We start from the raw sequence: 57,155 nt of genomic DNA, 5'->3' as shown, positions 1-57,155 counted from the left end.
GTACGCGAAGAGCCGCTCCATGCTGCCCACGAGGCTCCGGTGCACCATCACCGGTCGACGCCGCGCCCCGGACGCGTCGGTGTACGACAGGTCGAACCGCTCCGGCTTGTCGAAGTCGAGCTGGACGGTGGAGAGGGTGAACTCGCGGCCGGCGGCGTCCACCACCTGGATGTCGATCTTCGGGCCGTAGAAGGCGGCCTCCCCCGGGGCCTCGGTGAACTCCACCCCGTCGAGCGCGGCGCGGAGCAGCTCCTCCGCCCGCGCCCACTGGGCGTCGTCCCCGACGTACTTCTCCCCGGGCCCGCGCAGCGACAGCCGGAACCCCGCCGGCCGTACGCCGAGCGCCGCGTGCGCCTCGCGGATCAGCCGGAGGATCTCGACGACCTCCTCGCCCACCTGTTCCAGGGCACAGAAGTTGTGCGCGTCGTTGAGCGAGATGGCCCGCACCCGGGACAGCCCGCCGAGCACTCCCGAGCGCTCGGCGCGGTACATGCCGCCCAGCTCGGCGATCCGCAGCGGCAGCTCCCGGTAGGAGCGGCCCCGGGCCCGGAACACCAGGGCGTGGTGCGGGCAGAGCGCCGGGCGCAGCACGAATTCGTCGTCGGCGCCGAGCGCCATCGGCGGGAACATGTCCTCGGCGAAGTAGCCGAGGTGGCCGGAGAGCTCGAAGAGTTCCCGTTTGCCCAGCGGCGGGGTGAGCACGTGCCGGTAGCCGGCCCGGCGTTCCAGCTCGCGGACGTACTCCTCGACGGCGTGCCGGGCGGCGGCGCCGGCCGGCAGCCAGAGCGGCAGCCCGGCGCCGGCCAGGGGGTCGGAAGCGAACAGCTCCAGCTCCCGGCCGAGCCTGCGGTGGTCGATCATGTCGCGCTCCTTGATCGGGTACGACCCGGAGGCGACCCGGTCACCGGACGCCACGAGGCCCCGGGGCGGATCGCCCCGGGGCCTCGTCGACGGTCAGGTCAGTACGGCGCGCCGGGGTCTCCCGGCGTCGTGGTGGATACCGCACTGCGCATGGGGCGACGGTACGTCCCCGGTCGCGGGGACCGCAGCCGGTTTTTCCGGGCGATCGGGCACCCGGACGGCGGGGGCGGGAGCACGGGTCGGCACGCCGCGCGGCACGGGGGCGGGCCGCCGGCACGGGACCTGCCGGCGGCCCGCGGCGGCCGCACCGTCAGGAACGGGGGACCCGACGGTCGTGGGGCCGCGCGCCGACAACGGTACGCCGGGCCGTCCCGATCCGCCGACCCTCGACGCTGCGCCGACGCGTCACCTGCGGCGGTGTCCGCTCGTTGTGTCCGGTGGCCCTGTCGTGTCGGTGGTCACCACGCGGCAGGGCCCTGCCCCGTGACGCCGGCCGACCCGTCAGGCTCGGTACCCGCAATCGGCCCCGTCCGGCGAGGTGGCAGTCGTGCCCGAACTACTCACTGAGGTCGCATCGCCGGCCTGGGCGTACCTCGCACTGCTCGCGCTGCTGGTCGCGGACGCCTTCGTCCCCGTGATCCCGACCCAGGTCGTGATGATCACCGGGGGCGCCCTGACCGTGTACGGCGGGCTGAACCTGCCGGTGACCATCGCCGTCGGCGCGCTCGGCGTCTTCGTCGGGGACCTGGCCTGCTACCTGCTCGGGCGGGGCGCGCCGGACCGCCGGGCGCCGCGCGACGCCCACCGGGGCCGGGCCCGGCGCGTCGCCAGCCGGGTCACCCAGGGGCTGCGCCGGCCCGGGCCGCTCGTGATCCTGCTCTGCCGCTTCGTGCCGGGCGGCCGGATGGCGGCCTGCTTCTCGGCCGGCCGCAGCCGGTACCCGTACCGGCTGTTCCTGCTCTACGAGGGCCTGGCGGCGCTGGGCTGGGCCACGTACGGCGGGCTGGTCGGGCACCTCGGCGGGACGGCGCTCACCGAGTCCGCGTGGCGGCTGGCGCTGATCGCGGGGGTCGCCGCTGCCGGCTTCGCGGCGGCGGGCTGGGCCATGACCGCCGTCGGGGCCCGGCGGGCGGCCGAGTCGGTCGCGGTGCCGATCGTCGTCCCGGCGCGGCGGGACGCGCCCGGGGCGGAGTGACCGGCCGCGCCGGCGCCGCCTAGGGGTGGTCCCGGGGACCGATCTCGGTGGGCGGCCCGGATCCGCCTGGGGTTCCTGCCGGGACAGGCTGGGCCATGCGCGGAACCCGGAACAGTGGACTGCTGGCGCTCGGCGGGATCGCCCTGGCGACGCTGCTCGCCGTGGTCGGCCACGTCGAGGTGAACGAGAACCTGGACCCGTGGACGCTGACCGTCAGCGACTACGCCGTCTCCGACCGGGGCGGCGTCATCGACGTCGCCATGCTGGTGCTCGCGGCGGCCACCGCCGTGCTCCTGCCCGCCCTGTGGCGCGTCCACCGGCCGCCCGCCACCGGACCGGGACGGGCTGCCGAGGCGTTCCTGGCCGCCTGGATCGGCGGGCTGCTGCTGGCCGCGGTGGTGCCGACGAACGAGCCCGGCCTGCCCATGGACACCGCCGCCTACGTCCACCGGTACGCCTCGGTGGTCGCCTTCCTGGCGCTGCCGGTCGCCGGCTGGCTGCTCGCCCGACGCCTGCCGGAGGCCGCCGGCCGCCGGGTACGCGCTCTCGCCACGGCCAGCGTGGTCCTGGCGGCGGCGATGGTCTGGTCGGCCTACCCCGGCGACCGGCTGCTGCTCGGCCTGGTCGAGCGCCTGCTGATCCTCACCGAGGTCGCCGTGCTCGTCGTCGTCGCGGTCACCCTGCTCCGGCGGGTCACTCCAGCTCGTGCAGCATGAGCTGGCGGGCGGCCTCGGTGATGGAGCCGGAGAGGCTCGGGTAGATCGTGATCGTCTGGGCCAGCTCGTTGACCGTGAGGTTGTTCTCCACCGCCATGGTGATCGGCAGGATCAGCTCGCTCGCCTTCGGCGCCACCACCACGCCGCCGATCACCTGCCCGCTGGCCGGGCGGCAGAAGAGCTTGACGAAGCCGTCGGCGAGGTCGTCCATCTTGGCGCGGGCGTTGCCGTCCAGCGGCAGCATGACCTGCCGGGCTGGCACCTTGCCGGCGTCGACCTCGTCCTGCGAGACGCCCACGGTGGCCAGCTCCGGGTCGGTGAACACGTTCGCCGCGACGGTACGCAGCCGCAGCGGCCGGACCGCCTCGCCGAGCGCGTGCCACATCGCGATCCGGCCCTGCATGGCGGCCACGCTGGCCAGCGGCAGCACCCCGGTGCAGTCGCCGGCCGCGTAGATGCCGGGCACGTTGGTCCGGGAGACCCGGTCGACGGTGACGTAGCCGCCCCGGGCCAGCGCGACGCCGTACTCGGCCAGGCCCAGGTCGGCGGTGTTGGGGATGGAGCCGACCGCGATCAGCGCGTGCGAGCCGGCCACCCTGCGGCCGTCGGAGAGCTCGACCTCCACCCCGTCGGCGGTACGCCGGACCGCGTCCGCCCGGGAGTTGTTCAGGATGCTCATGCCCCGGTTGCGGAAGACCCGCTCGATGGCCATGGCCGCGTCGGCGTCCTCGTGCGGCATCACCCGGTCGCGGCTGGAGACCAGGGTCACCTGCACGCCCATCGCCAGGTAGGCGCTGGCGAACTCCGCACCGGTGACGCCGGAGCCGACCACGATCAGGTGCTCGGGCAGCTCCGGCAGGTCGTACACCTGGCGCCAGGTCAGGATGCGCTCGCCGTCCGGGACGGCGGTGGGCAGCTGGCGCGGGGTGGCGCCGGTGGCGACCAGCACGGTCGACGCGGCGATGGACTGCTCCCCGCCGCCGTCGGTCGGGGTGACGAGCACCCGGTGGGTGTGGCCGAGGGTGTCCTCGCCGAGCCGGGCGGTGCCCGACACGAAGGTCACCCCGGCCTTGACCAGCTTGGCGTGGATGTCGGCGGACTGGGCGAGCGCGAGGCGCTTGACCCGCTCGTGCACCGTGCGGGCGTCGACCGTGACCGCCTCCAGCCCGTCGGAGTGCACCCCGAACTCCTCGGTGTCCCGGTAGCCGGTCACCACCTCGGAGCTGGCGATGAAGGTCTTCGACGGTACGCAGTCGGACAGCACGCAGGCCCCGCCGGCGCCCTCGGCCTCCACGACGGTGACATCAGCGTCCAGCTGCGCGGCGACCAGGGCCGCCTCGTAGCCGGCCGGTCCACCGCCGATGATCACGATCCGGCTCACAGGGCCATCCTTTCGTTCGCGGCTGCGGGGCTCCGCTCCGCTGCACCTCTCGCGCTCACCGTGCCCGCCCCCGACCAATGCTCACAGTGACTTTCTTCTCCCGAACGCGTCCGACACGCTCCGTCGTATTCTCCCCCACCCCGCGGGCGGGCTATCGTCATCGCCGTGCGTCATCACGCCGCCTACGGCTCTAACCTCGACCCCGCCCGCATGCGTGCCTACTGTCCGCATTCGCCGATGGTGGGCACCGGCTGGCTGGAAGGCTGGCGGCTCACCTTCGCGGGCGAGAACGTGATCGGCTGGGAGGGTGCGGTCAGCACGGTCGTCGAGTCCCCCGGCGACCGGGTCTTCGTGGCGATCTACGACATCCACCCCTACGACGCCGCCCAGCTCGACGAGCTCGAGGGGGTGACCGCCGGCACGTACCGCAAGCTGCACGTGCGCGTCTCGACCCTCGACGGCGACGTGACCGCGTGGATCTACGTCTTCGACGGGTACGAGGGCGGGCTGCCCACGGCGTGGTACCTCTCGGAGATCGCGAACGCCGCCGAGAAGGCGGGCGCACCGGACGACTACGTCACCGAGCTGCGGTCCCGCCCCACCGGCACCGCGTCGGCCTAGCCCGTACCGTCGGCCCAGCGCGTATCCCACGGCCCCAGTCTGCTCCGGCACCGGGCGGGGCCCCCATCCGGCCCCGCCCGGCGTCGTCAATCACACATCGGCGGCCGGCACGACCCGCTCGTACATGTCGGCCCAGCGCCCCTCGCGCAGCCCCACCGACCGGTAGAGCGAGAGCGGGGCGGTGGGGTTGGCCAGGTCGACCCCGAGGCCGACGGACTCCCGGCCCTTCTCCACGTACCGGGCGAACGCGTGGCTCAGCAGCGCCGCGCCCACCCCCCGGCGCCGGTGGCCGGGCAGCACGGCGAGGCCCTTGACCCACCCCTCGTTCCGGTCGAGCGCCTGGTTGGACGAGCGGAGCACGCCCGCCGGCCGGCCGTCCACCTCGGCGACGAACCACTCGTCCCAGGCCGGGTCGGCCTCGAACCGGGCCCGCCACCGGTCGTAGGGCAGCGGCTCGTAGTCGGGGGTGTCGCGGAAGGCGGTGTCGTAGATCCGGTGGAAGTCGCGCAGCTCCGACTCGTCGCCCGGACGCACCGGCCGGACCGTCACCCCCGGCGGCGGTGGCGGGGGCTGGCCGGGCAGTCCGGCCAGCGACCGGCGCATGAGCTGGTACCGCTTGACGACCTTGAACCCCGCGTCGGTCAACTCGGCAGCCCACCGGCGCTCGGGCGGGCACGCGGGGCAGCGCACGGTCAGGGCCGGCAGGCCGCGCTCGGCGGCCCGCTCGGCCACCCGGTCCAGCTGCCGGGCCAGCAGCGGCCCCAGCAGCTCGACGCCCCGGTCCGGGTCGACGAACACGTCGACGAACTCCCGCCCCGTCCCGGTCTCGTTCTGCAGGATCGCCCAGGCCACCAGCACGCCGTCCGGATCGGTCACCACCCAGGAGTCCCGCTGCGGGTCGACGTTCGGCGCGGTCAGCGCGTCGCGCACGTCGTCGGCGGCGAAGTCGGGGTAGCCGATGGCGAAGGTGTCGGCGGCGTGCACCACCGTCAGGATCGCCGGTACGTCGTCCAGGGTGGGGCGGCGGGCGTGCCAGCCGGCGGGAAGAGTCACGGAGGCGATCCTGACAGGCGGGCCGGCGGGCCGCCGCCGATTTTCCGGCCGCCCCGGCGGCCGGGTCCCGGGCGCGGCGGCTCAGCCCGGGTCGGTCAGGTGGGTCCGGGTCGCGGTGAGCAGCTCCACCAGCTCGGCGCCGTCGGCCGCGCCGAGCGCCGCGAACGCCGGCGAGGCCAGCCGGTCGGTCACCGCCTCGGCCCAGAGCCGCCGCCGGACCAGCGGCCCGACCGGCGGGTACGGCGGCGGCCAGCCGCAGGCGACCGCGCCCGCCTCCCCCTCCGGCCCGGCGAGCACGGCCTCCAGCGGGGTCATCCCGCTGGCCCGGACCGCGATCAGGTGGGCCCCGGCGAAGTACTCCCGGAGCAGGCGCAGGCCGACGGCCGCCCGGGCACCGGCCGTCCGGACCGGCACCGGCATGGCGCGCCAGGCGGCGAAGAGCGGCATGCCGCTGGCGTCCGCGGCGTCGACCGCGCGGCTGAGCAGGGCGGCGAGCCGGCTCACCCCGGCGAGGGCGTCGAGCCGCTCCTCGCCCCACCGGCAGCACTCGACCAGGGTGGCGGCGGCCACCTCGACCGGCGGGACGACCCGGCGGGCCGCGTCCCAGCCGTCGGCGACCGCTTCGGGGGCCAGGAAGCCGAGGGCGGCGGCGACCGTCTCGGCGCGGACGTCCCCGAGGGCACCGGCCCGCCCGGTGACGTAGAACGCCCAGCCGGAGATGCCGAGCAGCCGCGCCCGACGCAGGGTGGTCGGGCAGCGGGTGAAGACGTCGCCGAGTTCCAGCACGACGGGCTTGCTGGCCGCGGCGACCTGTTCCGGCGTCATCCGCGCACTCCCCGTCCGTCCACAGGGGTCAGTCTGCCGCGCCGTCGTCCGACTCGGCATCCCCCTCTTCGGCGTCGAGGGCCTCCACCGCCGCCTCGACCTCGCCGGCGCGGCGGCGCGCGGCCGTCACCACCCGTTCCGCCCCGCGCCGCGCCAGCCTCGCCCGGCTCAGGTCCTGCTCGGCGACGGCCCGGCGCCGCTCCAGCTCGGCCAGTTCCGCCTCGATCGCGTCCAGGGCGCCGGCGCCGTCGCGCTCGGCCGCCGTCGCGCCGGCCAGCTCCGCCTCGGCGCGTTCCTGGTCGGTACGCGCCCTGGCCAGCTCCTTCTCCAGCGCCCGCCGTCGGCGCGCCCGCTCCGCCCGGGCGGCCCGTTCCGCCTGCTCGGCGCGGAGCGCGGCCCGGTCGGCGCCGCCCCGCTGCTTCCCGGTCGGCTCGGGCGGGGGCGCCGGTTCCGGCTCCTCCCCACCGGTCACCAGCCGCAGCTGGGGGCGGGGCACCTCGCCGAAGCCGGCGTAGGTGGCGGCCCGCAGCAGCCGACCGGAGCGGACCTGTTCGGCGACGTCGGTGTCGGCGAGCGCGGCGTTGAGGGTGGCCTCCACCTCGGCCAGCGGCAGCTTCCCGGCCGACGGGGCCCCCTCGGCCCCGGCCGCCAGCTTGCGCACCTCGGCGACGAGCGCGCCGACCACCGCCCGCCGCTGGGTGGAGAGTTCCCGCAGCCGGGGCCCGCGCAGCTCGCGTTGGGCGGTGCGCAGCGCCTCGGCGAGCTGGGCCAGGTCGGCGACCAGCTCGGGGCGGCGGATGGCGAGCAGGTTGACCAGCCAGGCGGCCACGGTGGGCCGGCGCAGTCGGGCGATCTCCCGGGCGGCCTTCGGATCGCCGGCGCGGCGGGCCTCGGCGACGGCCTCGTCGCGGATCGCGACGAACCGGTCCGGCGGGGTCGTGTAGAGCCGGTGCACCAGCTCTCGGGGCGGGCCGGGCATCGCCGTCAGGCGTCGACCCGGGTGCCCGGCTCGAGCCGGCGGTAATCCACGTCGGACAGCCGGGCGAAGTTGCCGTTGAGCACGTTGAGCCCGTTGTCGTTGAGCAGCCCGTCGTGCAGCGCGTACGCCCGGCGCGGGGCGACGGCCCGGAGGAAGTCCAGCGACTCGGAGAACTTCGTCCACGGGGCGTGGATCGGCAGGAAGAGCGTGTCGACCTGCGCGTCCTCGGGGACGACGAGGCTGTCCCCGGGGTGGTAGACGACATCGTTCAGCAGGTACGCCAGGTTGTCGATCACCGGGATGTCGGGATGGATCACGGCGTGCCGGCCGCCGTGGGCGCGTACCGGCACGCCGGCGGCCGCGAACGACTGTCCGGGTCGGACCGCGTCGAGCGCCTCGGCGGCGTCGCCCAGGGTGCCGGCCAGCGACGCCGGGCCGTGGATGACGAACCGGCGCCGGTCGAGCTGCCGGGTGACCGCCTCGACGTCGAGGTGGTCGGGATGCTCGTGGGTGATCAGCACCGCGTCGACCCCGTCGAGCGCAGCCGCCTCGCTGAACACGCCCGGGTCGATGACCAGCACTCCCCCGTCGTGCTCCACCCGCAGGCAGGAGTGGGCGTACTTGGTGAGCTGCATCGTGACTCCAAGATTATCGAATCGTGATGTCCTCAGCGCAGTCTGCCGGAACCGACGTGGTGGCGCGTCACGTCTGAGGTATCGCCCCGCACGGGGGCGAGGACGATGGAGGCGGGATGGACGGACGGGAACGGCGACGTCGGGGCGTACGACTGACGGCCGCCGCGCTGGTGGCGCTGCTCGCGCTGGCGGGCTGCGGCAGCGACGCGGGCGACAACGCCGACAGCGCGCCGGCGGCGGCCCCGGCGAATCGGGACCGGGCCGGCGGCGCGGCGGACCAGGCGGGCGGCGCGGCCGAGAAGGGCGGCGACTCGGCCGCGAAGGGCGGCGGCAAGGCCGAGCAGGGCAGCGGCGCCGGCGCACCGGACCTGCGGGTCGACCAGCGCTCCATCATCTACACCGGCACGATGCGCGTGCAGGTGGACGATGTGGACGCGGCGGCGCGGAGTGCGATCGCCGCCGTCACGGCGGCCGGCGGTTTCGTCGGCGGTGACCAGCGGCGCAGCGCCGACGCGGACGCGCGGGCCGAGCTGGAGCTGCGGGTGCCGGCGGCGAAGTTCCACGGCATCGTCGACGAGCTGGCGAAGCTGGGCCGGCAGCAGCGGCGGGAGATCCGCACGGAGGACGTCACCGAGCAGATGGTCGACCTGGACGCGCGGATCACCACCCAGCGCGCCCGGGTGGAGAGCGCCCGCCGGCTGCTGGCCCGGGCCACCTCGATCAGCGACCTCGTGTCGCTGGAGAACGAGCTGTCCCGCCGGGAGGCCGACCTCGCCTCGCTGGAGGCGAAGAAGGAGCGGCTGGCGGACCTGACCAGCCTGTCGACGATCACCGTGTCGCTGGTCGGCCCGGACGCGAGCACCGCCGACGAGGAGACCGAGGTCGGCTTCCTGGTGGGGCTTGAGGGCGGCTGGAAGGTCTTCCTGACCTCCATGACCATCCTGTTGACGGTGCTGGGTGCGGTGCTGCCGTGGCTGCTGGCGATCGGCGTACCGCTGACGGTGCTGCTGGTGGTGCTGCGCCGGCGGCGGCGCACGGCCCCGCGGCCGATGACGCCGGCCGGACCGGCCGCGCCGCTGCCGCCTACCGCGCCGCCGTCAGTGCCCGCAGCGCGGTCTGGACCATGAGTCGTACGCCGACCGGGATGGCCCGTTCGTCCACGTCGAACGAGGCCCGGTGCAGGTCCACGTTCGGGCCGGAGCGGCCGACGCCCAGCCGGGCGAGCGCGCCGGGGACGTACTCCAGGTACCAGGAGAAGTCCTCGCCGCCCATGCTCTGCGGGGTCTCGGCGACGCCCTCCGGCCCGAGCGCGGCGACGGTGGCGGCGGTCAGGACCTGGATGGCCCGGGAGTCGTTGCACACCGGCGGGCGGCCCCGCAGGTATTCCAGGTCGACCGTGGCACCGGTCGGGGCGACGACGTCGCGCACCACCTGACCCACGATCTTGGGGGCCAGCTCCCAGGTGTCGCGGTCCATCACCCGCAGGGTGCCGGAGGCGCACGCCTCGGAGGGGATGACGTTGTAACGGGTGCCGGCCGAGGCGTGGCCGAAGACCAGCAGCAGCCCGCTGTTGGCCGGCACCCGGCGGCTGACCAGGGCCGGCACCTCGGTGATCAGGCGGCCCAGCGCGTCGACCAGGTCGACGGTCAGGTGCGGGCGGGCGGTGTGCCCGCCCGGGCCGGTGAGCCGGACGGTGACGTTGTCGGCGGCGGCGGTGATCGGGCCGACCCGCAGGCCGATCTGCCCGACCGGCAGGTTCGGGTCGCAGTGCAGCGCGAAGATCTGCACCACGTCGTCCAGGCCGCCGGCCTCGATGACCTCCAGCGAGCCGCAGGGCAGGATCTCCTCGGCGGGCTGGAAGATCAGCCGGACCCGACCGGGCAGCTCGCCGAGGTCGGCGAGCTGGGCCAGCAGCATGCCGACGCCGAGCATCACGGTGGTGTGCACGTCGTGACCGCAGGCATGGCAGACGCCGTCCACCGTGGAGCGGTACGGCACGTCCTTCGAGTCGGTCAGCGGCAGGGCGTCGATGTCGGCGCGCAGCGCGACCACCGGACCGTCGGGGCGGCCGTCGATGTCGCAGATGACCCCGTTGCCCTTCGGCAGCAGCCGCGGCCTCAGCCCGGCCAGGGTGAGCTCCCGGGCGATCAGGGCGGCCGTCTCGAACTCCTCGCCGGAGAGCTCCGGGTGCGAGTGGAGGTGGCGACGGGTGGCGATCAGCCCGGGCACCCGGAGGGCGAGCAGGTGGTCCAGCTCGAACGGCAGGGGCTGGGACCCGGACGGCGCCTCCGGCCAGGACGACGCCAGCTGGTTGCCGGTGGGCAGCGTCAACGCACTCGTCACGTCGAATTCTCGTTCGCTAGAGATGGATGGATCATCAGGAACAGCAGACAGCCTAGACCTCCGACGGTGACGCTGGGCAACCTCGTTCCGGTAGTGGTCGGACCGCACAGCGTCACGTATGCCCTGCTCGGAGCGCTCGCAGATCTGCGGGACAGCAGGTAGATCGCGGTCGAACGCCGTCATCTGCCCCACACCTCCTACAACGCGTAACCGGACCGGCGGTCCCGAAAATCGGTGTCGATCTCGAGGACCGTCGTTCCGAATTGTCGCATTAGTCGGTCAGGTGAACTGACACTCCGACAATTACCCGACCACAGCCCGACCGCGGGCACCCGAGACGGTCACACGCTCCGTCCCCGACCAACCGCACACCGTGTGCGTCCACGTCCACCCGGTCGGGTTACCCCCGAACCCGTCCGGCACACGCCTCGGCCGGTGGGCCACGGCGCTCCGCGTCGCGCGCCGAGCCCTCCGGCGGCGTCGCCGGGGCCCGCTCCGCGCGTCTGCCGCCGCCGGTCGGCGGCAGCTCCTCCTCCGACTGTAGCGCTCCGCCCGCACGCCCGCGACCAGCGAAAACACCCCGTGGGCCGGTCGTTACCGGCACGTGGGCCGGCCGGTTACGACGCGGGAGGCGAAGATCGGTCGCACCGCTGCCGCGTCGTCCCGGACCGTCGCCGCGTCGTTCCGGACCGCCGCCGACAGCGAAACCGCCGCCGACAGGGCGGACCGATGCCGACGGCCGCCCGCCCCGGCGCGGCGGGAGATCGGGCGGCCGTCGGACGGGATGATCAGAACCGGTCGGTCGGGCGGTAGAGCCCCCACACCTGGCGCAGGGTGCCGCAGACCTCGCCCACGGTGGCGCGGGCCCGCAGCGCCTCCTTCATCGGGTAGAGCACGTTCTCGGTGCCCTCCGCGGCGGCGCGCAGCTCGGCCAGCCCCCGCTCGACCGCCCCGGCGTCCCGCTCGGCACGCAGCCGGGCCAGCCGCTCGGCCTGCGCCGCCTCGATCGTCGGGTCGACCCGCAGCGGCTCGTACGGCTCCTCCTCGTCGACGGTGAACCGGTTGAGGCCCACCACCACCCGCTCGCCGGAGTCGATCTCCTGCGCGATCCGGTAGGCGGACTGCTCGATCTCCCGCTTCTGGAAGCCCGCCTCGATGGCGTCGACCGCCGAGCCGTGGTCGGCCACCCGCTCCATCAGCTCGGTCGCCGCCGCCTCGATCTCGGCGGTCATCGCCTCCACCACGTACGAGCCCGCGAACGGGTCGACGGTGGCGGTCAGGTCCGTCTCGTAGGCCAGCACCTGCTGGGTGCGCAGCGCCAGCCGGGCCGCCTTCTCGGTGGGCAGCGCGATCGCCTCGTCGAAGCTGTTGGTGTGCAGCGACTGGGTGCCGCCGAGCACCGCGCCGAGGCCCTGCACCGCCACCCGGACCAGGTTGACCTCCGGCTGCTGGGCGGTGAGCTGCACACCCGCCGTCTGGGTGTGGAAGCGCAGCATCATCGACTTCGGGTTCTTGGCGCCGAAGTCGTCGCGCATCAGCCGGGCCCAGATCCGGCGGGCGGCCCGGAACTTGGCCACCTCCTCCAGCAGGGTGGTGCGGGCGACGAAGAAGAACGACAGCCGGGGCGCGAAGTCGTCCACGGCCAGCCCGGCCTCCAGCGCGGCCCGGACGTACTCGACGCCGTTGGCCAGGGTGAACGCGATCTCCTGCGCGGGCGACGCGCCGGCCTCGGCCATGTGGTAGCCGGAGATGGAGATGGTGTTCCACTTCGGCACCTCCTTGCGGCAGTAGCCGAAGGTGTCGGCGACCAGCCGCAGCGAGGGCTTCGGCGGGAAGATGTACGTCCCGCGGGCGATGTACTCCTTCAGGATGTCGTTCTGGATCGTGCCGTTGAGGGCCGCGCCGGGAACGCCGGTCTCCTCGGCCACCAGCTGGTAGAGCAGGAGCAGCACCGAGCCGGGCGCGTTGATGGTCATCGACGTCGAGACCTTGTCGAGCGGGATGCCGTCGAAGAGCAGCCGCATGTCGTCGATCGAGTCGATGGCCACCCCGACCTTGCCCACCTCGCCGTGCGCGATCGGGTCGTCGGAGTCGTAGCCCATCTGCGTGGGCAGGTCGAAGGCCACGGAGAGACCCATCGTGCCGGCCCGCAACAACTGGTGGTACCGCGCGTTGGACTCGGTGGCGGTGCCGAAACCGGCGTACTGGCGCATGGTCCAGGGGCGGGAGGTGTACATGGTGGGATAGACCCCGCGCGCGTACGGGAACTCGCCCGGGCCGCCGAGCCGGGAGTCCAGGTCCTCCGGAAGGTCCGCCGCCGTGTAGACGCCCTTGATCGGGAAACCGGACTCGCTTGACCGCGGTTCGCTCATTAGCGGATGGTAGGACGCGCGACGGCGTCGGCGGGTGAGGGATACCACACACCGGTCGACGGACATCGACGAGAGGTGAACGTTCGGGTACGTACTGTCCAGTTCGGTAAACGTCCGCCGCGTCGGGTTTCGCATCGGGCGTCGGAACCAGCAAGATAGGGGGGTTGTGTCCCAGCCCCCCTCGAATTCCCCCGGTGGCTTTTCTGTGACTCAGATCCCGACGTGGAGCGGCGGACCAGTCAGTCCCCCCAACGGACGCGCGACGCCCGGCACGACGATCGGTGGCCGTTACTCGCTGCGTTCGGCGGTGGGCAACGGCGGCATGGGCACGGTCTGGCGTGCCACGGACACACTCCTGCGGCGGGACGTGGCCGTCAAGGAGGTCGTCCTGCCCCCGGGGCTGGCCCCGAGCGACCGCGACGCCATGTACGAGCGCACCCTGCGCGAGGCCCGCGCCGCCGCCGCGATCCAGCACCCGGCCGTCGTCCAGGTCTACGACGTGGTCACCGAGGGCGGCCGGCCGTGGATCGTGATGGAGCTGCTCGACGCCCGCAGCCTCGCCGACATGGTGATCGAGGACGGGCCGGTCGCGCAGCGGGTGGTCGCCAAGATCGGCATCGCGCTGCTCGGCGCGCTGGAGGTGGCGCACGCGATCGGCGTGCTGCACCGCGACGTCAAGCCGGCCAACGTGCTGATCTGCGCCGACGGGCGCTGCGTGCTCACCGACTTCGGCGTGGCCCGGATGCCCACCGATGTGCAGCTCACCACCCCCGGGATGGTGCTCGGCTCGCCGCACTTCATCTCCCCCGAGCGGGCGATGGGCCAGGAGTTCGGCCCGCCGAGCGACCTCTTCTCGCTGGGCGTCACGCTCTACACGGCGGTGGAGGGGCGGCCCCCGTTCGACAAGGGCGACCCGATCGAGACCATGCACGCCGTGGTCGAGGACCCGCCCGCCCCGCCGCAGCGCAGCGGGCCGCTGGCCCGGGTGCTGATGGGCCTGCTGGAGAAGGACCCGGCCCGCCGCCTCGACGTGCACACCGCCCGGGCCATGCTGCGCGAGCTGCTCGCCGGCCCGCTGACCAGCAACGCCGCCGCGGTGAACTCGGTGACCGACCCCTACTCGGTGGTGCCGGTGCAGCGGCCCGTGCCGACCCCGCCGGCCGCCGCGCCGGAGCAGCCGAAGCCGAGCGGGCAGATCGGCGGGCGGGCGATGCTCAATCCCGGCGAGTCGCTCACCGACCGGCTGGCGGCACTGCGCCGGGGCGAGCGCCCCGCGCAGGCCGCGCTCCCCGCCGGCCCCGCCGCGATGGAGGACACCAACGCCGACGCCCTGGCCGGGCCGCTGCACACCCCCACCGGCGCGATGCCGGCGCCGAGCGGGTCCACGCCGGCCGGCCGCACCTACGGCGGCGCCGAGACGACCCAGCGGATGGCGTCCGGCGGGTCGGACGCCACCCAGCAGCTGCGGACCAACGCCGCCGGCCTGGTCGGCTTCAGCGGCCCGACCGAGGCGACCCAGCGGGTGAAGGCGGGCCCGCCCACCTTCGGCACCCCGCCGGAGGCCACCCAGCGGGTGAGCGCCGGAACTCCCGTCTTCGGCGCACCGCCGCCGGAGGCGACCCAGCAACTCGGCGGGACGTACGGCGGCGGCCAGTGGTCGGTGCCGGGCACCGGGCAGCCGTGGGCGACTCCCGCCACCGCGCCCGCCACGAGCGGCTCGGGCGGCGGCATCGGCGGTCGGGTCGGCGCCGTCGGCAACCAGCTCGTCGGCACGGTCAAGGGCTGGCCGCGCAAGATGCAGCTCGCCGCCGCGGGCGGCCTGGCCGTGCTGCTGCTGATCGGGGCGGTCGTCCTGTTCACCGGCGGCGACGACCCGGCGCCGACCGTCCCGCAGGCCGCTCCGACCTCGCAGGCCCCGGCCGCCGGCGTACCCGAGATGAAGGAGCACGCCGGCAAGGGCGTGCGGGTCATGGTGCCGCAGAGCTGGGAAATCAAGAGCGCCGGCAACTGGGTGGACTACGTCGACCCGGAGGACGAGGGCCGCAAGGTCCGGATCCTGGTGGAGGACTTCCGCACCAACTCGATGCGCTGGGCCGAGGTCGCCGAGGACGGCCTGAAGAACCGCTCCAAGTCCTGCGCCAAGCCGTACGCCCAGCTCGCCATGAACGAGGTGCAGTGGGTCGGCAAGTCGGCGGCCGAGTTCGAGTACACCTGCGGCGAGGGCGAGGCCAAGCGGCACGGCGTGTGGCGCGGCGTGGTCCACGAGGGCAAGGTCTACTCGTTCTATCTCACCTCGACCGACGCGAAGTTCGCCGACAGCAGGCCGATCTTCGACGAGATGGTGAAGTCGTTCCAGCTCACCGAGGCCGGCTGAGCCCCGGGGGAAGCGCGGTGGTGATCCGCCGGCGTGCTATCAAGAGACATGCCGGCGGAAACCACTGACATCGACGACATTCGCGAGCAAGCGCGGCGCTGGCTCGACGACGATCCCGACCCGGCCAGCCGGGAGGAGCTGCGGGCGGTGCTCGACCGCCTGCCGGCGAGCGCCCCGGAACTGGCCGACCGGTTCGCCGGGCCGCTGACCTTCGGCACCGCCGGGCTGCGCGGCCCGCTGCGCGCCGGCCCCAACGGGATGAACCTCGCGGTGGTCACCCAGGCCGCCGCCGGGCTGGTCGGCTGGCTCGCCGCCCAGGGCGGCACCGGCCCGCTGGTGATCGGGTACGACGCCCGGCACGGCTCCCGCGAGTTCGCCGAGCGCACCGCCCAGGTCGCCACCGGCGCGGGACGCCCGGCGCTGCTGCTGCCCCGCCCGCTGCCCACCCCCGTGCTCGCCTACGCGGTGCGCCACCTCGGGGCGGTCGCCGGGGTGATGGTGACCGCCAGCCACAACCCGCCGCAGGACAACGGCTACAAGGTCTACCTCGGCGCGGAGCTGGGCGGGACGCTCGGCGCGGGCGCCCAGATCGTGCCGCCGGCGGACGCCGGCATCGAGGCCGCGATCCGGTCGGTCGGGCCGCTGGCCGAGGTGCCGCTGGGGCCGGCCGGGCAGGTGCTCGGCGACGACCTGGTGGCCTCCTACGTGGAGCGGGCCACCGCCGTGATCGACCCGGACGGGTCGCGTGACCTGGCGGTGGCGTACACGCCGCTGCACGGGGTGGGTGCGGCGGTGCTCACCGCGGCGTTCGCCCGGGCGGGCTTCCCCGTGCCCGGTGTGGTGCCTGAGCAGGCCGAGCCGGACCCGGCGTTCCCGACCGTCTCCTTCCCCAACCCGGAGGAGCCGGGGGCCGTGGACCGGCTGGTCGCGCTGGCCGAGGCGACCGGCGCGGACATCGCCATCGCCAACGACCCGGACGCGGACCGCTGCGCCGTGGCCGTGCGGGACACCGGTCCGGCGGCGGGTACGGGGGCGGAGGTCGCCGGCCCGGCCCAGCCCGACGGGAACCCGCCCGGCTGGCGGATGCTGCGCGGCGACGAGGTGGGCGTGCTGCTGGCCGACCATCTCATGCGGCGCGGCGTGACCGGCCTGTACGCCACCACCATCGTGTCGTCGTCCCTGCTGCGGGCGATGTGCGCCGCCCGTGGCCTGCCGTACGACGAGACGCTGACCGGGTTCAAGTGGATCGTCCGGGCCGGCGGCGGGGCCGAGCCGCTGGTCTTCGGCTACGAGGAGGCGCTCGGCTACTGCGTCGCCCCCGAGCACGTACGCGACAAGGACGGCATCACCGCCGCGCTGACCGTGGCGGAGCTGGCCGCCGGGCTCAAGGCACGGGGGCGCACCCTGACCGACCGGCTGGACGAGCTGGCCGCCGAGTTCGGCGTGCACCACACCGACCAGCTCTCGGTGCGGGTGGACGACCTGCGGGAGATCGCCGCCGCGATGGCCCGGATCCGGGCCGCCACCCCGACGACGCTGCTCGGGCAGCCGGTCACCGAGGCGCAGGACCTGCTCCCCGAGGCGGACGTGGTGATCCTGCGTACCGGCGCCGCCCGGGTGGTGATCCGCCCCTCGGGCACCGAACCGAAGCTCAAGGCCTACCTGGAGGTGGTGGAGCCGGTGGCGGACGGCGACGTAGCCGCGGCCCGCACCCGCGCCACCGAGGCGGTCGCCACCCTCCGCACCGAAATGGCCAACGCCCTGGGCCTCTGACCCCCAACCCCACCAACCCACACCCCACCCCGGCCCCACCCCGCCTCCCTGCCCTGTTGATCAAGAGGTTTGCGTTAGGGAATGCGTCTTTCCAGGACGTAAACCTCTTGATCGACAGGAGTCAGCGACCCGCCGTGGTCGGAGTCAGCGACGCGCCGTGGTCGGGGACCAGCGCTTGTGGTGGCCCGGGGCCGGGGCGGCAGCCGCCAGCAGTCGGTGGGCGGAGGGGGTGGGTCCAGCCGGGGGTGGGTCAGCGGCGGGGGCCCAGGGCGGCGTCGACGGCGCTGCCGAGGGCGGCCACGACGAGGCCGACCGAGGGGCGGACCATGGAGTCGTCCAGGCTGACGGTGCCGGAGAAGCCGGACCCGCCGGCGATCTCCTCCAGCCGCTGCCGGGCCTCCCGCGCCGCGTCACCGGTCAGGCCGAGCGCCGGCTCCATCCGCAGCACCGCGACCAGGGTCGCCAGGGCCGCCGTCCGCTCGTCGGGCAGTTCGCCGCTGGCCAGCGCCTCGGCGAGCCGGCGTCGGGTGTCCGCCTCGACGGCGGGGTCCACCGTCGGGTAGCGGTGCACGTGGATGAAGCCCAGCTCGGTCTCGTCGACGTCGCGCACGACACCCTGGGCGCACAGGTCACCGAGGATCTTGTCGCGCAGGCCGTGCCGCAGCCGTTGCACCCAGGACGAGGGGCTGTGCGGCGTGTCGGCGGCCATGCGGGCGAGGACCCCGTCGACGAGCGGCTCGCCGGTGGGCGTCGGGTCGACCACCGTCAGGGACCCCTCGGAGTACACGATCCGGCCGGCCAGGGCCAGTTCGATCAGCACCGCGGCGGCCATCCCCAGGTCGAGGCTGATCCGCGGCATGGTCGCCTTGCCGGTCTCGTCGTCGTACGCGAGGAGAAGCAGCTCTTCGGCGAGCGCAACACCAGTCATGGCCGGAGACGGTAGCGGCTGCGCGCATCCCGCGCACGGACTCGCGCACGGATTCACGCGCAGCCGCGCGACGGACCTCAGAAGCGGGGCATGCCACCGAACTGGCGGTCGCCGGCGTCGCCGAGCCCCGGCACGATGAACATGCGGTCGTTGAGCCCCTCGTCGATCGAGGCGGTGACCAGGCGCAGCGGCAGGCCGGAGCGCTCCAGCCGCTCGATGCCGACGGGCGCGGCGAGCACGCAGAGCACGGTGATGTCGGTGCAGCCGCGGTCGGCCAGCAGCCGGCAGCAGTGCTCCAGCGAGCCGCCGGTGGCGAGCATCGGGTCGAGCACCAGCACCGGCAGGCCGCTGAGGTCACGCGGCAGCGACTCCATGTAGGCGCGCGGTTCGTACGTCTCCTCGTCGCGGGCCAGGCCGACGAAGCCCATCGAGGACTCCGGCAGCAGGCCGAGCGCGGCGTCGGCCATGCCCAGGCCGGCCCGCAGCACCGGCACGAGCAGCGGCGGGTTGGCCAGCCGGGTGCCCTCGGTGCCGGTGACGGGGGTCTGCACCGGGTACTTCTCGACGGGGAACGAGCGCGCGGCCTCGTACACCAGCATGGTGGTGAGTTCGTGCAGCGCCGCCCGGAACGAGGAGGAGTCGGTGCGCGCGTCCCGCATGGCGGTCAGCCGCGACTGGGCGAGCGGATGGTCAATGACGTGTACGTCCACGATCGCTCAACCTACCGGTCCACCCGTCGCGGCACTGCGGGTGCGGCCGGACGGGCGACCTCGCTCACCACCGCGCCGCCGACGGTGCGGTGACCAAGATCACTCCTCGGCCGGGTGCGTAGACTTCGGGGCATGACGGCGACAGCGACGTCGGCCCGGTCGGAGCTCTCCGAGTTGGGACGATCCGAGACCGCTCTGCGGACCTTCCTGCACGGCCTGCCCGGCGTGGACCAGGTCGGCGCGGAGCAGCGGGCGGCACAGCTCGGCACCCGCTCCATCAAGACCACCGCCAAGGCCCAGGCCATCGACCTGGCGATCCGGATGGTCGACCTGACCACCCTCGAAGGGGCGGACACCCCGGGCAAGGTGCGGGCCCTCGCGGCCAAGGCGCTGCGCCCCGATCCGGCCGACCCGTCCTGCCCGCACGTGGGCGCGGTCTGCGTCTACCCCTCGATGGTGCCCCACGTGGCCGAGGTGCTGCGCGGCTCGGGCGTGCACCTGGCCAGCGTGGCGACCGCCTTCCCGTCGGGCCAGGCCCCGTTGGAGGTCAAGCTCGCCGACACCCGGGCCGCCGTGGCGGCCGGCGCCGACGAGATCGACATGGTGATCAACCGGGGCGCGTTCCTCGCCGGCCGCTACCAGGAGGTCTACGACGAGATCGTGGCCACCAAGGAGGCCTGCGGGGATGCCCACCTCAAGGTCATCCTGGAGACCGGCGAGCTGGCGACGTACGACAACGTGCGGCGCGCCTCCTGGCTGGCGATGCTGGCCGGCGGCGACTTCATCAAGACCTCCACCGGCAAGGTCCCCGTCGCGGCCACCCTGCCGGTGACCCTGGTGATGCTGGAGGCGGTGCGCGACTTCCGGGCCGCCACCGGGCGGCAGGTCGGCGTGAAGCCGGCCGGCGGCATCAAGACCACCAAGGACGCGATCAAGTACCTGGTGATGGTCAACGAGACCGTCGGCCCGGACTGGCTGGACCCGGACTGGTTCCGGTTCGGCGCGTCCAGCCTGCTCAACGACCTGCTCATGCAGCGCACCAAGCTGACGACCGGCACCTACTCCGGTCCCGACTACTTCACCCTGGACTGAGAGCCGATGTTCGAATACGCACCCGCCCCCGAGTCCCGCTCGGTGGTGGACCTCAAGGCCTCCTACGGGCTCTTCGTCGACGGTGAGTTCGTCGACCCCACCGACGGCGGCACGTTCAAGACGGTCAACCCCGCCTCCGAGGAGGTGCTCGCCGAGGTCGCCGAGGCCGGCGCACAGGACGTGGAGCGCGCCGTCCGCGCCGCCCGCCAGGCGTACGAGAAGGTCTGGGGCCCGATGTCGGGCCGGGACCGGGCGAAGTACCTCTTCCGGATCGCCCGGATCATCCAGGAGCGCTCCCGCGAGCTGGCCGTGCTGGAGTCCCTGGACAACGGCAAGCCGATCAAGGAGTCGCGCGACGTCGACCTGCCCCTGGTCGCCGCGCACTTCTTCTACTACGCCGGCTGGGCCGACAAGCTCCCGTACGCCGGCTTCGGCCCCGAGCCGAAGCCGCTGGGCGTGGCCGCGCAGGTCATCCCGTGGAACTTCCCGCTGCTGATGCTGGCGTGGAAGATCGCGCCGGCGCTGGCCGCCGGCAACACGGTGGTGCTGAAGCCGGCCGAGACGACCCCGCTGACCGCGCTGCTCTTCGCCGAGATCTGCCAGCAGGCCGACCTGCCCGCCGGCGTGGTCAACATCGTCACGGGCGCGGGCGAGACCGGCCGCGCGCTGGTCGAGCACCAGGGCGTGGACAAGGTCGCCTTCACCGGTTCGACCGAGGTGGGCCGGGCCATCGCCCGCGCCGTGGCCGGCACCCGCAAGAAGCTCACCCTGGAGCTGGGCGGCAAGGCGGCCAACATCGTCTTCGACGACGCCCCCGTCGACCAGGCGGTCGAGGGCATCGTCAACGGGATCTTCTTCAACCAGGGGCACGTCTGCTGCGCCGGCTCCCGGCTGCTGATCCAGGAGAACGTCGCCGATCGGGTGCTGGAGTCGCTGAAGCGGCGGATGGCCCAGCTGCGCGTCGGCGACCCGCTCGACAAGAACACCGACATCGGCGCGATCAACTCGGCCGCGCAGCTGGCGCGGATCCGGGAGCTGTCCGACGCCGGCTCCGCCGAGGGCGCCGAGCGCTGGTCGCCGCCGTGCGAGCTGCCGGAGCGCGGCTTCTGGTTCGCGCCGACGATCTTCACCGGGGTCACCCAGGCGCACCGGATCGCCCGCGAGGAGATCTTCGGCCCGGTGCTGTCCGTGCTGACGTTCCGCACCCCGGCGGAGGCCGTCGAGAAGGCCAACAACACGCCGTACGGGCTGTCGGCCGGGATCTGGACCGACAAGGGCTCCCGGATCCTGTGGATGGCCGACCGGCTGCGCGCCGGCGTCGTCTGGGCCAACACGTTCAACAAGTTCGACCCCACCTCGCCGTTCGGCGGCTACAAGGAGTCGGGCTACGGTCGCGAGGGCGGCCGGCACGGGCTGGAGGGCTACCTCAATGTCTGAGCGGGTCGCGGTACGCAAGACGTACAAGCTCTTCATCGGCGGGAAGTTCCCGCGCAGCGAGTCGGGACGGTCGTATCTCGTGCAAAGCGGCAACGGTGACGCAGTGAATGTGTCTCTTGCTTCTCGGAAGGACGCGCGGGACGCCGTCGTCGCCGCCCGCGCCGCCGTGAAGGGCTGGGCCGGGGCGACCGCGTACAACCGGGGTCAGATCCTCTACCGGGTCGCCGAGATGCTGGAGGGCCGGCGCGAGCAGTTCGTCGCCCTCGGCGTGCCCGGCGACGAGGTTGACGCGGCCGTGGACCGCTGGGTCTGGTACGCCGGCTGGTCCGACAAGCTCCCCCAGGTGTACGGCGGCGCCAACCCGGTCGCCGGGCCGTACTTCAACCTGTCGGCGCCCGAGCCGACCGGCGTGGTGGCCGTGGTCGCCCCCGAGTCCCCGGCGCTGCTCGGCCTGGTCAGCGTGATCGCCCCGGCGATCGTCACCGGCAACACGGTGGTGGTGGCTACCTCGCCGACGCAGCCCCTGGCGGCGGTGACCCTGGCGGAGGTGCTCGCCACCTCCGACCTGCCCGGCGGCGTGGTCAACCTGCTCACCGGCCGGATCGCCGAGACCGTGCCGGCGCTGGCCGCCCACATGGACGTCAACGCCATCGACCTGACCGGGGTGGCCGACGCCGAGTTGGCGACGGAGCTGGAGATCAAGGCGGCGCAGAACCTCAAGCGGGTGCTCCGACCGGCCCCGGCCGATCACGACTGGTCCGCCGACCCGGGCATCACCCGGATGACCACGCTGCTGGAGACGAAGACGGTCTGGCACCCCAAGGGGGTGTGACTGTTCTGTCCTGGGGTTTTCCGGGGAGCCCCGCCCGCTCCGGGCGGTCAGGCTTGATCCCTGCGCGGGCGGGGCTCCCCCGGAAAACCGTCCGTGGACAGGTTCGTGGGGAAGCTCAGCTCCGGGGCGCTGCCTCGGGTGGGGCTCAGCTCAGGTGTGCTGCCTCGGGTGGGTTCAGCTCTGGGCGCTGCCTCGGGTGGCTGCGGTGGTGTGCGGGGCGGGGCGGGTCTACTACCGGGGGTAGGATTGCGGCGTGACTCGGCTTGGTGATCTCGAACGTGCGGTGATGGACGTCTTGTGGGACTCGGTCCCGGGCACGTCGGACGGGATCACCGTGCGCGAGGTCGCCGACGCGTTGGACGGCCGCGAGCTGGCGTACACGACGGTGATGACCGTGCTGGACCGGCTCGCCGGCAAGGACATGGTGCAGCGCGAGCGGGAGGGGCGGGCCTGGCGTTACCGGGCCGCCGCCAGCCGCGAGCAGTACATCGCCCAGCTCATGCTCGACGCCCTCGACCTCGGCGGCAGCCGGGACGCCGCGTTGGTGCGCTTCGCCCGCTCGGTGACCGGCACCGAGGCCGAGGTGCTGCGCGCCGCCCTCGGGGCCGAGGCCGAAGGGGCCGGGCACGACGGGGACGCGCTGACCGGTCGCGTCGAGGCGCCGTCGGTCGACGGGGTCGGCCGACCGACCCGGGCCGACAAGGCAGCGGACCGGTAGGGCGGCGGTCGTGGCGTACGCCCTGCACTTCGCCGCGTCGATGCTGGCCTGCTGGCTGACCGCGCAGGTGCTGGCCCGCTCCACCTGGACGTGGCGCAGCCCCCGGGTCGCGATCGTCTGCTGGCAGGCGGTCGGGTTGGCCCTCGGGCTCTCCGCCATGGGCGTGCCGATGGCGCTTGGCCTGTCCGCGTACGACCGTCCGACCGGCAGCGCGCTGGTCGCCCTCGCCACCGACCTCGCCCACGGCACCCTGCCCGTCGGGCTGGGCGCGCCGCACCTGGCCGCCGTCGGGGTGGGCTTCGGCATCGGCGCGGTCCTGCTGACCACGACCGTCCGCAGCATCCACGGCACCGTACGCGCCCAGCGCCGGCACCGGGACCTGCTCGCCCTGGTCGCCCGCCGGGACCCGACGGTGCCTGGGGCGCTGGTGCTCGACCACCCGAGCGCGGCGGCGTACTGCCTGCCCGGGATGAAGCCCCGGGTGGTGGTCAGCGCGGGCACGCTCGACCTGCTGGACAGCGCCGAGCTGGCGGCCGTGCTCGCCCACGAGCGGGCGCACGCCCAGGAACGGCACGACCTGGTGCTGCTGCCGTTCACCGCGCTCAGCCGGGCGCTGCCCTGGTTCGCCTGGGTCCGCGAGGCGCACGACCGGGTCGCCCTGCTGGTCGAGATGCGGGCCGACGACAAGGCCCGGGAGGCGCACGCCGACGCCCCGCTGGCCGGTGCGCTGCGCCGGTTCGCCGCGGCCGGCAACCGGGTCACTCCGGCCGGCACGCTCGGGCTGGGCGACCGGGATCTCGACGTCCGGGTGCAGCGTCTCCTGGTCGCCGACCGGCCGCCCCGGCTGCTCGGGGCCGCCGCGCTGGCCGTGGCGACCAACGTGGCCGCCCTGCCGGTCTCCCTCTTCCTGAGCTGACCGGGCGGGCCCGCCGGCGGCGCCCGGGGACCTCCCGACGCGGCCTCCTCCCACGGTGGAGTTACCGCCGCGTGGATCGCGTCCGGACATGCTGGGGCGGACGCCCGCGTACGCGACCCGCCCGGCGCCCCATCCTCCCCCACAGCTACTACAACTCGTCGTAGCATCATCTACGACGGGCCATAGTAGTGATGCGTAGGGAACCTACGTGTAGGCTCGCTACGACAAGTGAGCCAACCGTACGGAGAGCCGGCCATGGACACCCTGCTCCTCGCCCGCCTGCAGTTCGCCACCACCACCTCGATCCACTTCCTCTTCGTGGCGGTGACCCTCGGCCTCGTGACCCTGCTGGTCGGTCTCCAGACCGCCTCGGTGATCACGAACAAGCCGGTCTACGAGCGGCTGACCCGCTTCTGGGGCCAGCTCTACGTGATCAACTACGTGCTGGGCATCGCCACCGGCATCGTGATGGAGTTCCAGTTCGGGCTGAACTGGAGCGGGCTGTCACGCTACGTCGGCAACGTCTTCGGCGCGCCGCTGGCCATCGAGACGCTTGTCGCCTTCTTCCTGGAGTCGACGTTCCTCGGCATGTGGATCTTCGGCTGGCACCGGCTGCGTCGGGGCGTCCACCTCGCCCTGCTCTGGGGCGTCGCGATCACCGCGTACGCCTCGGCGTTCTGGATCATGGTGGCGAACTCCTGGTTGCAGAACCCGGTCGGCTACGAGGTACGCGACGGGGTCGCGCACCTCACCGACTTCTCCGCGCTGCTGGACAACCCCACCTTCCGCGTGGCCTTCGGGCACGTCGTCACGGCGGCGCTGCTCGTCGGCGGAATGCTGATGGCGGCGGTCAGCGCGTGGCACCTGGTCCGGCGCACCGACGACTTCGCCCTGCACCGCAAGGGGCTACGCATCGGCCTGATCACCTCGGCGGTGGCGATCTTCTTCGTGCAGGGCTTCGGCTTCGCCCAGTTCTTCGCGATCAGCGACGTGCAGCCCACCAAGTTCGGCGACGACGCCGCCGCCGCGCCGCTGATCGCCGACTGGACCGCCCGGTTCGGCCCCGGCGACTACACCCCGCCGGCCCTCGCCGACGTCGGCCTCGGTTTCATGATCCTCATCGGCTTCACCCTCGGCCTGCTCTGGCTGATGCTCCCGCTGCTGTGGCGGGACTGGGTGATCCGGCTGCGCGTCCCCCTGTGGATCCTCCAGTTCGCCCTGCCGCTGCCGTTCGTCGCGATGATCCTCGGCTGGATCGCCCGCGAGGTCGGCCGCCAGCCCTGGGCCGCGTACGGGCTGCTGCCCGTGGAGCAGGCGGTGTCGCCGGTCAGCCCCTGGCTGATGCTCACCTCGCTGATCGGCTTCAGCCTGCTGCTCGGCGCCCTCGCCGTCACCAACTGGGTGCTGCTGGCCCGGCACGCCGCCCGGGGCGCGCACGACCCGGCCCTGGGTCGGCAACCGGACCAGCCGCCGGCCGACCCCCACCCCGAGCCCGCCTTCGCCTGAGGAGACGACCGTGGAACTCGCCTGGTACGCCCTGCTCGGCCTCTTCTTCGCCGTCTACCTGGTGCTCGGCGGCTACGACTACGGCGTCGGCCTGCTGCTCGCCCGGGGCGCCGACCCCGCCCGCCGCCGCGCCGCGCTCAACGCGGTCGGCCCGTTCTTCCTCGGCAACGAGGTCTGGCTGGTGGCCGCCGTCGGCATCCTGTTCGGCGCCTTCCCGGTGCTGGAGGGGGAACTGCTCTCCGGCTTCTACCCGGCGGTGCTCGGCGCGTTGACCGGGGTCGTCCTGGTGACCGCCGGCGTGCAGCTGCGCAGCCGCCCCGACGGGCAGCGCGCCCGCGCCTGGTGGGACCGGGTCGTGGTCGTCGGCAGCGTGCTCGCCGCGCTCGGCTGGGGCGCGGTGCTGGCCGGGCTGCTCCAGGGCGTGCCGCTGCGCGCCGACGGCCACGTCGCCGGGGTGACCCACCTCTTCACCCCGTTCGTGGCCGCCGCCGGGCTCGCCGTCGTCGCGCTGGTCGCGCTGCACGGTGCGACCTTCCTCACGCTCCGGCTGCCCGCCGCCGACGCCGCGCCGGTCGGGCGACTGGCCGCCCGGCTCGTCCCGGTGGCGCTGGCCACCGTCGGCGCGGCCACCGTCCTGGGCCTGCTCTCCGCCGACGTACGCGCCGCCGCACGGCAGCCGGTGGTGGGCGTACTGCTGCTGTCGTTGCTGGTCGCGGCGCTGCTGACGGCCCGGGCGGCGCTCGCCCGGCGGCGGCCGGGGCTGGCCTTCGCCGCCACCTGCGCGTCCCTGGCGCTGCCGGTGGCGCTGGCCGGCGCGACCATCTGGCCCTACGCGCTCGTCTCCACGGTCGACCCGGGCGCGTCACTGACCGTGGCCGACGCGGCGGCGAGCACACCCACGCTGCGGCTGCTCGGCTGGGTGACGCTGCCGCTCCTGCCTGCCCTACTAGGCTTTCAGGCGATGTGCTGGTGGGTGTTCCGGGGACGGACCGACGGCAGGGCACCGGTGTACTGGTGAACCGCCGTCCCTTCGACCCGCGTCTGCTGCGTCGGGTCCCGGGGGCCCGACGCGACCTCGCCGTGCTCGCGCTGCTCGGCGTGCTGGCCGCGGGGCTGGTCGTCGCGCAGGCCACGGCGCTGGCCGCGCTGCTGGCGACCGCGTTCGAAGGACGGCTCGACCGGCCCGCGCTGGCCGGCTTCGCCGCCGCGGTGGCCGCCCGATCGCTGCTGGTCTGGGCGCAGGGCACGGTGTCGGCGCGGGTCGCGGCGACGGTCAAGGCGGCGCTGCGGGCCGACCTGCTCGCGGCGGTCGGCCGGCACGGCCCCGGCTGGGTCGCGGGTCAGCGCGCCGGGCAGCTCGCCACGCTGACCGGGCGCGGGCTGGACGCGCTGGACGCCTACTTCACCGGCTACCTGCCGCAGCTGGTGCTCAGCGTCACCGTGCCGCTCGCCGTACTGGCCCGGATCTTCGTCGCCGACTGGAGCTCGGCGCTGATCATCGCGGTCACCCTGCCGCTGATCCCCATCTTCGGCGCGCTGCTCGGCTGGCAGGCGCAGGCCGCCACCGAGCGGCAGTGGCGGCGGCTCTCCCTGCTCGGCGGGCACTTCCTCGACATGGTCGCCGGGCTGCCGACGCTGCGCGCGTTCGGCCGGGCCCGGGCGCAGACCGAGGTGGTCCGCCGGATGGCCGACGGCCACCGGGTCGCGACCATGAAGACGCTGCGGATCGCGTTCCTGTCCGCCCTGGTGCTGGAGCTGGTGGCCACCCTCTCGGTGGCGCTGGTCGCCGTGCCGGTCGGCGTACGGCTGCTCGGCGGCGGGCTGACCCTCCAGACCGCGCTGCTGGTGCTGTTGCTGACCCCCGAGGCGTACCTGCCGCTGCGGGCGGCCGGCGCCCGGTTCCACGCCAGCATGGAGGGGCTCACCGCGCTGGACGAGGCGCTGACCCTGTCGGCCGCCGCCCCCGCGCCGACGCCCGGCGCGGGCGCGGCCGTCCCCGACGGCCGCGGCGAGCTCCGGTTCGAGGCGGTGACCGTGGCGTACGAGCGGACCACCGCCCTGCGCGACGTCACGCTGACCATCCGGCCGGGCGAGCGCGTCGCCGTGATCGGGCCGAGCGGCGCCGGCAAGAGCACCCTGCTCGGCCTGCTGCTCGGCTTCGTCACCCCGACCGCCGGCCGGGTCACCGTGGGCGGGGTGGACCTGGCCGACGCCGACGCCGACGGCTGGCGCCGCCAGGTGGCCTGGGTGCCGCAGCGGGCCCACCTCTTCGCCGCCTCGCTGGCCGACAACATCCGGCTGGGCGCCCCCGACACCCCGGACGCCGCGCTCGCCACGGCGGTCCACGACGCTGCCCTGGACGACGTGGTCGCCGGGCTGCCCGACGGGCTCGCCACCGTCCTCGGCGAGCGCGGGCACGGCCTCTCCAGCGGGCAGCGGCAGCGGGTCGCGCTGGCCCGCGCGTTCCTGCGGGACGCGCCCGTGGTGCTGCTCGACGAGCCCACCGCCCGGTTGGACACCGCCGCCGAGGCGGTCGTCCTCGACGCCACCCGCCGGCTGGTGGCCGGGCGGACGGCGCTGCTGGTGGCGCACCGGCCGGCGCTGCTCGCCGACGCGGACCGGATCCTGCGCGTCGAGGACGGCCGGGTCACCGAGCTGACGCCCACGGCGGCCGGGGAGGCGACCCGATGACCGACGAGCCCCTGCCGTCCGGCGCCCCGCCGCAGACCCGCCCCGCTGAGGCAACCGGCACCGGCGCCCGGCCCGCCGACACGCCCGACATCGACGCCCGGCCGGCGGACGGCGGCGGCCGGGCCGCGCCGCGCCGCGCCGGCTCCGCCGAGCGGGCCGTGCTGCGGCTGGCCCGGCCGTACCTGAGCCGGCTGCTCGGCGCGGGGCTGCTCGCCGCCGCCACCGAGTTCGCCGGCCTCGCCCTGATGGCCACCGCGACCTGGCTGCTGATGAGCGCCGCCGGCCAGCCCCCGCTGGACCGCCTCACCGTGGCGATCGTGGCGGTCCGGGCGCTGGCGATCAGCCGGGGCGTGCTGCGCTACACCGAACGGCTCGCCGGGCACGACGCCGTGCTGCGGCTGATCACCGACGTCCGGGCCCGGGTATTCGGCACCCTCGCCGCCCGCCCGACGGCACGGCAGCGCTCCGGCGACGCGCTGAGCCGGCTCGTCTCCGACGTGGAGGCCGTCCAGGACCTGCTGCTGCGGGTGCTGGTGCCGGCCTCGGCGGCGGCGCTGGTCAGCGTGCTCGCGGTCGGCGGGGCGGCGCTGATGTCGCCGGCCGCCGCCGGGGTGCTCGCGGTCGGGTTGCTGGTCGCCGGGGTGGCGCTGCCCGCGCTGGCCACCGCGCTGACCCGGCGCGCCCCCGCGGAACTGGCGCCGCTGCGCGGCGCCCTCGCCACCGACGCGGTCGACCTCACCCACGGCGCCGCCGACCTGGCCGCGTTCGGCGCCACCGGGCACGCGCTGGAGGCGGCCGGGGTACGCGCCCGACGGCTGGCCCGGTTGGAGCGGCGGCTGGCCGCCACGGGCTTCGCGGTCGACGCGGCCGGGGTGCTGGTGGCGGGCCTGACCGCCGGCGCGGTGGTGCTCGCCGCGCTCGCCGACGGCGTGGACGGGGTGCTGGTCGGCGTCCTGGCGGTCGGCACGCTCGCCGCCGTCGAGATCGCGCTGGCGCTGGTCGGGGCCGCCCGGCAGTGGACCCAGCTGCGCACCGGCCTGACCCGGGTCGCCGCCCTGCTGGACGCCCCGGCCGGTCCGGCCGCCTCCGACGGCACGGAGGTCGGCCCCGGGCCGTACGACGTCCGGTTCGAGGAGGTCACCGTCCGGTACCGGGAGGGCGCCCCGCCCGCCCTGGACGGGTTCAGCCTGGACCTGCCGCCCGGCCGCCGGGTCGCGGTGGTCGGGCCCAGCGGCGCCGGCAAGAGCACCCTGGCCGCCGTCCTCACCGGCGCGGTGCGCCCCGCGCACGGACGGGTCACCCTCGACGGGCGGGAGCTGTCGGCGTACCGGGCCGACGACCTGCCGCGCGCCGTCGGGGGACTGCTCGCCGAGGCGTACGTCTTCCACGCCTCGGTGCGGGAGAACCTGCTGCTCGGGCGGCCCGCCGCCGGCGAGGAGGAGCTGGCGGCGGCGACCGCGGCGGCCGGGCTGCTGGACTGGGTACGCGAGCAGCCGGACGGCTGGGACACCGTGGTCGGTGAGGAGGGCGGCCAGCTCTCCGGCGGTCAGCGGCAGCGGCTCGCGCTGGCCCGGGCGCTGCTCGCGGCGCCGGGTGTGCTGGTGCTCGACGAGCCGACCGAGGGGCTCGACCCCGCCGCCGCCGACGCGGTGCTCGCCTCCGCGCTGGCGGCCACCCCGGCCGGGCACTCCGTGCTGCTGATCAGCCACCGGCTCAGCGGGCTCGCCGAGCTGGACGAGATCGTGGTCCTGGACGGCGGGCGGGTGGCCCAGCGCGGCCGGCACGCGGAGCTGGTCGCCGCCCCCGGCTGGTACCGGGACCAGTGGCTGATCCAGGAGGCCGCCGAACGCGGGTACCTGGCGCTGCGCCCCTGACCCCGCCCCGCCCGTCGGGTTCCGGGTCGGGCCAGGGTTGTCCCCGACGACGCCCGGCGGCGACCCGTGACAGGGTGGGGCCATGCGGGGCGAGGACGACGCGACAATGGTGGAGGAACGGCTGCGGGAGCTGGGCGCGCACCTGCGGGGGTCGCGCCGGCTGAAGTCCGACCTGCTGACCGAGGCACGGCACGGGCTGCTGGACGCCGTCGACGCGTACCGGGCGGACGGGCTGCCGGCGACGGAGGCGCAGCGCCGGGCGGTGGCCGAGTTCGGTTCCCCGGCACAGCTCGCCCCGGCCTACCAGGCGGAGCTGGCGGCGGGCGCGCTGCGTGGGCTGTCGCTACGGGTCATCGCGCTCGCCACGGTCGCGTTCGTCGCCGGCGACCTCACCTGGCAGGGGTCGAGCTGGGGCGGATCCCCGCCGCCGGCCGGCTACCAGGTGCTGTCGGCGTCGGTCGGCTGGGTCTGGGCGGCGGCGTTCGTGCTGGCCGCGGCGGGGCTGCTGCTGGCCGGCCGGTCGGCGCTGCGCGGCGGTGCCGCCGACCGGGCGGTGGGGGCGGCCCTCACCGGCGTTCTCGCCCTCGGCGTGCTGACCGGCTCGGCCCTCTTCGCGTGGTCGATCGGCCTCTGGGACGCCGCGCTCACCTGGCCCCCCATGATCATCGGCGTGACGGTGGCCGCCGCCGGCTATCTCTGGCTCGGCCGGGCCGCCCGCACCTGGCTGCTCGCCGCCCGCTGATCCCCGCCGGGGTCGGCTCCGCCGCCGTGGCCGCCCTCGGCCGGACGGCACCACCGCGCTCCCGGTCAGGCCGGCGCGGCCGGCGGGGTGTCGGTGTCGAGGAACCGGCCGACGGTGGAGCGGAACTCGTGCCACCCGGACCGCTCGCCGGCCAGCGCCCGCCGGCCCTCGTCGGTGAGTTGGTACGTCCGCCGTTCCCGCCCGTTGACGGTGCTCCAGGTGCTGGCCACGTGGCCGGCCCGCTCCAGCCGGCGCAGCGCGGGATAGATGGTGCCGGTCGGCAGGTCGAGCTGCCCGTCGCTGCGGTTGCGCAGCGCCTCGATGATCGCGTAGCCGTGCAGCGAACCCTGCTCGAGCACCGCGAGCAGCAGCGCGTCGAGGTGTCCGTGCAGCGCCTGGGCCTTCATGTGTAGCAACGCTACTTGTCGGCGGCCCGCGCCGCCACCGGGGTGCGGGCACGGTCTCCCGGAGACGCCCACTAGGGTATGTGCCCAGAGTCACTCGCCGGCGGCGGACGCCGGCGGGTGGGCAACCCGAAGCACACGGAGGTCAGCGTGGCCCGCCAGTCGCCCCAACGGCCCGACGCCGACGAGCCCGAGCTCGACGACGCCGACGCCCCGGCCGAGTCCGGCACCGCAACCGTCTCGTCCGAGGCCGCCCGCGCCCTCTGGGACGAGCTGCGGATCGACCCGGTGGAGATCGCGCTGCCCGCCGGCACCGGCTACACCCTGCGGGCCTACCGGCCGGCCCGGGAGCTGACCCCGACCGACGTCGCCGAGCGCGACCAGGACGACCCGTTCCTGGCCCGTCGCCAGGTCACGGAGGTCGACGAGGAGGACGACGACGAGGCCGTCGTCATCCTCGACGAGGAGGTCGCCCAGGAGTTCGCCGAGAGCGACGAGGAGGAGGCCAAAGGCCGCCGCCGCGACGCGACCGACGACGAGGACGCCGAGACCGCCGCCGAGGACGACGAGGACGAGGCGGGCGACGAGGAGGTGCCGGTCTTCCTCAGCCACCGCGGGAAGCTGCTGCTCTTCAAGACGCCCGAGTCGCTGGTCAGTTTCATCCGTTCCGGGGCGCCCAACGACCTGTCTCAGCTGGACAGCTGGAATGAACTGTCCGAACGGGTGGAGCCGGCCGACATCGCGCCGCTCGACGAGGACATCTACGAGCTCGACCTGGTGGTGGAGAACCTCCGCGGCGGGCACGACACCTGGGACCCGACGCTGCTCATCGAGGCCGGCGAGGTGGCCCGCGACCTGGCGTACGCGCTGCGGCTGCCCGCGGTGCTGGACATGCTCTCCGCCGGCTCCAGCCTCGACGACCTGGACGAGGCGCTGCGCGCCACGGTCGACGGCGGCGTCGGCGGGTTCTTCGGTCGGCGCCGACTGAAGAAAATCGGGGCACAAACCGCAAGTCTGGGTTGGCGCACCATTGTCGGGAAGATCTCTGCGACGGTGGACTGGCGCGACTGACCCTTTACGGGGAGCATCAGTCTCTGGCAGTGAAAGCCTTGTGTCCCGGGAGGAGGACGACGCCGTGGCGCTCGTGCGCGTGTACTGCGGTCTGGCCTCGGCGGATCCGGCCGACCGACCGGCCTCGGCCGGTTCGACGCTGACGTCCGCTGTGGTCGACGACGCAGGCCGTCTGCTGCATGTCTGCGAGATCGGCGACGACCCCGCTGGCTACGCCCAGCTGGTCGCGCTGCTCGTGGAGCGGTCGGGCGGGCCGAGCGGTGCGGCCATCGCCGCCGACAGCGACGACCACACGGTCACCTCGCTGCTCAGCGCCGCCGGGCGTCCACTGGCGATCGCCGACGACGACTCCGTCGACGACTTCGCCGAGCGCTTCGCCGACGACGACTCCCTGGAGGAGATGCAGTCGCCCCCGGCCGAGCGGCGCGCCGTCGGCCTGGCCCGCGCCCTGCAGGCCGGCGCCCTCTCCGCCGTCACCCTCCCGGCCCCCCGGGACCTCGCCGGCTACAAGCAGGTCCTCGCCGCGCACGCCGCCCTGTCCAGCGGCCGGCACTCCGCCGCCGTCGCGCTGCGGGAGGTGCTCCGCGAGCTCTACCCGGCCGCGTTGCGGGCGTACCCGGACCCGGCCGAGCCGGTCTCGCTGGCCGTGCTGGACGCCTTGCCCGAGCCCGGGATGCTCAGCGGCACCGTGGGGCGCGGCGACGACGCCCCGGTCTCCGCCGAGGCGGTCGCGGCGCGTCTCGCCGCCGACGGGGTCGCCGACGCCGACGAGCTCACCTCCGCGGTGACCGCCCTGCGGGTGGCCATCAGCGAGACGCCCCGGCGCGCCACCGTCAACCGCGCCCTCACCTCCGCCGTGGCGGACACCGTGCGGCAGGCCGTCGCCTCCGTCCGGGCCTGCGACGCCGGCTGCCAGGCGCTGGTCGGCGCGCTCAACGACCGGGTCGGCGCGCCCGCCACCCCGGCCCCCGGGCGCCGCGCCGCGATCCGACACGGCGAATCCCTCGGCGACGCGCCCGGCCGCACCCCCACCGGCGGTGCGCTGCCCGGCCTCAGCCCTTCCGGCGGTGGCCTGCGTGCCCTCCGGCCCGCCGAGCCCGAGCCCGCCCCGGGCGGTGGCCGCCGCAGCCGGCCCGAGCCCGCCTCCGGAGTGACGCCGCCCCCGGCCCCCCGGCCGCTCGGCCCGCCGCCGGTCGCACCCGCCCCCGTCACCCCGCCGCCGGTCGCGCCGATGCCGGTGACGCCGGCCGCGGTCGCCGGTCCCCCGGTCTCCGCGCCCCCGGCACGACCCGGATCGCTGCCGAGCCGGATCGACGGTCCGACCAACCGCCCGGTGTCCGCGCCGCCGCCTCCGCCGCCCGGCATCACCCCCATCGCTCCGGCGCAGCGGGGCACGGTGCCGCCGGCCGAGGCGGGAGAGCCGTTCCGCCCCACCCTGACCACCGCGGCGATCCAGAACGCCCGCGCGGAGCGCCAGCGCACCGTGATCCCGCCCCGCCCGAAGACCAACGGCGAGTCGGCCACGCCCACGGGCGGCTTCAGCGCCACCGACCTCAGCGTTCCCGTGCCCACGCCACGCCCCGGCCAGGAAACCACCTCCCCGGCCGCCCGGGCGGAGCCCGCTCCCCCCGGATCCCGGGCGAACTGGCCGCTGGTCAACAACCCGGAGGATCCGGCCGACAGTTCCGCCAACAACCCGGTCGCCGGCTCCTACGGCGACCGCGGCGGGCGCGGCGTCGACGCCCCGACCGATCCGGGGGCGGAGCGCCGGGTCACCCCGCCGTGGCTGGCCGACGACCTGCCCCAGGAGCCTCCGGTGCTGCGGCTGGTCGAGCCGCCGCCGCTGGCCGACCGCGCGCTGCGCGGCGGGACGGGCCCCGCTGCCGACGCCCAGCCCGAGACGCCCCCGCTGCGGCTGGTCGACCGCGAGGAGGCCGCCCGCAGTGGCCGGTCCGCCCCTCGTGAGGAGCGGCCGCCGACCGAGTACCGGCCGGCGCCGCGCGAGGAGCGACCGGCGGCCGAGTACCGGCCGGCACCCCGCGACGAGCGGCCCGCGCCCCGCGAGGAACGACCGGCGGCCGAGTACCGGCCGGCACCGCGTGACGAGCGGCCGGCGGCCGAGTACCGACCGGCGCCCCCGATGGAGCGCCGCCCGCCGCCCGTGTCCGATGAGGGCGACGGCGACCTGCTGATCTTCGCCCAGGCCAAGTCCGCCTGGTTCGTGGGGCACGACGACGAGTCCGACCTGGAGTGGTCCTCCACGGCCGACACCGGCTGGCAGGCGGCCGAGCAGGCCGCCCGCCCGGCGGTCGGTGCCGAGACCCCGGCGGGGCTGCCGAAGCGGGTCCCCCAGGCCAACCTCGTCCCCGGCTCACCGCTGCGCGACGAGCGGCCACTGCGGATCGTCCGCGACGCGGCGAGCCTCGCCGAGAACACCACCGGCTACTTCCGCGGCTGGCGCCGGGGACAGGAGATCGGCGGGTTCGCGGTCGGCGGCCGACCCGGTCGGGAGGCCGCCGGCGGCTGGGACTTCACCCGCGACACGGGTGACCGCGACGACGACCGGGAATACGAGTACCGCTCCGCCGGCTACCGCTCCTGACCGCCCGGAAACCGCCTCCCACCTGGGTGTTCCTGCCCACACCCGGATAATTTGACGCCACGTCGCGGCGGCCGGGAGCATACCGGCGGAACAGCCGGCGGCAGGGGTCGCCGGGTGGGAAGGCGACTCATGGCGACATCGGCGAACGGCCCCTCCGTGTTCACCCGTCGGGGCCTGCTGGCCGCGACGGCCGGCACGCTCCTGCTCAGCGCCTGCGGGCGCGACGAGGCGGGCGGGGGCGCTCGCGCCACGACGGTCGCGCCGGGCGGTCAGGAACTGCTGGTCGGGGTCAGCCTGGAGCTGACCGGTCCCGGCGCCGCGCTCGGCGTCCTCCAGCAGCGGGCGATGGAGATCACCCTCGAATCGCTCAACGCCAAGGGCGTGCCGATCGGCAACCGCCGCCGGGCCGTACGGCTGGAGGTGCGGGACAACGCCGGCGACCCCGCGCTGGCGGCCCGGCAGGCCACCGCACTGGCCCGCGAGGGCGGCGTGCACGCCCTGGTCGGCGGCACCGTGTCCGAGACCTCGATGGCCCTGGCCGGGGTGGCGCAGAGGGAGCGGGTGCCGTTCCTCTCACTCGCCTTCGGCGACGGGATCGTGCTGCCGCTGGCACAGCGGACGTACGTCTTCAAGATGACTCCGGACGCCGGCGACATGGCCCGGCGGCTCGCCCGGCTCATCGCCTCGCAGCGGCTCTCCCGGGTGGCGCTGCTGGCCGCGGACGGCCTGCACGGCGACTCCGGCGTACAGGCGATGACAGGGGCCCTGCGTACGGCCGGGGTGGCGCTGAGCACCACCACCCGGCTGCCCCGCACCGGCGCCGACCTCCGCCGGGCGGCCCGCGCGGCGACGGGTTCCCGCCCCGACGGGGTGGTGGTGTGGGCGACCGCCCCGGACTCGGCCGCCGCGGTCGGCGCGCTGCGCCGGGCCGGCTACGACGGGCCGGTGTTCCTCGACGCGGGCGCGGTCGCCGAGCAGACCCTGGAGGGCGGCAACGCGGCCCTCCTGGAGGGCGCGTACGCCGTCCACCCGACCTCGCTGGGCGGAGCCATGCTCGCCAACACCACCATGTCGGCGCTGGACCGCAAGGAGTTCGTCTACCGCTACGTCCAGCTGCACGGCGGGTTCAGCGGCTTCGCCCCGTACGCGTCCGACGCGGTGCAGCTGGTCGCCGACGCGGCGCGGCTGTCCACCAGCGTCGACCGTGGACGGATCCGGGCGTTCCTGCAGAACCAGGTCACCGAGGGGATGGCGGGGATGTACTCCTTCACCCCCATCCGGCACGGCGGCATGGACCAGGGCTCGCTGGGCGTCTACACCGTCAGCGCGGGTGCCTGGACCCGGGTGTCCTGACCCCGCGCACCGTGGCGCGGGCAGCGACGAGCGCCCGGTGGCGGCCGAGGCCGTCACCGGGCGCGGTCGCGTCGATCAGGCCGGCGCCACGGCGCGCGAGCGCCGCATGGTCAGCACGTACTCGACCAGCGAGATCAGCACGTGCTTCGTCGACTCCCGGTTACGGGCGTCGCAGGCCACCACCGGCACGTCGCCGGAGATCGCGAGCGCGTCCCGGACGTCCTGCGGGTCGTGGTACTGCATCCCGTCGAAGCAGTTGATGGCCACCAGGTACGGCAGCCGCCGGTGCTCGAAGAAGTCGATCGCCGCGAAGCAGTCGGCCAGCCGGCGGGTGTCCACCAGCACGACCGCGCCGATCGCGCCGCGGACCAACTCGTCCCACATGAACCAGAACCGGGTCTGACCCGGCGTACCGAACAGGTACAGGATCAGGTCACGGTCGATCGAGATGCGGCCGAAGTCCATCGCCACCGTGGTCGTCGTCTTGCCCGGCACCTGCCGGGTGTCGTCGACGCCCACGCCGGCGGAGGTCATGATGGCCTCGGTCGTCAGCGGCGTGATCTCCGAGACCGAGCCGACCAGCGTCGTCTTGCCGACGCCGAATCCACCGGCGATAACGATCTTCGCCGACGTCACGCGCCCACTCGGGGTCGGCGGGCGGTGCGACATGTCAGAGCCTGCGAAGTCCACTCAGCACCCTCTCCAGCAGTTCAGTGCCCACCGCGTCGTCCGAGTCGTCCAGAATGGTCGGCTCGTGGACCGCGACCAGGCCGTCCGTCGCCATGTCGGCGATGAGCACCCGGGCCACACCGAGCGGAAGCTGCATCCGCGCCGCGATCTCGGCGAGCGACTGCACACGTCCGTCACACAGCGCAGCGATGTACTGGTGCTCGCGGCCCTGACCGCCGTTGCCATTGGCAGCGGCGCGGCCGCGCACCGTCGTCTCGACGAGCGCCTCCAGCGCGATGTCGAGGCGCGGGCGGGTGCGACCACGGGTAACGGCGTATGGACGGACCAACGCTCCGGTCGGTTCGTCACGATCGGCCATGTCGCCGCTCACCCCCCTCGCACCCTGCACCGGCTCCGGTGGAGCCCGTCGTCGTTGTCGTTGTCACCCCGCCGACCTCACGGGTCAACGGGTCGTCAGCCCAGCATTCCCGCAGCCGCACGTGGCTGCGGGGTCAACGCGTCGCCCACCCGGTCGACCAGCAGGGCCATCTCGTAGCCGACCTGTCCCACGTCGCTGCTGCGGGCGGCGAGCACCGCGAACGACGAGCCGTCCGAGATGGACATCAGGAACAGGAAGCCATTGTCCATCTCCACCACTGTCTGCAGCACCGCGCCTCCCTCGAAGCAGCGGGCCGCACCCTGGGTGAGGCTGACCAGGCCGGACGCGATCGCGGCCAGCTGGTCGGCCCGGTCCCGCGGGAGGTCCCGTGACGACGCGAGGAGCAGTCCGTCCGCGGAGACGGCGACCGCGTGCGCGACACCGGGTACCCGGTCGGCGAAGTTGGCCAGCAGCCAACCGAGATCCTGCGTAGTTGTCATCGTTCTTGCTCCTTCTGCCCGCTCCCGGCCACCGGGCCTGAGCCAGACTGCGAGGATTGCTGCCCTCCCGGAGTCGCCTCCGGGCTGGTCGGGTTGCTGTCCGACGGGTTCGTACGCCCCCGCTGCACGCCCCGATGGTAGGCCGAAAGCAGGCCTCGGACACCCTCCGGCGTACGTCGCTGCACCGAGGTGGTGGGCTTCTCCACCGCGCCGGGCACCAACTGCGCCATCGGGGTGCGCTTGGGCAGGCCCGTCGAGGTGGTCGCCGCGACGGGCACCTCGGTCGCCGCCGAGGCGGCGCGCCACCCGTCGTCGGCCGCGGTCTGCCAACCCCCGGTCTGCTGCGCGGACCGGCGGTGACCGAAGCTGTCGGCGAGGCCGGGTCGGGCACCCCCGTTGACCGTCGGTCCGTTCTCGCGCGGCGCTCCTCCGGCCGCCGGGGTGTCTGCCATCGGTGCGTTACCTGTCGTCCCGGGTGGTGTCGGCTGCACGGCCCGACCGCCGGCGTCGACCCGGGCGAACTGCTGGGTCGGTGCACCGTTGGTCGGCGTCTTCTCGGCGGCCGGCGCCGCCTCCTCCGGCCCGGGGCGGCGGGTACGGAACCAGGCCGACTCGAGCTCCCGGAAGATCGGCAGCTCCATCGTCTCGTCCGCGTACCGCTGCCGGGTCTGGGCCGGCGGCGTGGTCGGCCGCGCCTGCGGGGCGGCCTGCGCCGGCCGCTCCGTCGGCGCGGGGGCCTGGGCCGCCGGGGTCGGCGCGCCGGAGCGCGGCACCCGCGGCAGTTCGGTGGTCATGTCCAGCGCGGCGGCCAGCCGCTCGGGCACCGGCGGGGTCGCCACGTCCCGGTCGGCACCGGCGACCGGCGGCCAGGCCGGCGGCGCCGGCGTGCTCGGACCCTGCGTGCCGGGGGCCGGGCGCTGCGGCAGCGGGCCGGTCGACGGCGGCGAGTACGGCGGGCCGGAGTACGGCGCGGCCGAGACCGGCGGGCCGGAGTACGGGTGGCCGGAGACGGGTGACGCCGAGACCGGCATGCCGGAGACCGGCGGGCCGGACACCGGCGGCGCGGAGTAGGGAACCGGCGGGGTCGACACCGGCGGGCCCGCGTAGGGCACGGGCGGCGCGGAGACCGGCGGGACGGAGTACGGCCGGACCTCGGGGCTGCTGGGCAGCTGCCGCGGGACGGCCTGCTGCTGGCCCGTGGCGTCCTGGTCGTCGGCCGACCGCCGCTGCGGCAGCGGGTCGAACGGCTCGCCGTTGGACGGGCGCGGCCGGAAGGCCTCGCCGCCGTTGAAGCCGCTGGCGCCGGTCAGGTCCGACCAGGCCGGCATGGACCGCGTCGAGCCGGCCGAGGCCGGCGTGCCGGCCCCGTTGCGCGGCGCCGGGTCGAACGGCCGGCCGCCCAGGGTGACCTGGTTGCCGGACTCGCCGGAGCGCTGCGCGGGCATCGGGTTGGCCGGGCCGTTGCCGAGCGCCGGCGGCGCGCCGAAGGCCGGGGCCGGGCCGTAGGACTGCGGGCCGGGCGCCGGCAGCGCGGGCGACGACTGTGGGCGGCCGGAGAGCGCCCGGGGCACGAGCACCGAGGTCGGCATGACCACCTCGGCGACGGTCCCCCGGTCGGTGCCCGGACGCAGCTCGACCTTGACGCCGTGCCGGGACGCCAGCCGGGCGACCACGACCAGGCCCATCATCCGCGAGACGGCCACGTCCACCTGCGGCGGCGTGGCGAGCCGCTCGTTGAGGTCGTGGAGCTGGTCGGGGCTGATCCCGATGCCCCGGTCCTCCACGTAGAGCGACGCGCGGTCGCCGACGCGCCGGGCCTCCACCATGACGTGCGAGTCCGGCGGCGAGAAGGCGGTGGCGTTGTCGAACAACTCGGCGACCAGGTGGACCAGGTCGTTGACGGCGTGCGCCGCGACCTCGATGTCCCGGTCGATCACCCCGAACTCGATCCGGGTGTAGTGCTCGACCTCGGACTGGGCAGCCCGGAGCACGTCGATCAGGGCGGCCGGCTCCCGCTGCACGCGGGTGGAGTCGGCGCCGGCGAGCACCAGGAGGTTCTCGTCGTTACGGCGCATCCGGGTCGCCAGGTGGTCGAGCTGGAACAGCTCGGCCAGCCGGTCCGGGTCCTCCTCGCCGCGCTCCAGCCGGTCGAGGTGACCGATCAGGCGGTCGACCAGGATCTGCGACCGGCGGGCCAGGTTGACGAACATCGTGGCGACGGACGCGCGCAGCGCGGCCTGCTCGGCGGCGGTGCGGACGGCCTCCAGGTGGACGGCGTTGAACGCCTCGGTCACCTGGCCGAACTCGTCCTTGCTGCGCACCGGCAGCGGCTCGGCGATCTGGTTGGCGAGCTGCACCGGGGAGAGCTGACCGGTCACCTTGGGGTCGCGCAGCCGGGCCACGGCCTGGGGCAGGCCGTACTGGGCGATGGAGAGGGCGCCCTGACGCAGGTCGCGCAGGGAGCGGGCCATCGAGCGGGCGACCAGGTAGGCGAAGAGGATCGCCAGGAGCAGCATGCTGAGCAGCAGGCCGGTCTCCAGGAACACCTGGCGCTGCACGTCCGAGCGCAGCTTCTCGGCGCCCGCGACGACCTCGCGGTCGATCTTCGTCTCGACCGTGCGGATCAGCTTGGCGTTGGCCACCATCGCCGCGTCCCACTGGTCCGCGTCGAACGGCGCGCCGGTCAGGCTGTCGGCGGTCGTGATGCCGTTGAGCCAACTGTTGTAGGTGTTCGCCTCGCGCAGGTCGGGGCCGGCGACCACCTGGGCGTAGTACTCCTGCTCCGGCTGGCTGGCCACCACCTGGAAGCTCTGCAGCCACTGGCTGGAGCCGGTGCTGGTGGCGATGTACTCGTTGCGCAGGTTCGGGGTGAGCCGCTGCTGGATGAACGCCCGGTGCACCACGTCGCGGCGGCGGGAGAGGAACTCCTTGTTCCGGGCGGTGGCGGTCGACGCGCGCATCTTGTCGCTGAGCTCGTTGTCGCCGGCGAGCTGGGTGGCCGAGTCGCGGATGCTGATCAGGTCGTCGATCAGGCCGTCGTAGGCCTGCATGGCCGGGACGAGCCCGAGCTTGCCGTTGAAGACCTGGCTGCGGGTGCCGGGCAGGTCGGTCAGCGTCTGGTCGATCTCGCCCAGCAGGCCGTCGAGGTTGGCCGGGAGGTCCTCGACCTCGGCCCGCTGCTGCGAGTACGGCCCCTTGGCCTCGTCCACCTCGACGTTGGCCCGCTCGTACGCCTGCTTGTAGCGGGCGTTGTCCTGGCCGCGCGGCACGCCCAGCAGGCGCAGCGCGTGAGTGCGCTCGTCCTGCAGCGTGTCGACCAGGTTGCCCGAGTAGCCGACGAGGTTGGCCAGGTCGCCGGCCCGGTTGGCGTTGTTGAGGGTCTCCAGGTGGTCGACCAGACCGCTGGTGCCGACGACCACCGTGGCGATGGTCGGCACGATCATGATGAGACCGAGCTTGGACCAGATCGGCATGTCGCGGAGCCGACCGGTCGGCCGGCGCAGACGCGACAGGAAGGAGCCCCCCGCCTTTGGCCGTTTGCTCACGTCACCGCCCTCGCGAAATTCTGGGACTGCGTTGCCCCTGGACAACGCCCAGCGACCGACCCCGTGGGTCGGACCATCCGAGATTCCATCACGCCACCTGCGAAAGAGAAAGCCCAGGTTGGCCGCAGCCAGCGGTGTGATGAGATGTTGGTGCAATTTGATAGCAATCCGTCTGGCCGGAGTCACTGAAGGTAATGAAGCACCCCCATCGCGTTGTCCTGCTCGCCGGCCCTTCCGGTTCCGGAAAGTCGTACATAGCGCAGCGAACCGGCCTTCCGGTGCTCTGCCTGGACGACTTCTACAAGGACGGTGACGACCCCACGTTGCCGCGACAAAACGGCCTGGTGGATTGGGAGTCACCCCACTCCTGGGACGCTGCGGCAGCCGTGGAGACCATTGCCCGCCTGGCCAGGGAGGGCAAGGCCGATGTGCCGGTTTATGCGATCGGTGCGGACCGTCGGGTGGCCACCCGGCCATTCGAGGTCGCCGGTTCGCCACTTTTCGTGGCCGAAGGGATCTTCGCGGCCGAGATCGTCGAGGAGTGCCGTCGACGGGGGGTCCTCGCCGGGGCGTACGCCCTGCGGCGGCCCCGGGGGGCGACCTTCGTCCGCCGGCTCGCCCGCGACCTCGCCGAACAGCGCAAGGCGCCCCGGGTGCTGGTGCGCCGCGGCCTGGCGCTGCTGCGCAGCGAGCCGGCGGTGCTGCGGCGGCAGACCGGCCTGGGCGCCGAGGCGGCCCGGGCGGGCGAGGTGCTGCGCGCGGTGGCCGGCATGCTCGCCGGCCACCCGCACCGCTCCTGACTCCGGCCGCCGGAACGCGGCGGCCCGCCGTGGTCAGCCCAGCAGCTTGCCGTACGCGGGCTTGATCACCTCGTCGATGATCTTCAGCCGCTCGTCGAACGGGATGAAGGCGCTCTTCATGGCGTTGATGGTGAACCACTGGAGCTCCTTCCAGCCGTAGCCGAAGGCGTCCACCAGCAGGGCCATCTCCCGGGACATCGACGTGCCGCTCATCAGCCGGTTGTCGGTGTTGACCGTCGCCCGGAACCGCAGGTCCCGCAGCAGCCCGATCGGGTGCTCGGCGATCGAGGGGGCGGCGCCGGTCTGCACGTTGGATGACGGGCACAGCTCCAGCGGGATCCGCTTGTCCCGCACGTACGCGGCCAGCCGGCCGAGCACCGGCTCCGCGCCGGGCGTGATGTCGTCCACGATCCGCACCCCGTGGCCGAGCCGGTCCGCCCCGCACCACTGGATCGCCTGCCAGATCGACGGCAGGCCGAACGCCTCGCCGGCGTGGATGGTGAAGTGGAAGTTCTCCCGCTGGAGGTACTCGAAGGCGTCCAGGTGCCGGGTGGGCGGGAAGCCTGCCTCGGCGCCGGCGATGTCGAAGCCGACCACCCCGGAGTCGCGGTGCCGGACGGCCAGCTCGGCGATCTCCTGCGACCGGGCGGCGTGCCGCATCGCGGTGAGCAGGGTGCCGACCCGGATCTGCCGGCCCTCTCCGGCGGCCAGCGCGCTGCCCTCGACGAAGCCGGCCAGCACCGCCTCGACCACCTCGTCCAGGGTGAGGTCCTTCTCCAGGTGCTGCTCGGGGGCGAACCGCACCTCGGCGTAGACCACCCCGTCGGCGGCCAGGTCCTGGGCGCACTCCCGGGCCACCCGCCGCAGCGACGACGCGGTCTGCATGACGGCGACGGTGTGCGCGAACGTCTCCAGGTAGCGCTCCAGGGAACCGGAGTCGGCCGCCTCGACGAACCACCGGCCGAGCGCCTCGGGGTCGGTGGTGGGCAGCTCGTGCCCCACCTCGGCGGCAAGCTCGACGATCGTCGCCGGGCGCAGGCCGCCGTCGAGGTGATCGTGCAGCAGCGCCTTCGGGACCTTGACGATGTCCTCGTAACGGATTGTCGCGACCATGCACAGACCCTAGTCGGCGCCGCCGGGCCGACCGACGGGACCGGCACGGATCGGCGCCCGGCGCGCCGCCCCGCGCCACCGGCGGCCCGCTCCGGCCGGACACCCCGCGCCGCCCGGCCGGAACCGCGGCAGGGGTCAGGGACGCCAGCCGTACACCCGGTCGACGGCGAGCCGGAGCACCAGGCGGCCGTCGGCGACCATCGCCGCCCGGTAGTCGGCCCAGTCGGGGTGCTCGCCGCGGATCCGCCGATAGACCTCGACCAGCTCCTCCACGGTGGCGTCGTCGGGCGCCGCCGCCGGCGGGGTGAGCGTGACCGTCCCCTCCGCGACCGCGTACGCCCCGCCGTCGGCGGTGGTGACGTGCAGGCTGGCCCGGGGATCGCGGCGCAGGTTGCGCACCTTGGCCCGGTCGCCGGTGGTGGAGCAGCGGATCAGGCCGGGCTCGGCGAGGAAGTCGAGGTTGGACAGCTGGGGCCGTCCGTCGCGGCGCAGGGTCACCAGCACGCCCCGGCCGCGCTCGCCGAACAGCTCCCACAGCCGGGCGGTCACGCCGTCACCGGCAGCGGGGCGAGGGCGGCGGTCAGCCGGGCCAGTTCGTTGAGCATCACCATGGCGGCGGCGTCGCGCCCCGGGTCCGAGACGAATTCTCCCGCGTCGTCGAGCGCCTGCCGCAGGAACACGGTCACCGGGGGTTTGATTGACATGTCACCCACCCTAGGGAGCATGTTGATGACATGTCAACAAGATGGTTAGGATGGCCGGCATGGAGCAACCACGCTGGCTGGACGAGCGGGAGCAGCGCGCCTGGCGGGGCTACCGGCGGATGCGCCGCCTGCTCGACCTGGAGCTGGCCCGGGAGCTGATGCGTGACGCCGGGCTCTCCGAGCCCGACTACGACGTCCTCTCCGACCTGTCGGAGACACCCGACCAGCGGCTGCGGCTCAGCGAGCTGGCCGACCGGATGCTCTGGTCCCGCAGCCGGCTCTCCCACCACCTGACCCGGATGCAGCAGCGCGGCCTGGTCACCCGCGAGGAGTGCGCGACCGACGGCCGGGGCGCGGTCGTCGTGCTCACCGCCGAGGGCCGGCGCGCGATCGAGGCCGCCGCCCCCGGCCACGTGGCGGCCGTCCGCCGACACCTGATCGACCTGCTGACCCCCGACGAGGTCGCCGCGCTGGACGCGCTCACGCACCGGGTGGTCGACCACCTCGCCCGACCCGGAGAATGAGCCCGTGGACCCCGAGCGCGAGTGCGACGACGACCACCGCCGGGTACGCGCGGTGCCGACCCACCTGGACGCCTGACGTGGACCCCCGCATCGTCGACCGGCTCCGCTGCCCGGTCTGCGCCGAGCCGCTGACCGAGGTCGCCACCGGCGGCGCCCGCGCGCTGCGCTGCCCGCGCCGGCACAGCTTCGACGTGGCCCGCCAGGGCTACGTGAACCTGCTCGCCGGCCGCGCCCCGCACACCGGGGACACCGCCGAGATGGTGGCCGCCCGCGCCGACTTCCTGGCCGCCGGCCACTACGACCTGATCTCGACCGCCCTCGCCGCCGCCGCGACGGAGGCCGTGGGCCACGTGGCGGCTCACCGGCGCCTCCCGAGCGGGAACGAGGCCGGGGCACGCGCCGACGGGGCGTACCCCCTGGTGGTGGATGCCGGGGCGGGGACGGGCCGGCACCTCGCGGCGGTGCTGGCGGCGCTGCCGGACGCGGCGGGTCTCGCCCTGGACGTGTCGAAGCCGGCGCTGCGCCGGGCCGCCCGGGCGCACCCGCGCGCGGCGGCGGCGCTCGCCGACACCTGGCAGCGGCTGCCCCTGGCCGACGCCGGCACGGCCGTGCTGCTGAACGTCTTCGCGCCGCGCAACGGCGCGGAGTTCCACCGGGTCCTCGACCCGGCGGGCTCCCTGCTGGTGGTCACGCCGGCCGAGGACCACCTCACCGAACTGGTCGGCGCCCTCGGCCTGCTGCGGGTGGACCCGGCCAAGGCGGACCGGGTCGCCGAGAGCCTGGGCGGGCACTTCACCCCGGCGGCGTCCACCGTGCACCGGCGGGAGCTGGCGCTGACCGGCCCGGAGGTCGCGACGCTGGTCGGGATGGGCCCCAGCGCCTGGCACACCGACCCGGCCGGGCTCGCCGCCCGGGTGGCCGCCCTCGCCGAGCCGGTCCGGGTGACCCTCGCGGTGCGGCTGACCGTCTGGCGCCCGGCGCCGCGCTGACCCGACGCGACGCGCCACCTCGGGTCAGGTGGAGAGGTCGACCTCTTCCCAGCCGGGGGGCTCGTCGTGGTACGGCCCGCGCAGCATCACCGCCCACTCCAGGGCCCACCGGCGCTGGCCGATGGCGTTGGCGTCCACCAGCCCCGGGGGCGTACGACCGGCCCGCTCCGTCTCCAGGTACGCCCAGTCCAGGCAGTAGTGCAGGTCCAGCAGGGCGGCCGCGTCGGCGGGGTGCTGCGGGGCGGTGAGGATCCGGGCCCGCCACTGGCCGAAGGTCTCCCCGCCGTGGATGTGCGGCATCCGCTCCACCAGCCGCTCGTCGACCGGCAGCGTCGGGTCGAGCTGCTTGGTCAGGCCGAGCACCCAGGCCAGCGCGAAGAGCGCGTCGTGGTGCAGCACGAACGACCGGTGGTCGCCCTTGCCGCCGGTCACGAACTGGAACTCCGGCGGCGTGACCATGTCGACCAGGTGCGAGGCGAGCAGCCAGCTCATCGCCGCCTGCGGCGGCATCCCGAAGCAGCGGGCCAGGATCAGGTGCAGCACCGCTATGCGGGCCTCGATCTCCACCGTGGGGCGGAGCTCGATCTGGTCGCCCGGCTCCCACACGAGCGGGAACTGGGCGGGCGGCAACGGGAGACGCAGCCGGGACAACTCGTCCAGGCTCGCCTCACGCACCTCCCGTGGGTCGGGGGCAGGTACGGTCACGGCGAAAGATCCTGTCTGCTCGCGACGACTCGGCGCCGGTTGTCCCCCCTTGGCCAGGGAGGATAGCGGTCCGAGTTGGCGGGCACCATGCCCGCCCCGGGGACCGCCGCGCTCAGCCGATCCGCTCGATGACCAGCGGCGTCGCGGCGAGCGCGACCGGCGAGATCCGTACCGCCCGCGCGGCGTCGTCCCGCGCCGCCGGGATCCGGGCGGCGTCCTCCGCGCGCAGCTCGTAGAGCGGGTCGCCCGTCCGCACCGCCTCGCCCGGGCGCCGGTGCAGCACGATCCCCGCCGGCACGCTGACCGGGTCCTCCTTGCGGGCCCGCCCGGCGCCGAGCCGCCAGGCGGCCACCCCCATGGCGTACGCGTCGATCGCCGCGACGTGGCCGTCGGCGTCCGCGCGGACCACCTCGACCTCGTTCGCGGTGGGCATCGGGGCGTCCGGGTCCCCGCCCTGGGCGCGGATCATCGCCCGCCAGGAGTCCATCGCCCGGCCGTCGCGCAGGGCGGCCTCCGGGTCGGCGTCCGGCAGCCCGGCCGCGTCGAGCATCTCGCGGGCCAGCGCCAGGGTCAGCTCGACCACGTCGGCGGGGCCGCCCCCGGCGAGCACCTCGACGGACTCGGTCACCTCGACGGCGTTGCCGATGGCCAGGCCCAGCGGGGTGGACATGTCGGTGAGCAGGGCGACCGTCCGTACGCCGTGCGCGCCGCCCAGCTCGACCATCGTCCGGGCCAGCTCGCGGGCCTGCTCGACGGACTTCATGAACGCGCCCGAGCCGACCTTGACGTCGAGCACCAGCGCGCCGGTGCCCTCCGCGATCTTCTTGCTCATGATCGAGCTGGCGATCAGCGGGATGGCCTCGACGGTCCCGGTCACGTCGCGCAGCGCGTACAGCTTGCGGTCCGCGGGGGCGAGCCCCGCGCCGGCCGCGCAGATCGCCGCGCCGACGTCGCGGAGCTGGGCGGTGAACTCGTCGTTGCTCAGCGCCGCCCGCCAGCCCGGGATCGACTCCAGCTTGTCCAGGGTGCCGCCGGTGTGCCCGAGACCCCGGCCGCTGAGCTGCGGCACGGCGGCGCCGCACGCCGCCACCAGCGGGGTGAGCGGCAGAGTGATCTTGTCACCGACGCCGCCCGTGGAGTGCTTGTCGACGGTCGGCCGGTCGACGGCGGAGAGGTCGAGCCGCTCCCCGCTGGCGATCATCGCGGCGGTCCACCGGGCGATCTCCGGGCCGGTCATGCCGCGCAGCAGGATCGCCATGGCCAGCGCCGACATCTGCTCGTCGGCGACCACCCCCCGGGTGTACGCGTCCACCACCCAGTCGATCTGCGCGTCGGAGAGCACACCCCCGTCCCGCTTCACCCGAATGACATCAACCGCCGCAAAACCACTCATCACAAAAGATCTTTCTCGTCGTTATGGCGGTACCGGTTCGCGGACCGCGCCCACCGAGGGATCGGGCCGACCGTGCCCGGCGGAGGGATCAAGCCTGACCGCCCGGAGCCGGGCACGGTCGGCCCCAGCCCCAAAGCTCAACCCCAGCGAACCGGGATCTCCATCGGCGGCTCACCCTCGCCGGCCCAGAAGATCCCCCCGGACGCGTCCACGACCACCACCCGGGGCGTACGGGCGAGGCCCCAGGTGATCGCCTCCGCCGGCTCGTCCCAGCTCGGGCCCTCCTCCAGCACGCCGGTCTCGGCGCCCTCGTTGTCGCCCGCGGACCGCTCCCAGTAGGCCGTCCACACCTGCTGGCCGGCGGAGAGGTCGGGGTGCACGAAGACCGTGCCGCGCCCGCGCCAGGCGGCCAGCCGCTCCGGCACCACAGGCACCGGGGCCTCCCCGGTCACGGCCTCCAGGTCGGTCACGTCGAAGGCGTGCGGCAGCAGCTCGGCCATCCGCAGCGGCCCACCCCTCGCCTCGATGAGGCACTCCGGCCCGCCCTGCTCCCAGAGCAGCTGGCGGCACCGGCCGCACGGCATCAGCGGCTCGCCGGTGGCGTCGACACAGGACAGGGCCACGATCCGGCCGCCGCCGGTGGCGTGCAGCGAGGAGACCACCCCGCACTCGGCGCAGAGCACCACGCCGTACGCGGCGTTCTCCACGTTGCAGCCGACCACCACCCGGCCGTCGTCGACCAGCGCGGCCGCCCCGACCGGGAACTTCGAGTACGGCACGTACGCGTGCCGCATCACCTCGGTGGCGGCGGCCCGCAGCCGCTCCCAGTCGATCTCCATGTGGTACTCCCCCGTCAGCCCTTGATGTACGGCTTGCCGTCGGCGGCCGGAGCCCGGACCCGGCCGACCAGCCCGGCCACCGCCAGGATCGTCGCCAGGTAGGGCAGCATGGCCAGGAACTGGTTCGGGATCACGCTGTTGATGGCGCCCAGGTACGTGGCGAGCTGGTCGGCGAAGCCGAAGAAGAGCGCCGCGAGCAGCGCCCCCGTCGGGCTCCACCGGCCGAAGATCAGCGCGGCCAGGGCGATGAAGCCCTTGCCGCCGATCATGTTCTTGGTGAACGAGTAGAGCGCCAGCGTGTAGGAGGCGCCGCCGATGCCGGCGACCACCCCGGCGAGCAGCACGTTGCGGTAGCGCAGCCCGAGCACCCTGACGCCCAGGGTGTCGGCGGCGGTGGGGTGCTCGCCGACCGAGCGGGTGCGCAGGCCCCACCGGGTGCGGAACAGCGCGATGTGGATGACCAGCACCAGCAGCAGGCCGAGGTAGAGGAAGATGTTGCCCCGGAACAGCGCCGGGCCGAGCAGCGGGATGTCCGACAGCAGCGGGATCTCCCAGTTGCCGAACCGGGGCGCGCTGTTGTACTTCTGCGCGTTGGTCTGCATCAGCCGCTCGTAGAGGAAGCCGGTGACGCCGACGGCCAGCAGGTTGAGCACGATGCCCATGACCACCTGGTCGACCAGGTAGCGGATCGAGAAGACGGCCAGCAGCAGCGAGATGAACGCGCCGCCGATCGCCGCCGCGACCAGGCCCACCCAGACGTTGCCGGAGAGGCTGCCGAAGAGCGCGCCGCTGAAGGCGCCCATCAGCAGCTGTCCCTCGATGGCCACGTTGACCACGCCGGAGCGCTCGCAGAGCACGCCGGCCAGCGCGCCGAAGACCAGCGGCAGGGCCAGGATGAACGTGCCCCGGAGGATGTTGACCAGCGGCATGAAGTTCTGCCCGGCCGGCGCGTCGGAGACCTGCCAGCAGAGGAACGACAGCACGAAGCCGACCAGCCCGACGCCGAGCACGAGGGTGAACCAGCGCTTCGGCAGCCCGGCGAGCATCGCGACGCCGGCGGCGACCGCGACGAGGCCGAAGAGGATCGCGCCGACCGTGCCGTGGATCTCGAGCGCGGCGCCGGCGGCGTCCTCGCTCAGGGTGAAGCGGGCCTGCTCGCCGGTGGCGAGCGCCCCGAACACCACCGTCGCCAGCAGGCCGAGGGCGAGCAGCACGGCGCCGACCTTGCGGGTACGGGTCCAGAAGCCCTGGTCGACGGGGGCGACCGCGACGTCTTCGACAGCCATGGTGGACATGAGTTACCAGCCCTTCGCCAGGCTCGTCTGCAACCGGGCGGCGCGGGCGGCCCGGAGCTGGAAGATCGCCTTCACCAGGGCCGGCGCGGCGATGAAGATGACGATCAGCGCCTGGAGCACGGTGACCAGCTCCAACGAGATCCCCGAGTACGACTGCATCCGGTTGCCGCCGGCCTGGAGCGCGCCGAAGAGCAGCGCGGCCAGCGCGACGCCCCACGGCTTCACCCGGCCGAGCAGCGCCACCAGGATGCCGTCGAAGCCGATCTGCGCGACCACCAGCGGGGTCAGCGCGCTCGCGGTGGAGCCGAGCACCATGTTGGAGCCGCCGAGGCCGGCCAGGATCCCGGCGAAGACCATGATCAGGACGTACGTCCGGGTGACGCTGATGCCGGCGGTCCGCGCGGCGTCGGGGTTGGCGCCGACGGCGCGCAGCTCGAAGCCGAGCGTGGACCGGTTCAGCAGCCACCAGACCGCCCAGGTGGCCAGCACCGCCAGGATGATGCCGGCGTGCACCCGCAGCCCGTCGCCGAGGAGGCGGGGCAGCTGGGCCGACCCGTCCACCGGGCGGCTGATCGCGTCCGTGCGGTTCGGGTCTTGGACGCCGTTCTGCACGATGATCCAGGTCAGGAAGTACGTGGCGACGTAGTTGAGCATGATCGTGTTGATCACCTCGTGGGCGCCGGTACGCGCCTTGAGGATGCCCGGGACGAAGCCCCAGATCGCCCCGCCGAGCGCGCCGGCGAGCACCGCGACGAGCAGGTGCAGGCCGGGCGGCAGCGGCAGCAGGAAGCCGGCCAGCGCGGCCAGGATCACGCCCATGGTCGCCTGGCCCTGGGCGCCGATGTTGAACAGGCCGCCCCGGAAGGCCAGCGCCACCGACAGGCCGGTGAAGACCAGCGGCGCGGTGTAGGTGAGCGTCTCCGAGATCGGGCTCATCACCGCCTGGAAGCCGACCGCGTCCGGGTCGAAGATCGCGCCCTTGAACAGGTTGCCGTACGCCTCGCTGACCAGCGTCCAGCTCGCGTTGAGCGCGTCGGCCGGCCGGGCCGTGATGTAGCTGTAGGTGGCGAGCACGTCGGGGTCGGACACGATCATCAGGATCGCGCCGACGATCATCGCCAGCACCAGCGACAGCAGGGTCACCGTGAAGGTGTTGGCCGCCCAGAGGTTGTCCAGGAACAGCCGGCCCAGCGAGGGCTTCGCCTCCGGGGCGGGGCCCTTCGGGGCGGTGGCCGTCCCGGCGCGCTCGGTGTTGCCGAGCGCGGTCCGCGCGGCCTGCGCCTCGGTCGCCGGCTCCTTGTCCGGGGAGCCCGACGGGGGCTTCGGGTCGCTCATGCCGGCACTCCGCTTCGCTCCGTGCCGACATGAGGCACCACCGCGCTGAGCCTGATGATTCGCTCGCTTCGCTCGCTCATGCCTCGTCCTCGCTACCAGGGCCCTCGGCAGTGGGGGCCGGGTCGCCGTCGACCGTCGTCGCGCCCGCGGTCGTGCCGCCGGCGGGTGCCGCGTCGGGGGTGATGCCGGCCATCAGCAGGCCGATCTCCTCGCGGGGGGTGTCCGGGCCGACGATGCCGATGATCCGGCCGCGGTACATGACCGCGATCCGGTCGGCCAGGCCGATCACCTCGTCGAGCTCGCTGGAGACCACCATGACGGCGGTGCCGACGTCCCGCTCCCGGATGACCTGGCTGTGGATGAACTCGATCGACCCGACGTCGACGCCGCGGGTCGGCTGGGCGGCGATGAAGAGCTTCAGCGGCCGGGACAGCTCCCGGGCCACGATGACCTTCTGCTGGTTGCCGCCGGAGAGGGTGCCGACGGCCGCGTCGGCCGAGGAGGTGCGGACGTCGAACTGCGCGATCCGCTCCTTCGCCGACTTCGCGATGGCGTCCGGCTTCAGCGCCAGGCCCTTGCCGAAGGGCGGCCGGTCGTAGATGTCGAGCACCAGGTTCTCCGCGACGGAGAACTCCTTGACCAGGCCGTCGACGCTGCGGTCCTCGGGCACGTAGCCGACGCCGGCGCGGAGCACCTTCTTGGTCGACCAGCCGTTGAGCTGTTGCCCGTCGAGGGTGACCGTGCCGGCGAGCGTCGGGCGCAGCCCCATGATCGCCTCGATCAGCTCGGTCTGGCCGTTGCCCTGCACGCCCGCGATGCCGAGCACCTCGCCCGCCCGTACGGTCAGGTCCACCCCGTCGACCGCGCGGATCTGCCGGTCGTCGTCGACGACCAGGCCGGAGAGCTCCAGAACCGGCTTGCCGGGGGCGGCCGGCTCCTTCTCCACGGTGAGCCGCACGCTGCGGCCGACCATCAGCGCGGCCAGCTCGTCGCGGCTCGCCTCGGGGGAGGCGGTGCCGACGGTCTTCCCGCGCCGGATCACGGTGATCCGGTCGGCGATGGCCTTGACCTCGCCCAGCTTGTGGGTGATGAAGACGATCGACTTGCCGGCGGCCTTGAGCGACCGCATCACGGTGAGCAGTTCGTCGGTCTCCTGCGGGGTGAGCACGGCCGTCGGCTCGTCGAGGATGAGCAGGTCGACGTCGCGGGTGAGCGCCTTGACGATCTCCACCCGCTGCTGGATGCCGACCGGCAGGTCCTCGATCACCGCGTCCGGGTCGACCCGCAGGTTGTACCGCTCGGAGACCTCGGCGACCTCGCGCCGGGCCCGCCGCCGGTCCAGGAAACCGGCGATGCCGCCCCGGACCTGTTCGGCGCCGAGCATGATGTTCTCGGTCACGGTGAAGACGGGCACCAGCATGAAGTGCTGGTGCACCATGCCGATCCCGGCGGCGATCGCGTCGGACGGCCCGCGCAGCTTCAGCGGCGCGCCGTCGACCAGGATCTCGCCCTCGTCGGGCTGGTAGAGCCCGTAGAGCACGTTCATCAGGGTCGACTTGCCCGCGCCGTTCTCGCCGAGCAGGGCGTGGATCTCTCCAGGCTCCACCGTCAGATCGATGTGGTCGTTGGCGACCAGGTCACCGAACCGTTTGGTGATGCCGCGCAGTTCGAGTCTCAGCGCAACCTCCTGGAGTGCGAAGCGATGGTGCAGCGTAGCTGCCGGTGTACCGCTCGCGGCGCGGGGCCGTCGTCGGGTGGGTGCGGATCGGCCGCCCCGGCGCCGTGGGGGTTTCCCCGCGACGCCGGGGCGGCCGGATCGTCGTGCTGTACCGCCCGCCGACCTACCCGGGTGATCGTCTCACCGCGGGCGGCCGGCGGAGCCTCACTTCGGCTGGGCCGCGGAGGTGACGGTGACGGTGCCGGCGGCGATGTCCGCCTTCAGCTTGTCGATCTCGGCCTTCAGCTCGGCCGGGACCTTGCTGTCGAACTCGTGGTACGGGGCGAGCCCGACGCCGTTGTTGGACAGGTTGCCGAGGTAGCCCGGGGTGGCCGACAGCTTCTCGCCACCGGCGGCCTTGACGACGGCCTCCTTGACGGCGTCCGGGATGTTCTTCTCGACGGTGGTGATGATCGCCGCGCAGTCCTGGGTGCTCTCGCAGCCGTCGACGTCCACCCAGATGGTGTTGTACTTGCCGCCCGACGCCTTCGCCGCACCGGTGGTGCCGAGGCCGGCGCCGCCGGCGACCGGCATGACGATGTCGGCGCCTTGGGCGACCAGCGCGTCGCTGACCTTCTTGCCCTCGTCCTGCTTGACGAAGTCGTTGGTGAAGGAGCCCTTCTGGGTGGCCTTGTCCCAGCCGACGACCTTGACCGACTTGCTCTTGGTCTTGTTGTAGTGCGCGACGCCGTCGGCGTAGCCGTCCATGAAGATGGTGACCGGCGGGATCGGCAGGCCGCCGTAGGTGCCCACCGTGCCGCTCTTGGACATGCCGGCGGCCAGGTAACCGGCGAGGAAGCCGGCCTGGGCGGTGTCGAACTGCATCGGGTAGACGTTGGTCTCCGGGACCTTCGCGTCGACGATGCCGAACTGCTGGTTCGGGTTCGCCTTGGCGATCTTGGAGGTCGCGTCACCCATCAGGCCGCCGACGGCCAGGATGAAGTCGCACTTCTGGTTGACGTACTGGGTCAGGTTGACCTCGTAGTCCGCCTCGGCCTTCGACGCGACGTACTTGATGTCGATGTTGTCGTTGGCCTTCTTGGCCTCCTCCAGGCCCTTCCAGGCGGAGGTGTTGAACGACTTGTCGTCGATGCCGCCGACGTCGGTCACCATGCAGGCGCTGTACTTCTTGTCGCCACTGCCGGCGTTGTTGTTCTCCTCGGGAGCCTCGCCACACGCGGCGGCACTCAGCACGAGCCCACCCATCGCGAAGACGGAGGCAATCCGCATCCCACGCACAGAGCGCAAGACGTCTCCTTCCCATTGCACACCGCGTCCTGCACGGTGGCAGCCCTTTGAGCCGGCCTGCGCTGCGCCGCCGGCGTCCCACGTTACGGACGGGAGCGTACGCCCGCGCCCACCCACCGGCCGACAATCGTGCACGACTGTTGAGCGCCTGTTACCCCTACGTAACCCTTAGGTGGGGCAGATCACTCTCAGTGCTGGTAGGTGCGCGGCGGGGCGTCGCGGAACGTCCGGTTCTGCGCGTCGTCCCCCGCCGACGACGTTACCGCCAGAAGACGGCCACCGCCGCGTTGACCAGGGTCAACCCCACGGTTGCCAGGAAGTGCCCACGGTTGACCACGTCGCGCTTCCGGGAAAAGAACACCATGACAAAGATCAGGATGGCGAGCACCAACTTGGTAACAAGTTTCGCGGGGTCGGGCTCGTCGCCGTCCCGCAGGGGCGCGGAGAGGCCGATCCCGGTCGCCAGCATGATCACGGACCCCCAGAGCATGGCCGGGTTGATCCGCAGCTTCCCGCTGATGTACTGGACGATCGCGCCGCCGAGCAGCAGGGCGAAACCGATCAGATGGACGTAGCGAAGTATCAGTCTCAGAGCTTCCACGGGCACCATCCTCCCCCATCAACGACGGATCGTAGTAGTCGGGCGGTAGGGGTCAGGCGAGCCGCCAGGCCTGGAAGGTGGGGCCGTCGGCCGGGAGGGTGACCGCGCCGTCGGCGTCGGGGCGCAGGGCGGGGGCGCCGCCGTACAGGTTCTCGGCCGGCCCCAGCCCGCCCAGGCGCAGCGGCTGGCCGGCGGCGCGGCGGGCCAGCACCAGCACCGTGCCGGTCGGGGCCTCGCGCAGGAAGACCAGCGTGTCCGCGTCGGCGCGCAGCCAGCGCAGGCCGCCGTGGCGCAGCGCGGGCTCCGCCCGGCGCAGGGCGATCAGGGCGCGGTACGCGGCGAACGTCGAGTCGTCCCAGCTCTCCGGCCGGTGCCACGGCATCGGCGTACGCGAGCCCTCGCCGTTGGCGCCGGTCAGGCCCAGCTCGTCACCGGCGAAGACCATCGGGGTGCCGGGCATGGTGGCGAGCAGGCCGGCGGCGACCTCCTGCCGCGCGGCGTCGCCGACCACGGTGCGGATCCGCGCCGAGTCGTGCGACCCGAGCAGCTGCCACGAGTGGGTGTACGACCGCCAGGAGACCAGCGAGCGGTAGGCGTCCATGGTGGCGAGCACCGCGTCCGCGTCCCGGCGCACCACCCCGCCCGGGGTGCCCAGGAAGTTCGGCACGGGCTGGTCGCCGTGCCGCAGCCAGGACCAGACCGGGTCGGTGAAGCCGACGTAGTTCATCGTGCCGTGCCAGCCGTTCCGGTCGAGGTCGCCGGTGTGGTCGTGGCCGTGCTCGGCCATCAGCAGGGCGTCGGCCCGGGTCCGGGCGACCACCTCGCGCAGCAGCGCCGCCACCTCGTGCGTGTACGCGTCGGCGCCCCGCCGCCCGGTCATGTTCGCCACGTCCACCCGCCAGCCGTCCAGCCCGTACGGCGGGCGCAGCCAGCGGCGCAGCAGCGAGTCCCCGGCGGTGGCGAAGCGCCGGCGCAGTTCGGCGCTGCCCCAGTTCAGCTTGGGCAGCGACCTGACCCCGTTCCAGGACTCGTAGTCCCCGGTCGCCTCGTCGAAGTAGTACAGCTCCCGCTCGGGCGCGGAGGAGTCGGAGGCGGCCCTGGTGAACCACTCGTGCGCGTCGCCGGTGTGGTTGCTGGTGATGTCGCCGAGCAGCCGCCAGCCCCGGGCGCGTACGGCGTCGGCGAGGCGGGCCAGGGCGGCGTCCCCGCCGAGCAGCGGGTCGACGGTGTCGAAGCTGGCGGCGTCGTAGCGGTGGTTGGAGCGGGCCGGGAAGATCGGGGTCAGGTAGACGGTGTTCACGCCGAGGCGGTCCAGGTGGTCCAGCCGCCCGGTGACGCCGTCCAGGTCGCCGCCGTAGAACTGCCGGGGGGTCTCGGGGCCGCGCCCGATCACCGGGGTGTCCCAGTCGCACGGGATCGCCCAGTCCGGCAGCTCGCGGCCCTCGGCGGCGGCGGAGCGGGCGAACCGGTCCGGGAAGATCTGATAGATCACCGCGTCGCGGGCCCAGGCGGGCGGCGGGGCGTGGGTGACCAACTTGAAGTCGCCGTTGTCGGGCACGTCGTGGGCCACCACGCCGGCGGCGTTCAGCCAGCGGTAGCCGCGGCTGCCGGTGAGCATGAACCGGTAGTTGCTGACCGGGTTGCGGGTTTCGACGGGGACCCGCCACCAGACGTCGGCGCCGTCGGTGCGGTCGACGACCGCCTCGGTGAACCGGGGCTCGCCGTCGCCGGTGGTGCGCACGTGCACCTGCCGGACGTCAGCGCCGGCCGGCACCCGGACGAAGACGTCGACGACGTCGCCGAGGGCGGGCTCCTGCTCGGGGACGTACAGGGCGGAGCCGTCGTGGTGCGGCAACAGGGACATGGTGGCGCCTTTCGCGTCGGTCGGACGGGAGAGAAAGGGGTCTCCCGCCGCGGCCGGTTCCCCGACCGCGGCGGTCGATCCGTGACTGCTCCGGTGTACGTCGGACGCCGACGCCCTTGCCGCAGCTCTGCGGTGTCGCGGAACGGCCGGTGGACCCGGCCGGTCGCGACGGAGCGGCACCCCTCGCCTCGACCTCGGCGAGGAGCGGCCGCCACCTATCCGCTTTATCCTTTGACGGCTCCGGCGGTGAGGCCGGAGACGATGTAGCGCTGGACCATCTGGAAGACCAGCACCGTGGGGATCGCGGTGAGCAGGGTGCCCGCCGCGAAGATCCCGAAGTTGTTGTTGCGTTCGCCGGCCACCAGGCCGAACATCCCGACCGCGAGGGTCTTCGACTCGCTGTTGGTCAGGAAGACGTTCGCCATCAGGAACTCGTTGATGGTGCCGATGAAGGCGAGCAGGCCGGTCACCGCCAGGATCGGCGCCACCAGCGGCAGCATGATCCGGAAGAAGACCTGGGCGTGCGTGGCGCCGTCCATCGTGGCCGACTCGTCCAGCTCCCGGGGGAGCGTGTCGAAGAAGCCCTTCATCAGCCAGGTGTTCACGCCCAGCGCGCCGCCCAGGTAGAGCAGCAGCAGGCCCCACGGCGTGTTGAAGCCGATCGCCGGCCACAGGTCGGTGATCGTCGTGAAGATCAGGAAGATCGCCACGATCGCCAGGAACTGCGGGAACATCTGGATGAGCAGGAGCGAGAGCAGCCCGACCCGCCGACCGGCGAAGCGCATCCGGGAGAAGGCGTACGCCGCCAGCGCCGACAGGAAGACCGACGCGAACGAGGCCACCCCGGCGATGAGCAGCGAGTTGAGGAACCACCACCCGAACGCCGTACGGTCGAACAGGTTCGTGAAGTTCTCCACGGACGCCCCGGTCG

General features: G+C 74.0%; 49 protein-coding genes and 2 pseudogenes (2 of these 51 running past the window's edge). 23 read left to right on the top strand and 28 right to left on the bottom strand.

Going from position 1 to position 57,155, the window contains the following annotated elements; genetic code table 11:
- Positions 1–861, bottom strand: partial view of a threonine--tRNA ligase gene (gene thrS / locus ACLQ22_RS01650; protein ID WP_425690730.1) — the 5' portion only. The gene continues 357 nt to the left of window position 1, outside the view; the window shows 861 of its 1,218 coding nt (coding positions 1–861); it begins with the start codon at positions 859–861; the stop codon falls past the left edge of the window.
- A 547-nt stretch (positions 862–1,408) separates the two neighbouring features.
- Here thrS and ACLQ22_RS01645 point away from each other — a divergent pair.
- The gene (locus ACLQ22_RS01645; protein WP_121396630.1) at positions 1,409–2,056 is read left to right on the top strand and encodes a DedA family protein; all 648 of its coding nucleotides are present in this window, start codon (positions 1,409–1,411) and stop codon (positions 2,054–2,056) included.
- Between the two features lie 95 nt (positions 2,057–2,151).
- Positions 2,152–2,772, top strand: a complete 621-nt coding sequence (locus ACLQ22_RS01640) for a DUF998 domain-containing protein (RefSeq protein WP_425690729.1) — start codon at positions 2,152–2,154, stop codon at positions 2,770–2,772.
- Here ACLQ22_RS01640 and ACLQ22_RS01635 read toward each other — a convergent pair.
- Positions 2,750–4,153 carry an NAD(P)H-quinone dehydrogenase gene (locus tag ACLQ22_RS01635; RefSeq protein ID WP_121396632.1) on the bottom strand — a complete coding sequence of 468 codons (1,404 nt, stop codon included), beginning with the start codon at positions 4,151–4,153 and terminating at the stop codon, positions 2,750–2,752. The genes ACLQ22_RS01640 and ACLQ22_RS01635 overlap by 23 nt on opposite strands.
- A 165-nt stretch (positions 4,154–4,318) precedes the next feature.
- Here ACLQ22_RS01635 and ACLQ22_RS01630 point away from each other — a divergent pair, with 165 nt between their 5' ends.
- Positions 4,319–4,774 carry a gamma-glutamylcyclotransferase gene (locus ACLQ22_RS01630; protein ID WP_121396633.1) on the top strand — a complete coding sequence of 152 codons (456 nt, stop codon included), beginning with the start codon at positions 4,319–4,321 and terminating at the stop codon, positions 4,772–4,774.
- 90 nt (positions 4,775–4,864) lie between these two features.
- Here the strand turns inward: ACLQ22_RS01630 and ACLQ22_RS01625 are convergent, their stop codons facing one another.
- The 4 genes from ACLQ22_RS01625 to ACLQ22_RS01610 form a co-directional block, all read right to left on the bottom strand.
- Positions 4,865–5,827, bottom strand: coding sequence for a GNAT family N-acetyltransferase (locus tag ACLQ22_RS01625; protein ID WP_425690728.1), 963 nt, complete (start codon positions 5,825–5,827; stop codon positions 4,865–4,867).
- Positions 5,828–5,908: 81 nt separating this feature from the next.
- A complete protein-coding gene (locus ACLQ22_RS01620; RefSeq protein ID WP_425690727.1) occupies positions 5,909–6,652 on the bottom strand; it encodes an SCO6745 family protein in 744 nt (247 codons plus the stop codon).
- Between the two features lie 28 nt (positions 6,653–6,680).
- Positions 6,681–7,631, bottom strand: coding sequence for a hypothetical protein (locus ACLQ22_RS01615; protein WP_425690726.1), 951 nt, complete (start codon positions 7,629–7,631; stop codon positions 6,681–6,683).
- Positions 7,632–7,636: 5 nt separating this feature from the next.
- The gene (locus ACLQ22_RS01610) at positions 7,637–8,266 is read right to left on the bottom strand and encodes an MBL fold metallo-hydrolase (RefSeq protein ID WP_425690725.1); all 630 of its coding nucleotides are present in this window, start codon (positions 8,264–8,266) and stop codon (positions 7,637–7,639) included.
- A 116-nt stretch (positions 8,267–8,382) separates the two neighbouring features.
- On the opposite strand from ACLQ22_RS01610, the gene ACLQ22_RS01605 reads away from it, so the two are divergent.
- Positions 8,383–9,393 carry a DUF4349 domain-containing protein gene (locus ACLQ22_RS01605; protein WP_425690724.1) on the top strand — a complete coding sequence of 337 codons (1,011 nt, stop codon included), beginning with the start codon at positions 8,383–8,385 and terminating at the stop codon, positions 9,391–9,393.
- Here the strand turns inward: ACLQ22_RS01605 and ACLQ22_RS01600 are convergent.
- Positions 9,350–10,609, bottom strand: coding sequence for an amidohydrolase (locus ACLQ22_RS01600; protein ID WP_425690723.1), 1,260 nt, complete (start codon positions 10,607–10,609; stop codon positions 9,350–9,352). The genes ACLQ22_RS01605 and ACLQ22_RS01600 overlap by 44 nt on opposite strands.
- 788 nt (positions 10,610–11,397) lie before the next feature.
- Complete coding sequence (locus ACLQ22_RS01595) at positions 11,398–12,981, bottom strand: acyl-CoA mutase large subunit family protein (protein ID WP_425690722.1); 1,584 nt, start codon at positions 12,979–12,981, stop codon at positions 11,398–11,400.
- A 205-nt stretch (positions 12,982–13,186) separates the two neighbouring features.
- On the opposite strand from ACLQ22_RS01595, the gene ACLQ22_RS01590 reads away from it, so the two are divergent.
- Entirely contained in the window at positions 13,187–15,355 is a 2,169-nt protein-coding gene (locus ACLQ22_RS01590) for a protein kinase domain-containing protein (RefSeq protein ID WP_425690721.1), read from the top strand.
- A gap of 48 nt (positions 15,356–15,403) precedes the next feature.
- Positions 15,404–17,128 (top strand): phospho-sugar mutase, encoded by a 1,725-nt coding sequence (locus tag ACLQ22_RS01585; RefSeq protein ID WP_425690720.1) that lies wholly within the window; start codon positions 15,404–15,406, stop codon positions 17,126–17,128.
- 250 nt (positions 17,129–17,378) lie between these two features.
- Here the strand turns inward: ACLQ22_RS01585 and ACLQ22_RS01580 are convergent, their stop codons facing one another.
- Both ACLQ22_RS01580 and upp read right to left on the bottom strand, forming a co-directional pair.
- On the bottom strand, positions 17,379–18,056 hold the full coding sequence (locus tag ACLQ22_RS01580; RefSeq protein ID WP_425690719.1) for a GOLPH3/VPS74 family protein: 678 nt from the start codon (positions 18,054–18,056) through the stop codon (positions 17,379–17,381).
- Positions 18,057–18,133: 77 nt separating this feature from the next.
- Positions 18,134–18,766: a uracil phosphoribosyltransferase gene (gene upp, locus ACLQ22_RS01575; protein WP_089002050.1), complete on the bottom strand. Its 633-nt coding sequence runs from the start codon at positions 18,764–18,766 to the stop codon at positions 18,134–18,136.
- Positions 18,767–18,898: 132 nt separating this feature from the next.
- Here upp and deoC point away from each other — a divergent pair, with 132 nt between their 5' ends.
- The 10 genes from deoC (at position 18,899) to ACLQ22_RS01525 (ending at position 30,574) form a co-directional block, all read left to right on the top strand.
- Positions 18,899–19,858, top strand: coding sequence for a deoxyribose-phosphate aldolase (gene deoC / locus ACLQ22_RS01570; RefSeq protein ID WP_425690718.1), 960 nt, complete (start codon positions 18,899–18,901; stop codon positions 19,856–19,858).
- Between the two features lie 6 nt (positions 19,859–19,864).
- Positions 19,865–21,295 carry an aldehyde dehydrogenase family protein gene (locus ACLQ22_RS01565; protein ID WP_425690717.1) on the top strand — a complete coding sequence of 477 codons (1,431 nt, stop codon included), beginning with the start codon at positions 19,865–19,867 and terminating at the stop codon, positions 21,293–21,295.
- A complete protein-coding gene (locus tag ACLQ22_RS01560; RefSeq protein WP_425690716.1) occupies positions 21,288–22,127 on the top strand; it encodes an aldehyde dehydrogenase family protein in 840 nt (279 codons plus the stop codon). The genes ACLQ22_RS01565 and ACLQ22_RS01560 overlap by 8 nt, the downstream gene beginning before the upstream one ends.
- Before the next feature lie 253 nt (positions 22,128–22,380).
- The gene (locus ACLQ22_RS01555) at positions 22,381–22,845 is read left to right on the top strand and encodes a BlaI/MecI/CopY family transcriptional regulator (RefSeq protein ID WP_425690715.1); all 465 of its coding nucleotides are present in this window, start codon (positions 22,381–22,383) and stop codon (positions 22,843–22,845) included.
- A 10-nt stretch (positions 22,846–22,855) separates the two neighbouring features.
- Entirely contained in the window at positions 22,856–23,761 is a 906-nt protein-coding gene (locus ACLQ22_RS01550) for a M56 family metallopeptidase (protein WP_425690714.1), read from the top strand.
- A gap of 255 nt (positions 23,762–24,016) precedes the next feature.
- Positions 24,017–25,267: a cytochrome ubiquinol oxidase subunit I gene (locus ACLQ22_RS01545; RefSeq protein ID WP_425690713.1), complete on the top strand. Its 1,251-nt coding sequence runs from the start codon at positions 24,017–24,019 to the stop codon at positions 25,265–25,267.
- Between the two features lie 10 nt (positions 25,268–25,277).
- A complete protein-coding gene (locus ACLQ22_RS01540) occupies positions 25,278–26,285 on the top strand; it encodes a cytochrome d ubiquinol oxidase subunit II (RefSeq protein WP_121396650.1) in 1,008 nt (335 codons plus the stop codon).
- Positions 26,282–27,958 carry a thiol reductant ABC exporter subunit CydD gene (gene cydD, locus ACLQ22_RS01535; protein ID WP_425690712.1) on the top strand — a complete coding sequence of 559 codons (1,677 nt, stop codon included), beginning with the start codon at positions 26,282–26,284 and terminating at the stop codon, positions 27,956–27,958. Before ACLQ22_RS01540 ends, cydD begins: the two co-directional genes overlap by 4 nt.
- Entirely contained in the window at positions 27,955–29,832 is a 1,878-nt protein-coding gene (cydC, locus tag ACLQ22_RS01530; protein ID WP_425690711.1) for a thiol reductant ABC exporter subunit CydC, read from the top strand. The genes cydD and cydC overlap by 4 nt, the downstream gene beginning before the upstream one ends.
- Positions 29,833–29,914: 82 nt before the next feature.
- A complete protein-coding gene (locus ACLQ22_RS01525) occupies positions 29,915–30,574 on the top strand; it encodes a permease prefix domain 1-containing protein (RefSeq protein ID WP_425690710.1) in 660 nt (219 codons plus the stop codon).
- A gap of 65 nt (positions 30,575–30,639) precedes the next feature.
- Here ACLQ22_RS01525 and ACLQ22_RS01520 read toward each other — a convergent pair whose 3' ends face one another.
- Positions 30,640–30,981 (bottom strand): PadR family transcriptional regulator, encoded by a 342-nt coding sequence (locus ACLQ22_RS01520; protein ID WP_366640856.1) that lies wholly within the window; start codon positions 30,979–30,981, stop codon positions 30,640–30,642.
- Positions 30,982–31,098: 117 nt separating this feature from the next.
- Here ACLQ22_RS01520 and ACLQ22_RS01515 point away from each other — a divergent pair, with 117 nt between their 5' ends.
- The 4 genes and pseudogenes from ACLQ22_RS01515 (at position 31,099) to ACLQ22_RS01500 (ending at position 36,004) form a co-directional block, all read left to right on the top strand.
- Positions 31,099–32,049 (top strand): DNA primase, encoded by a 951-nt coding sequence (locus ACLQ22_RS01515; protein ID WP_425690709.1) that lies wholly within the window; start codon positions 31,099–31,101, stop codon positions 32,047–32,049.
- Between the two features lie 40 nt (positions 32,050–32,089).
- Positions 32,090–33,973 (top strand): annotated as a pseudogene (locus ACLQ22_RS01510) (transposase); the annotation flags it as partial.
- Between the two features lie 111 nt (positions 33,974–34,084).
- Positions 34,085–34,651 (top strand): annotated as a pseudogene (locus ACLQ22_RS01505) (transposase); the annotation flags it as partial.
- Between the two features lie 129 nt (positions 34,652–34,780).
- Positions 34,781–36,004, top strand: a complete 1,224-nt coding sequence (locus ACLQ22_RS01500) for an ABC transporter substrate-binding protein (RefSeq protein WP_425690708.1) — start codon at positions 34,781–34,783, stop codon at positions 36,002–36,004.
- A 75-nt stretch (positions 36,005–36,079) separates the two neighbouring features.
- Here the strand turns inward: ACLQ22_RS01500 and ACLQ22_RS01495 are convergent, their stop codons facing one another.
- The 4 genes from ACLQ22_RS01495 to ACLQ22_RS01480 form a co-directional block, all read right to left on the bottom strand.
- Entirely contained in the window at positions 36,080–36,673 is a 594-nt protein-coding gene (locus ACLQ22_RS01495) for a GTP-binding protein (protein ID WP_089002065.1), read from the bottom strand.
- A 1-nt stretch (position 36,674) separates the two neighbouring features.
- Positions 36,675–37,052, bottom strand: a complete 378-nt coding sequence (locus ACLQ22_RS01490; protein ID WP_030329021.1) for a DUF742 domain-containing protein — start codon at positions 37,050–37,052, stop codon at positions 36,675–36,677.
- Between the two features lie 95 nt (positions 37,053–37,147).
- Positions 37,148–37,552, bottom strand: a complete 405-nt coding sequence (locus tag ACLQ22_RS01485; RefSeq protein WP_007455462.1) for a roadblock/LC7 domain-containing protein — start codon at positions 37,550–37,552, stop codon at positions 37,148–37,150.
- Positions 37,549–41,097: a nitrate- and nitrite sensing domain-containing protein gene (locus tag ACLQ22_RS01480; protein WP_425690707.1), complete on the bottom strand. Its 3,549-nt coding sequence runs from the start codon at positions 41,095–41,097 to the stop codon at positions 37,549–37,551. The genes ACLQ22_RS01485 and ACLQ22_RS01480 overlap by 4 nt, the downstream gene beginning before the upstream one ends.
- Positions 41,098–41,558: 461 nt before the next feature.
- On the opposite strand from ACLQ22_RS01480, the gene ACLQ22_RS01475 reads away from it, so the two are divergent.
- On the top strand, positions 41,559–41,897 hold the full coding sequence (locus ACLQ22_RS01475; RefSeq protein ID WP_425690706.1) for a hypothetical protein: 339 nt from the start codon (positions 41,559–41,561) through the stop codon (positions 41,895–41,897).
- Between the two features lie 33 nt (positions 41,898–41,930).
- Here ACLQ22_RS01475 and ACLQ22_RS01470 read toward each other — a convergent pair whose 3' ends face one another.
- The 3 genes from ACLQ22_RS01470 to ACLQ22_RS01460 form a co-directional block, all read right to left on the bottom strand.
- Positions 41,931–43,010, bottom strand: coding sequence for an adenosine deaminase (locus ACLQ22_RS01470; protein WP_425690705.1), 1,080 nt, complete (start codon positions 43,008–43,010; stop codon positions 41,931–41,933).
- Positions 43,011–43,145: 135 nt separating this feature from the next.
- Positions 43,146–43,559 (bottom strand): PPOX class F420-dependent oxidoreductase, encoded by a 414-nt coding sequence (locus ACLQ22_RS01465; protein ID WP_425690704.1) that lies wholly within the window; start codon positions 43,557–43,559, stop codon positions 43,146–43,148.
- Positions 43,556–43,714, bottom strand: coding sequence for a hypothetical protein (locus tag ACLQ22_RS01460; protein ID WP_425690703.1), 159 nt, complete (start codon positions 43,712–43,714; stop codon positions 43,556–43,558). Before ACLQ22_RS01460 ends, ACLQ22_RS01465 begins: the two co-directional genes overlap by 4 nt.
- 59 nt (positions 43,715–43,773) lie before the next feature.
- On the opposite strand from ACLQ22_RS01460, the gene ACLQ22_RS01455 reads away from it, so the two are divergent.
- Complete coding sequence (locus ACLQ22_RS01455; RefSeq protein ID WP_425690702.1) at positions 43,774–44,238, top strand: MarR family winged helix-turn-helix transcriptional regulator; 465 nt, start codon at positions 43,774–43,776, stop codon at positions 44,236–44,238.
- 77 nt (positions 44,239–44,315) lie between these two features.
- Positions 44,316–45,227 carry a putative RNA methyltransferase gene (locus ACLQ22_RS01450; protein WP_425690701.1) on the top strand — a complete coding sequence of 304 codons (912 nt, stop codon included), beginning with the start codon at positions 44,316–44,318 and terminating at the stop codon, positions 45,225–45,227.
- 24 nt (positions 45,228–45,251) lie between these two features.
- Here the strand turns inward: ACLQ22_RS01450 and ACLQ22_RS01445 are convergent, their stop codons facing one another.
- The 10 genes from ACLQ22_RS01445 to ACLQ22_RS01400 all read right to left on the bottom strand — a co-directional run.
- The gene (locus tag ACLQ22_RS01445) at positions 45,252–45,932 is read right to left on the bottom strand and encodes a DUF4272 domain-containing protein (protein ID WP_121396665.1); all 681 of its coding nucleotides are present in this window, start codon (positions 45,930–45,932) and stop codon (positions 45,252–45,254) included.
- 112 nt (positions 45,933–46,044) lie between these two features.
- Positions 46,045–47,325 carry a thymidine phosphorylase gene (locus tag ACLQ22_RS01440; RefSeq protein ID WP_425690700.1) on the bottom strand — a complete coding sequence of 427 codons (1,281 nt, stop codon included), beginning with the start codon at positions 47,323–47,325 and terminating at the stop codon, positions 46,045–46,047.
- Between the two features lie 137 nt (positions 47,326–47,462).
- The gene (locus tag ACLQ22_RS01435; protein ID WP_425690699.1) at positions 47,463–48,164 is read right to left on the bottom strand and encodes a cytidine deaminase; all 702 of its coding nucleotides are present in this window, start codon (positions 48,162–48,164) and stop codon (positions 47,463–47,465) included.
- 14 nt (positions 48,165–48,178) lie between these two features.
- Positions 48,179–49,459: an ABC transporter permease gene (locus ACLQ22_RS01430; protein ID WP_425690698.1), complete on the bottom strand. Its 1,281-nt coding sequence runs from the start codon at positions 49,457–49,459 to the stop codon at positions 48,179–48,181.
- Between the two features lie 3 nt (positions 49,460–49,462).
- Complete coding sequence (locus ACLQ22_RS01425) at positions 49,463–50,794, bottom strand: ABC transporter permease (RefSeq protein WP_425690697.1); 1,332 nt, start codon at positions 50,792–50,794, stop codon at positions 49,463–49,465.
- A 76-nt stretch (positions 50,795–50,870) separates the two neighbouring features.
- On the bottom strand, positions 50,871–52,412 hold the full coding sequence (locus ACLQ22_RS01420) for an ABC transporter ATP-binding protein (RefSeq protein ID WP_425691055.1): 1,542 nt from the start codon (positions 52,410–52,412) through the stop codon (positions 50,871–50,873).
- A 264-nt stretch (positions 52,413–52,676) separates the two neighbouring features.
- Positions 52,677–53,741, bottom strand: coding sequence for a BMP family lipoprotein (locus ACLQ22_RS01415; RefSeq protein ID WP_121396670.1), 1,065 nt, complete (start codon positions 53,739–53,741; stop codon positions 52,677–52,679).
- Between the two features lie 277 nt (positions 53,742–54,018).
- Positions 54,019–54,360, bottom strand: a complete 342-nt coding sequence (locus tag ACLQ22_RS01410) for a hypothetical protein (RefSeq protein WP_121399067.1) — start codon at positions 54,358–54,360, stop codon at positions 54,019–54,021.
- Positions 54,361–54,412: 52 nt separating this feature from the next.
- The gene (locus ACLQ22_RS01405; RefSeq protein ID WP_425690696.1) at positions 54,413–56,224 is read right to left on the bottom strand and encodes a glycoside hydrolase family 13 protein; all 1,812 of its coding nucleotides are present in this window, start codon (positions 56,222–56,224) and stop codon (positions 54,413–54,415) included.
- A gap of 224 nt (positions 56,225–56,448) precedes the next feature.
- On the bottom strand, positions 56,449–57,155 hold the 3' portion of the coding sequence (locus ACLQ22_RS01400; protein WP_425690695.1) for a sugar ABC transporter permease. It continues 217 nt past the right edge of the window; only the last 707 of its 924 coding nucleotides appear in the window; its start codon lies off the right edge, out of view — the gene reads right to left on this strand; it ends in the stop codon at positions 56,449–56,451.

Source organism: Micromonospora sp. DT178, from assembly GCF_049841695.1.
In the GTDB taxonomy this organism is placed as follows: Bacteria; Actinomycetota; Actinomycetes; order Mycobacteriales; family Micromonosporaceae; genus Micromonospora.
This window is presented reverse-complemented; position numbering and strand designations above follow the sequence as displayed.

Excerpts from the sequence above, each read along its gene's own strand:
- ACLQ22_RS01525 (WP_425690710.1), top strand. The coding sequence starts at position 29,915 with ATGCGGGGCGAGGACGACGCGACAATGGTGGAGGAACGGCTGCGGGAG.
- ACLQ22_RS01640 (WP_425690729.1), top strand. The coding sequence starts at position 2,152 with ATGCGCGGAACCCGGAACAGTGGACTGCTGGCGCTCGGCGGGATCGCC.
- ACLQ22_RS01560 (WP_425690716.1), top strand. The coding sequence starts at position 21,288 with ATGTCTGAGCGGGTCGCGGTACGCAAGACGTACAAGCTCTTCATCGGC.
- ACLQ22_RS01605 (WP_425690724.1), top strand. The coding sequence starts at position 8,383 with ATGGACGGACGGGAACGGCGACGTCGGGGCGTACGACTGACGGCCGCC.
- ACLQ22_RS01500 (WP_425690708.1), top strand. The coding sequence starts at position 34,781 with ATGGCGACATCGGCGAACGGCCCCTCCGTGTTCACCCGTCGGGGCCTG.
- ACLQ22_RS01485 (WP_007455462.1), bottom strand. The coding sequence starts at position 37,552 with ATGACAACTACGCAGGATCTCGGTTGGCTGCTGGCCAACTTCGCCGAC.
- ACLQ22_RS01620 (WP_425690727.1), bottom strand. The coding sequence starts at position 6,652 with ATGACGCCGGAACAGGTCGCCGCGGCCAGCAAGCCCGTCGTGCTGGAA.
- ACLQ22_RS01615 (WP_425690726.1), bottom strand. The coding sequence starts at position 7,631 with ATGCCCGGCCCGCCCCGAGAGCTGGTGCACCGGCTCTACACGACCCCG.
- ACLQ22_RS01610 (WP_425690725.1), bottom strand. The coding sequence starts at position 8,266 with ATGCAGCTCACCAAGTACGCCCACTCCTGCCTGCGGGTGGAGCACGAC.
- ACLQ22_RS01470 (WP_425690705.1), bottom strand. The coding sequence starts at position 43,010 with ATGGTCGCGACAATCCGTTACGAGGACATCGTCAAGGTCCCGAAGGCG.
- ACLQ22_RS01520 (WP_366640856.1), bottom strand. The coding sequence starts at position 30,981 with ATGAAGGCCCAGGCGCTGCACGGACACCTCGACGCGCTGCTGCTCGCG.
- ACLQ22_RS01460 (WP_425690703.1), bottom strand. The coding sequence starts at position 43,714 with ATGTCAATCAAACCCCCGGTGACCGTGTTCCTGCGGCAGGCGCTCGAC.
- ACLQ22_RS01415 (WP_121396670.1), bottom strand. The coding sequence starts at position 53,741 with ATGCGGATTGCCTCCGTCTTCGCGATGGGTGGGCTCGTGCTGAGTGCC.
- ACLQ22_RS01430 (WP_425690698.1), bottom strand. The coding sequence starts at position 49,459 with ATGTCCACCATGGCTGTCGAAGACGTCGCGGTCGCCCCCGTCGACCAG.
- ACLQ22_RS01425 (WP_425690697.1), bottom strand. The coding sequence starts at position 50,794 with ATGAGCGACCCGAAGCCCCCGTCGGGCTCCCCGGACAAGGAGCCGGCG.
- deoC (WP_425690718.1), top strand. The coding sequence starts at position 18,899 with ATGACGGCGACAGCGACGTCGGCCCGGTCGGAGCTCTCCGAGTTGGGA.
- cydC (WP_425690711.1), top strand. The coding sequence starts at position 27,955 with ATGACCGACGAGCCCCTGCCGTCCGGCGCCCCGCCGCAGACCCGCCCC.
- ACLQ22_RS01580 (WP_425690719.1), bottom strand. The coding sequence starts at position 18,056 with ATGACTGGTGTTGCGCTCGCCGAAGAGCTGCTTCTCCTCGCGTACGAC.
- ACLQ22_RS01565 (WP_425690717.1), top strand. The coding sequence starts at position 19,865 with ATGTTCGAATACGCACCCGCCCCCGAGTCCCGCTCGGTGGTGGACCTC.
- ACLQ22_RS01490 (WP_030329021.1), bottom strand. The coding sequence starts at position 37,052 with ATGGCCGATCGTGACGAACCGACCGGAGCGTTGGTCCGTCCATACGCC.
- ACLQ22_RS01495 (WP_089002065.1), bottom strand. The coding sequence starts at position 36,673 with ATGTCGCACCGCCCGCCGACCCCGAGTGGGCGCGTGACGTCGGCGAAG.
- ACLQ22_RS01435 (WP_425690699.1), bottom strand. The coding sequence starts at position 48,164 with ATGGAGATCGACTGGGAGCGGCTGCGGGCCGCCGCCACCGAGGTGATG.
- ACLQ22_RS01455 (WP_425690702.1), top strand. The coding sequence starts at position 43,774 with ATGGAGCAACCACGCTGGCTGGACGAGCGGGAGCAGCGCGCCTGGCGG.
- ACLQ22_RS01595 (WP_425690722.1), bottom strand. The coding sequence starts at position 12,981 with ATGAGCGAACCGCGGTCAAGCGAGTCCGGTTTCCCGATCAAGGGCGTC.
- ACLQ22_RS01585 (WP_425690720.1), top strand. The coding sequence starts at position 15,404 with ATGCCGGCGGAAACCACTGACATCGACGACATTCGCGAGCAAGCGCGG.
- ACLQ22_RS01545 (WP_425690713.1), top strand. The coding sequence starts at position 24,017 with ATGGACACCCTGCTCCTCGCCCGCCTGCAGTTCGCCACCACCACCTCG.
- ACLQ22_RS01405 (WP_425690696.1), bottom strand. The coding sequence starts at position 56,224 with ATGTCCCTGTTGCCGCACCACGACGGCTCCGCCCTGTACGTCCCCGAG.
- ACLQ22_RS01440 (WP_425690700.1), bottom strand. The coding sequence starts at position 47,325 with ATGAGTGGTTTTGCGGCGGTTGATGTCATTCGGGTGAAGCGGGACGGG.